This is a genomic window from Staphylococcus piscifermentans (genome assembly GCF_900186985.1).
Taxonomy (GTDB): Bacteria; Bacillota; Bacilli; order Staphylococcales; family Staphylococcaceae; genus Staphylococcus; species Staphylococcus piscifermentans.
The window spans coordinates 2,479,873-2,537,543 of sequence record NZ_LT906447.1 but is presented as its reverse complement, the minus strand read 5'-3'; the positions used below and the strand labels follow the sequence as shown (position 1 = coordinate 2,537,543).

48 protein-coding genes, 1 tRNA gene, 3 rRNA genes, 1 other RNA gene and 1 pseudogene (2 of these 54 only partly in view) are annotated in these 57,671 nt (G+C 40.4%); 44 read left to right on the top strand and 10 right to left on the bottom strand.

Annotated elements, in window-relative coordinates; all coding sequences use genetic code 11:
• A protein-coding gene (locus CKV71_RS11940; protein ID WP_167376375.1) for a type 1 glutamine amidotransferase domain-containing protein crosses the window boundary here: on the bottom strand, nt 1-694 show its 5' portion. The gene continues 5 nt to the left of window position 1, outside the view; 694 of the gene's 699 nt are visible here — the first part of the coding sequence; the start codon lies at nt 692-694; the stop codon falls past the left edge of the window.
• A gap of 701 nt (nt 695-1,395) precedes the next feature.
• Here CKV71_RS11940 and CKV71_RS11935 point away from each other — a divergent pair.
• The 8 genes and pseudogenes from CKV71_RS11935 to CKV71_RS11900 all read left to right on the top strand — a co-directional run.
• Nucleotides 1,396-1,554, top strand: a pseudogene (locus tag CKV71_RS11935) (isoprenylcysteine carboxylmethyltransferase family protein); the annotation flags it as partial.
• A 130-nt stretch (nt 1,555-1,684) separates the two neighbouring features.
• Complete coding sequence (locus CKV71_RS11930; RefSeq protein ID WP_095107033.1) at nt 1,685-2,419, top strand: alpha/beta hydrolase; 735 nt, start codon at nt 1,685-1,687, stop codon at nt 2,417-2,419.
• 270 nt (nt 2,420-2,689) lie between these two features.
• On the top strand, nt 2,690-3,280 hold the full coding sequence (locus CKV71_RS11925) for a TetR/AcrR family transcriptional regulator (protein WP_095107031.1): 591 nt from the start codon (nt 2,690-2,692) through the stop codon (nt 3,278-3,280).
• 307 nt (nt 3,281-3,587) lie between these two features.
• Nucleotides 3,588-4,919, top strand: coding sequence for a sodium-dependent transporter (locus CKV71_RS11920; protein WP_095107029.1), 1,332 nt, complete (start codon nt 3,588-3,590; stop codon nt 4,917-4,919).
• A 201-nt stretch (nt 4,920-5,120) separates the two neighbouring features.
• Nucleotides 5,121-6,017 (top strand): PLP-dependent cysteine synthase family protein, encoded by an 897-nt coding sequence (locus tag CKV71_RS11915; protein WP_095107027.1) that lies wholly within the window; start codon nt 5,121-5,123, stop codon nt 6,015-6,017.
• A 42-nt stretch (nt 6,018-6,059) separates the two neighbouring features.
• Nucleotides 6,060-7,205 (top strand): trans-sulfuration enzyme family protein, encoded by a 1,146-nt coding sequence (locus CKV71_RS11910; RefSeq protein WP_095107025.1) that lies wholly within the window; start codon nt 6,060-6,062, stop codon nt 7,203-7,205.
• A 117-nt stretch (nt 7,206-7,322) separates the two neighbouring features.
• Nucleotides 7,323-7,943, top strand: a complete 621-nt coding sequence (locus CKV71_RS11905) for a LysE/ArgO family amino acid transporter (protein WP_095107023.1) — start codon at nt 7,323-7,325, stop codon at nt 7,941-7,943.
• A 25-nt stretch (nt 7,944-7,968) separates the two neighbouring features.
• Complete coding sequence (locus tag CKV71_RS11900) at nt 7,969-8,757, top strand: arylamine N-acetyltransferase family protein (RefSeq protein WP_095107021.1); 789 nt, start codon at nt 7,969-7,971, stop codon at nt 8,755-8,757.
• Nucleotides 8,758-8,797: 40 nt separating this feature from the next.
• On the opposite strand, the gene CKV71_RS11895 is transcribed toward CKV71_RS11900, so the two are convergent.
• A complete protein-coding gene (locus CKV71_RS11895; protein WP_095107019.1) occupies nt 8,798-11,233 on the bottom strand; it encodes a 5'-nucleotidase C-terminal domain-containing protein in 2,436 nt (811 codons plus the stop codon).
• Between the two features lie 476 nt (nt 11,234-11,709).
• Between CKV71_RS11895 and CKV71_RS11890 the strand changes: the two genes are divergently transcribed.
• On the top strand, nt 11,710-12,729 hold the full coding sequence (locus CKV71_RS11890; RefSeq protein WP_095107017.1) for a LysM peptidoglycan-binding domain-containing protein: 1,020 nt from the start codon (nt 11,710-11,712) through the stop codon (nt 12,727-12,729).
• Nucleotides 12,730-12,851: 122 nt separating this feature from the next.
• Here the strand turns inward: CKV71_RS11890 and CKV71_RS11885 are convergent, their stop codons facing one another.
• Nucleotides 12,852-13,148, bottom strand: a complete 297-nt coding sequence (locus tag CKV71_RS11885; protein ID WP_095107015.1) for a HesB/YadR/YfhF family protein — start codon at nt 13,146-13,148, stop codon at nt 12,852-12,854.
• Between the two features lie 165 nt (nt 13,149-13,313).
• Here CKV71_RS11885 and CKV71_RS11880 point away from each other — a divergent pair, with 165 nt between their 5' ends.
• Nucleotides 13,314-13,703 carry an NUDIX domain-containing protein gene (locus tag CKV71_RS11880; protein WP_095107013.1) on the top strand — a complete coding sequence of 130 codons (390 nt, stop codon included), beginning with the start codon at nt 13,314-13,316 and terminating at the stop codon, nt 13,701-13,703.
• Between the two features lie 29 nt (nt 13,704-13,732).
• Here CKV71_RS11880 and CKV71_RS11875 read toward each other — a convergent pair whose 3' ends face one another.
• The 5 genes from CKV71_RS11875 to gltC all read right to left on the bottom strand — a co-directional run bounded on the left by CKV71_RS11875 (nt 13,733) and on the right by gltC (nt 17,585).
• Complete coding sequence (locus CKV71_RS11875; RefSeq protein WP_095107011.1) at nt 13,733-14,023, bottom strand: HesB/YadR/YfhF family protein; 291 nt, start codon at nt 14,021-14,023, stop codon at nt 13,733-13,735.
• A 195-nt stretch (nt 14,024-14,218) separates the two neighbouring features.
• Entirely contained in the window at nt 14,219-14,491 is a 273-nt protein-coding gene (locus CKV71_RS11870; protein ID WP_095107010.1) for a hypothetical protein, read from the bottom strand.
• Between the two features lie 117 nt (nt 14,492-14,608).
• Nucleotides 14,609-15,400, bottom strand: coding sequence for a YibE/F family protein (locus tag CKV71_RS11865; RefSeq protein ID WP_095107009.1), 792 nt, complete (start codon nt 15,398-15,400; stop codon nt 14,609-14,611).
• Nucleotides 15,397-16,509 carry a YibE/F family protein gene (locus tag CKV71_RS11860; protein WP_095107007.1) on the bottom strand — a complete coding sequence of 371 codons (1,113 nt, stop codon included), beginning with the start codon at nt 16,507-16,509 and terminating at the stop codon, nt 15,397-15,399. The genes CKV71_RS11865 and CKV71_RS11860 overlap by 4 nt, the downstream gene beginning before the upstream one ends.
• A gap of 191 nt (nt 16,510-16,700) precedes the next feature.
• Entirely contained in the window at nt 16,701-17,585 is an 885-nt protein-coding gene (gltC, locus tag CKV71_RS11855; RefSeq protein ID WP_095107006.1) for a glutamate biosynthesis transcriptional regulator GltC, read from the bottom strand.
• Between the two features lie 143 nt (nt 17,586-17,728).
• Between gltC and gltB the strand changes: the two genes are divergently transcribed.
• From gltB to ffs, 8 genes are all read left to right on the top strand, one after another.
• Nucleotides 17,729-22,225, top strand: coding sequence for a glutamate synthase large subunit (gltB, locus tag CKV71_RS11850; RefSeq protein WP_095107004.1), 4,497 nt, complete (start codon nt 17,729-17,731; stop codon nt 22,223-22,225).
• Between the two features lie 23 nt (nt 22,226-22,248).
• Nucleotides 22,249-23,721, top strand: coding sequence for a glutamate synthase subunit beta (locus CKV71_RS11845; protein WP_095107003.1), 1,473 nt, complete (start codon nt 22,249-22,251; stop codon nt 23,719-23,721).
• Between the two features lie 138 nt (nt 23,722-23,859).
• Nucleotides 23,860-23,952 (top strand) — tRNA-Ser (locus CKV71_RS11840).
• A gap of 184 nt (nt 23,953-24,136) precedes the next feature.
• Entirely contained in the window at nt 24,137-24,544 is a 408-nt protein-coding gene (locus CKV71_RS11835) for a VOC family protein (RefSeq protein WP_095106999.1), read from the top strand.
• Nucleotides 24,545-24,697: 153 nt separating this feature from the next.
• Nucleotides 24,698-26,125: a PTS system trehalose-specific EIIBC component gene (treP, locus tag CKV71_RS11830; protein ID WP_095106996.1), complete on the top strand. Its 1,428-nt coding sequence runs from the start codon at nt 24,698-24,700 to the stop codon at nt 26,123-26,125.
• 119 nt (nt 26,126-26,244) lie between these two features.
• On the top strand, nt 26,245-27,882 hold the full coding sequence (treC, locus tag CKV71_RS11825; protein WP_095106994.1) for an alpha,alpha-phosphotrehalase: 1,638 nt from the start codon (nt 26,245-26,247) through the stop codon (nt 27,880-27,882).
• A gap of 27 nt (nt 27,883-27,909) precedes the next feature.
• Nucleotides 27,910-28,632 carry a trehalose operon repressor gene (treR, locus tag CKV71_RS11820; RefSeq protein WP_095106992.1) on the top strand — a complete coding sequence of 241 codons (723 nt, stop codon included), beginning with the start codon at nt 27,910-27,912 and terminating at the stop codon, nt 28,630-28,632.
• Between the two features lie 204 nt (nt 28,633-28,836).
• An RNA gene (gene ffs, locus CKV71_RS11815) (signal recognition particle sRNA large type) lies at nt 28,837-29,104 on the top strand.
• Between the two features lie 227 nt (nt 29,105-29,331).
• Here ffs and CKV71_RS11810 read toward each other — a convergent pair.
• Nucleotides 29,332-30,234 carry a LysR family transcriptional regulator gene (locus CKV71_RS11810; RefSeq protein WP_095106990.1) on the bottom strand — a complete coding sequence of 301 codons (903 nt, stop codon included), beginning with the start codon at nt 30,232-30,234 and terminating at the stop codon, nt 29,332-29,334.
• A 130-nt stretch (nt 30,235-30,364) separates the two neighbouring features.
• Between CKV71_RS11810 and CKV71_RS11805 the strand changes: the two genes are divergently transcribed.
• A complete protein-coding gene (locus tag CKV71_RS11805) occupies nt 30,365-31,546 on the top strand; it encodes an MFS transporter (protein ID WP_095106989.1) in 1,182 nt (393 codons plus the stop codon).
• 38 nt (nt 31,547-31,584) lie between these two features.
• Here CKV71_RS11805 and CKV71_RS11800 read toward each other — a convergent pair whose 3' ends face one another.
• Nucleotides 31,585-31,800: a hypothetical protein gene (locus tag CKV71_RS11800; RefSeq protein WP_095106987.1), complete on the bottom strand. Its 216-nt coding sequence runs from the start codon at nt 31,798-31,800 to the stop codon at nt 31,585-31,587.
• Between the two features lie 212 nt (nt 31,801-32,012).
• Between CKV71_RS11800 and CKV71_RS11795 the strand changes: the two genes are divergently transcribed.
• From CKV71_RS11795 to purR, 25 genes are all read left to right on the top strand, one after another.
• Nucleotides 32,013-32,537 carry a GNAT family N-acetyltransferase gene (locus CKV71_RS11795; RefSeq protein WP_095106985.1) on the top strand — a complete coding sequence of 175 codons (525 nt, stop codon included), beginning with the start codon at nt 32,013-32,015 and terminating at the stop codon, nt 32,535-32,537.
• Nucleotides 32,538-32,642: 105 nt separating this feature from the next.
• Nucleotides 32,643-34,370, top strand: a complete 1,728-nt coding sequence (dnaX, locus tag CKV71_RS11790; protein ID WP_373865625.1) for a DNA polymerase III subunit gamma/tau — start codon at nt 32,643-32,645, stop codon at nt 34,368-34,370.
• Nucleotides 34,371-34,570: 200 nt separating this feature from the next.
• On the top strand, nt 34,571-34,888 hold the full coding sequence (locus CKV71_RS11785) for a YbaB/EbfC family nucleoid-associated protein (RefSeq protein WP_012664148.1): 318 nt from the start codon (nt 34,571-34,573) through the stop codon (nt 34,886-34,888).
• Nucleotides 34,889-34,894: 6 nt separating this feature from the next.
• Nucleotides 34,895-35,491 (top strand): recombination mediator RecR, encoded by a 597-nt coding sequence (gene recR / locus CKV71_RS11780; RefSeq protein WP_095106981.1) that lies wholly within the window; start codon nt 34,895-34,897, stop codon nt 35,489-35,491.
• Nucleotides 35,492-36,001: 510 nt separating this feature from the next.
• Nucleotides 36,002-37,553 (top strand): 16S ribosomal RNA (locus CKV71_RS11775).
• A 243-nt stretch (nt 37,554-37,796) separates the two neighbouring features.
• Nucleotides 37,797-40,721, top strand: a 23S ribosomal RNA gene (locus CKV71_RS11770).
• A gap of 68 nt (nt 40,722-40,789) precedes the next feature.
• Nucleotides 40,790-40,904: ribosomal RNA gene (gene rrf / locus CKV71_RS11765) — 5S ribosomal RNA — on the top strand.
• Together the 16S, 23S and 5S rRNA genes form the textbook arrangement of a ribosomal RNA operon.
• Nucleotides 40,905-41,009: 105 nt before the next feature.
• Nucleotides 41,010-42,359, top strand: coding sequence for an aminotransferase class V-fold PLP-dependent enzyme (locus CKV71_RS11760; protein ID WP_095106979.1), 1,350 nt, complete (start codon nt 41,010-41,012; stop codon nt 42,357-42,359).
• Between the two features lies 1 nt (nt 42,360).
• Nucleotides 42,361-42,978 carry a dTMP kinase gene (gene tmk / locus CKV71_RS11755; protein ID WP_095106977.1) on the top strand — a complete coding sequence of 206 codons (618 nt, stop codon included), beginning with the start codon at nt 42,361-42,363 and terminating at the stop codon, nt 42,976-42,978.
• 198 nt (nt 42,979-43,176) lie between these two features.
• Nucleotides 43,177-43,506 carry a cyclic di-AMP receptor DarA gene (locus CKV71_RS11750; RefSeq protein ID WP_012664152.1) on the top strand — a complete coding sequence of 110 codons (330 nt, stop codon included), beginning with the start codon at nt 43,177-43,179 and terminating at the stop codon, nt 43,504-43,506.
• A 173-nt stretch (nt 43,507-43,679) separates the two neighbouring features.
• Entirely contained in the window at nt 43,680-44,606 is a 927-nt protein-coding gene (locus tag CKV71_RS11745) for a DNA polymerase III subunit (protein WP_095106975.1), read from the top strand.
• On the top strand, nt 44,607-45,413 hold the full coding sequence (locus CKV71_RS11740; RefSeq protein ID WP_095106973.1) for a PSP1 domain-containing protein: 807 nt from the start codon (nt 44,607-44,609) through the stop codon (nt 45,411-45,413).
• A 14-nt stretch (nt 45,414-45,427) separates the two neighbouring features.
• Nucleotides 45,428-45,817, top strand: coding sequence for a DNA replication initiation control protein YabA (gene yabA / locus CKV71_RS11735; protein WP_095106971.1), 390 nt, complete (start codon nt 45,428-45,430; stop codon nt 45,815-45,817).
• Nucleotides 45,818-45,961: 144 nt separating this feature from the next.
• Nucleotides 45,962-46,690 carry a tRNA1(Val) (adenine(37)-N6)-methyltransferase gene (locus tag CKV71_RS11730; RefSeq protein ID WP_095106969.1) on the top strand — a complete coding sequence of 243 codons (729 nt, stop codon included), beginning with the start codon at nt 45,962-45,964 and terminating at the stop codon, nt 46,688-46,690.
• The gene (locus CKV71_RS11725; protein WP_095106967.1) at nt 46,680-46,940 is read left to right on the top strand and encodes a GIY-YIG nuclease family protein; all 261 of its coding nucleotides are present in this window, start codon (nt 46,680-46,682) and stop codon (nt 46,938-46,940) included. The genes CKV71_RS11730 and CKV71_RS11725 overlap by 11 nt, the downstream gene beginning before the upstream one ends.
• On the top strand, nt 46,937-47,776 hold the full coding sequence (gene rsmI / locus CKV71_RS11720) for a 16S rRNA (cytidine(1402)-2'-O)-methyltransferase (protein ID WP_095106965.1): 840 nt from the start codon (nt 46,937-46,939) through the stop codon (nt 47,774-47,776). The genes CKV71_RS11725 and rsmI overlap by 4 nt, the downstream gene beginning before the upstream one ends.
• A gap of 174 nt (nt 47,777-47,950) precedes the next feature.
• Nucleotides 47,951-50,122 (top strand): YSIRK-targeted triacylglycerol lipase, encoded by a 2,172-nt coding sequence (lip, locus tag CKV71_RS11715; protein WP_095106963.1) that lies wholly within the window; start codon nt 47,951-47,953, stop codon nt 50,120-50,122.
• A gap of 438 nt (nt 50,123-50,560) precedes the next feature.
• On the top strand, nt 50,561-52,564 hold the full coding sequence (gene metG / locus CKV71_RS11710) for a methionine--tRNA ligase (protein ID WP_095106961.1): 2,004 nt from the start codon (nt 50,561-50,563) through the stop codon (nt 52,562-52,564).
• 173 nt (nt 52,565-52,737) lie between these two features.
• Complete coding sequence (locus tag CKV71_RS11705; RefSeq protein WP_095106959.1) at nt 52,738-53,511, top strand: TatD family hydrolase; 774 nt, start codon at nt 52,738-52,740, stop codon at nt 53,509-53,511.
• Between the two features lie 197 nt (nt 53,512-53,708).
• Nucleotides 53,709-53,786, top strand: a complete 78-nt coding sequence (locus CKV71_RS12455) for a hypothetical protein (RefSeq protein WP_126557842.1) — start codon at nt 53,709-53,711, stop codon at nt 53,784-53,786.
• Between the two features lie 304 nt (nt 53,787-54,090).
• Nucleotides 54,091-54,642 carry a ribonuclease M5 gene (gene rnmV / locus CKV71_RS11700; protein WP_095106957.1) on the top strand — a complete coding sequence of 184 codons (552 nt, stop codon included), beginning with the start codon at nt 54,091-54,093 and terminating at the stop codon, nt 54,640-54,642.
• Complete coding sequence (gene rsmA, locus CKV71_RS11695) at nt 54,643-55,533, top strand: 16S rRNA (adenine(1518)-N(6)/adenine(1519)-N(6))-dimethyltransferase RsmA (RefSeq protein WP_095106956.1); 891 nt, start codon at nt 54,643-54,645, stop codon at nt 55,531-55,533.
• Between the two features lie 99 nt (nt 55,534-55,632).
• Complete coding sequence (gene veg, locus CKV71_RS11690) at nt 55,633-55,896, top strand: biofilm formation stimulator Veg (protein ID WP_047132184.1); 264 nt, start codon at nt 55,633-55,635, stop codon at nt 55,894-55,896.
• A 621-nt stretch (nt 55,897-56,517) separates the two neighbouring features.
• Nucleotides 56,518-57,372, top strand: coding sequence for a 4-(cytidine 5'-diphospho)-2-C-methyl-D-erythritol kinase (gene ispE / locus CKV71_RS11685; protein WP_095106954.1), 855 nt, complete (start codon nt 56,518-56,520; stop codon nt 57,370-57,372).
• Nucleotides 57,373-57,388: 16 nt separating this feature from the next.
• Nucleotides 57,389-57,671, top strand: the start of a protein-coding gene (gene purR, locus CKV71_RS11680; protein ID WP_095106953.1) for a pur operon repressor. Its footprint extends 542 nt past the window's final position; only the first 283 of its 825 coding nucleotides appear in the window; its start codon is at nt 57,389-57,391; its stop codon lies beyond the right edge, outside the window.

The window sequence follows — 57,671 nt, the reverse complement described above, 5'->3', positions numbered from 1 at the left end:
TCACATTCAATAATTCTAATACTTTTTCAGCTACCGCTTTAGGCGATTGTGGATTTTGACCTGTAACGAGGTGGCCGTCTTGCACGACGTAAGGACGAAACGGCAAGAAACCTCTGCTGTAATCTGCACCCTCATTTTTTAATTTGGTTTCTAACATAAAGGGTACTAATTTTTTGCGGTTCGCTAATTTTTCTTCTAAATTAGAGAAGCCTGTTAAACGTTTGCCATCGACATAGTAACGTCCATCACGTCCTTTAAAGTCGAGAAAAGCACAAATACCATGACACACAGCTGAAACAACGCCGCCATTTTCTCTGACAGCTGCAATAACACGCTGAATATCTGGATTTCCTGGGAAATCATACATTACACCGTGACCGCCAGTGAAATAAACAGCGTTGTAGTCGGTAGGTGTCACTTCTTTAATAGAAGGTGAATTTTTCAATAATGTCATAAATGTATAATCATTTAAATATTTCTTGGTAAGTTTATCTAACATTAAACGTGACGTACTCACGGGATCAATCGGCGTTAAACCGCCTTTTATGTTCACGATATCAATTTGTACGTGGTTTTGGTGCAGTAAATCATAGAAGTGGACAAGTTCTCCTAACCATAATCCTGTTGGAACACTTGAATCTGCAAAGTAATCTGTACTTGTATTAACAATTAAAACTCTCTTAACCACGATCATCCCTCCATACTTTCAATAAGTATCTTCATTATATAGTATTCATACCCTTAAACCTATATGATATGCACTTTTGTATTTTTAAAAGGATATTAATCCACTCGGATTAGTTAACTTTAAATTTAAATTATTAACTATATTTAATTTTTTATTTAACTTTAATTAATGGGCATCGACGAGAGTTGCTAGTAAAATAAATGGTGTTGATAAACAAAGTTGAACATCCGTATACACAGAAATCATCATGACTTGCATCATAGACTTACAACAGAATAGTTATTACATCTATTGAATCAGCTGCTCATCTAGAAACCACCATAGTATTTTCATCTGTATCAGAGATTAAGCGTATTATCGACAGCGTAAGTTTTTCACAAGTAGATATTATTTCTTCACTTCCTAAAGAATATCGAGCATCGCTTGATAACAGTCACAATATTCTCCTAATAGAATAATATCTCTCTCAGTTGAATAAAATTGAGAATGACTCGTACAACTCCAAAGACGACACTTCAAAATTTCTCAATTCTTTACCGTATGCTCTTATGATGATTTTATCCCTATCTTCATAAATACATACGGTTTTTTATTTGATGGATCTTCTATAATTACCGTGATTTATTTTCTACTTTAATTCATCATCTGAAGTTCGATGGCATTTCTCTTTTTGATTTAATTCTATTAACTCTAGGTCCTATCTGGATTTTAAATATATTAAGCATCCCAATTACTTTTTAAACATTATTCCTGAATTAATCGGTGTGATTTTGTTGACGCACGCATACATTGTGACGCTGTTGTTAATTCCATATAGCAATCTGCGTATTCGCCAGGAAGAACAGGCAAAGTCGCATCTATATTAAAGTTAAGGGTATCTTTTAAGCGGTCAGGCGCTTTCTAGGTACTCTTTTTTTCATAAAAAAGGTTGTAAGATGGTGGAACTTCTGGAAAGGTTGTACAATAACAGATAAGAATACTCGGGAGTGAATTGTTATGTTGAATGTCAAAGCACCAAAAGATCTTTATTTGAAGGGCGGCGAACGTGCAGTGTTGCTGCTGCATTCGTTTACGGGTACGGTCCAGGATGTCAAAGCGATTGCTGAAACTTTGAATGAGGAGGGTTTTACGTGTTATGCGCCATGTTATTCGGGGCATGGCTTACCCGTGTCTGAATTTGTCCACCATGATATTTTGGATTGGTGGATGGATGTTGAAGCAGCGTATCAATTTTTGCGCAATGAAGGTTATGAGCAGATTGATGCAATCGGTGTGTCGTTAGGCGGTATCTTTTCTCTGAAATTGGCTGAGCGGTTTGAAATCGGTCGGGTGGTAGGTATGTCTATACCTTATGAGAAGAAAGAAGCGGGTGTATTGGAACGTTTGACTGCTTATGGCGAGCGCTTGCAGCATTATATTTTATGCACAGCAGAAGAACAGGAAGAAGAAATGGCGCATGTACCGGAGTATCGTTCGGGAGCGATACGTTTTGAAGGCTTTACGGATCAAACGATGCAGCAATTGGATAAAATTCAGGTTCCGACATTATTGTTATATGGCGGGAAAGATGAACCGTCTTATCGTGAAAGTGCCTTTAAAATAGAAGCGCAATTGTTAAATGTGCAAGATAAAACGGTCGAGTGTTTCGAAAATGCGGGTCACCTCATGCCGCACAGCCCAGATAAAACAGCCATTATCGAAAGAATTGTGGATTTTATGTGTAAAGGGTAATAATTTCGTAAAAATAATTTACAAAGATAGTCTAATAGCGTAATATGTATAAAAATAGTGATAAACAATCTATTTTTTAAATGCATTTAATTCATCTCATTATTCAATGTGAAGGCATAGCTATAAAATGATTGAGTTAAGTTAATGGATAAATAAAGAATTTCATATTTTAATGGAATTTTTATAATAATGGTAATATTTTTGTGTAAACATGATAGACTTGAAACAAGCATCATTTTCAAATCGAGAGAAGAGTGGGGGAATTCCGTATTGAGAAGTGAAATTATAGATAATGCAATTGAACTGTTTGCACAGAAAAGTTATTTCGGCTGTACATTAGATGAATTAGCTAAAAGTGTAGATATAAAGAAAGCAAGCTTATATTATTATTTCCCAAGCAAAGCCGCAATTTATCGTGAGTGTACTCAACGTTGTATTGATTATTTCGACCGTGTGATTAAAGTACAGAAAAATAAAAGCGCTTCCACATTGACTTTAGGCAATTTAAAACAATTTATCTTGGATACTGTATTTAAAACAGATATTAATTATTTACGTTTGTATTTGCAATTTACACAAGCGCCAGATGAATTTAAAGAAGAGTTATATGAAGGGGTTTCAGGTTTGCATGAAGAATTAGATGACGTTTTTAAACGTTATTATGAAGCGAATGATATTGAAGTTTCCTTTAAAGAATATCGTGAATTAGTATTGGGTGTCATGGAAAGTGGATTTATCCGCACGACGTTTATTAATTATTTTGATGAACTCAGCTATCGCCGTAAAACTTTAAAATTAGATGTTGCGAATATGTTAGATTCCTTATTCGAATTAAATGAAACTGTAAAAGAAAATCAATAAATCATAGCATTAATTTCATATAGATTAACCATATGGAGGTTGGCCAATTACTATGGCGCAATCTCTTTTATTTTGTCTGAGCCTTGTGATGACAGGAGGGAAGAGGATTCAGAAGCAAAAAGCACAGTTGCTGAAGTGCTGAAATTGTGATATAGTTTACTTAATTACTTAAACGCTTTAACGCTTTAAAGTAAATGTCGGGAAATCAACTTTTTAAATTAAGCAGTTCACAATCAGAACGGTTTAATTCTATTATTAATTCAACCCTAATGCGGATATCACATACAGAGAGAAAAGGATGAACGAAGTGTCTAAACAATCACAATGGAAAACGTCAACTGGTTTTATTTTAGCGAGCGCGGGCTCCGCAATCGGACTCGGTGCCATGTGGAAATTCCCATATATGGCAGGAGTATACGGTGGAGGCGCGTTCTTACTTATGTTTTTAATCTTTACAATATTTATCGGACTGCCTTTACTGATTATGGAATTCACCATCGGAAAACTCGGCCGTACTTATACCACTGCTATTTTTGGAAAGCTTTCCGGTAAGAAGTGGACCAATATTATCGGCTGGAGCGGGAATCTCGCAGTGTTCGTGCTCTTCGGCTTCTATAGTGTAGTCGGCGGCTGGATTATTATCTATATTGCACAAGTAGCCATGCAGCTGGTCGGATTGGGAAGCGGATTACTTGCAGATATTCATTTTGACCAAGTTATCAGCAATCCAGTGTATACTATCACGGGTCAAGGTATCTTTATTTTAATTACTATGGTCATTGTGATGTTGGGTGTCGAACATGGTTTAGAGAAAGCATCCAAAGTAATGATGCCCTTGCTCTTCATTTTCTTGATCTTGATTGTAATTAAATCATTATCACTAGATGGCGCAGCAGATGGCGTACGCTTCATCTTAGAACCGCGCATGGAAGATTTATCGATGCAAGGTGTACTCTTTGCTCTAGGACAATCTTTCTTCGCCTTGTCACTCGGTACAACCGGCATGATTACCTATGCCAGTTATGCACCTAAGGAAATGACTATTAAAACATCCGCGCTGTCCATCGTCATTATGAATATTATCGTATCCTTGCTTGCAGGCCTGGCAATTTTCCCGGCCATCAACGCATTCGGTTACAAACCAGAAGAAGGACCCGGATTACTCTTTAAAGTCTTGCCGCGCGTCTTCGAACAAATGAGTTTCGGAACAGGTTTCTACCTGATATTCCTAATCTTATTCTTATTCGCAGCCTTGACTTCATCCATTTCATTGCTCGAATTGAACGTTTCCAACTTTACCAAGAACGATAACCGCAAACGTACCAAAGTTGCAGTCATCGGCAGCGTGCTCGTCTTCTTGCTCAGCATACCCGCGACCCTGTCATTCAGCAGCTTAAGCGGTATTCATTTCGGCGCCGGCAGCATCTTCGACAACATGGACTTCCTCGTATCCAACATCTTGATGCCTTTAGGCGCATTGGCAACCACCCTCTTTGTAGGCCAGTTGTTGAAAAAGAAAGACTTGGAGAGTGTCTTTGGCCGAGATAAGTTGAAACTCTTTGTGCCATGGTATTACTTAGTAAAATATATTTTGCCCGCAGTCATATTGTTAGTCTTTGTTATGCAATTATTTAAATAGAAGCTTCAGAACAGAAGGGAAAACTCAACAACATTTCCTCTTCTGTTCTTTTTTTATAAGAGAAAATAAATAGAAATAGCTTAATTGCAATATGTGCCCTAATGGGTTATAATCCATATCAGTATAGTAGGAATAAAGGGAGAGTTTCAAAATGAGAATGGAATCGGGCCATTCTGCTTGGAATTCTCGGGGAGGACACTCATGATTGCATTTGATTTAATCGGCAATACCCCTCTAGTCAAATTGGAATCGTTCAGCGATGACAACGTTGAGATTTATGCGAAATTAGAACAGTACAATCCTGGCGGCAGTGTGAAAGACCGCTTAGGCAAATATCTGATCGAACAAGCAATGGAACGCGGACAAATTCAACGTGGCGATACGATTGTAGAAGCTTCAGCTGGTAATACCGGAATTGGATTAGCTATTGCAGCCAATCATTACGGTTTGCATTGTGTGATTTATGCTCCGGAAGGTTTTGCAGCTGAAAAGATAGCGATTATGGAAGCGTTAGGTGCAGAAGTTATCCGCACACCGCAAAATGATGGGATGATTGGTGCACAGAACGCTGCTAAAGCTTATGCGGCAGAACATGGCGCGTATTACACTAACCAATTCGAAACAGAGGACAATCCAGGTGCTTACCGCAACACGTTGGCACAAGAAATTTTGAAGGAATTACCGGAATTCGATTATTTCGTAGCCGGCGTCGGTTCTGGCGGTACTTTTACAGGAACAGCTGAAGGCTTATCAGAACGTCACGCTCAGAACATTCTGATCGAGCCTGAAGGGTCCATCTTGAACGGCGGGCCAAGACATCTGCATGATACGGAAGGCATCGGTTCTGAAAAATGGCCGGGCTTCTTGGAAAAAGATTTAGTCTCAGAAATTTTAACGATCAGTGACGCAGATGCATTCAAAAATGTTAAACAACTCGCATTGCAAGAAGGTATTTTAGCCGGCAGTTCATCGGGGGCTGCATTGCAAGGTGCTTTAGAAATAAAGCAACGTATCGACAAGGGGATTATTGTCACTATCTTCCCAGACGGCAGTGACCGTTATATGTCGAAAGCAATTTTTAATTATCAAAGCAAATAAAGTATTTTTCAAACCTATTGAATAAAGGAGTCGAAAGAGATAATGAAAAAGAAAACACAAATGGTTCATGGCGGACATACCACTGACGATTATACAGGTGCGGTAACAACACCGATTTATCAAACAAGCACTTATTTACAAGATGATATTGGTGATTTACGTGAAGGATACGAATATTCACGCAGCGGCAACCCTACACGTGCAGCTTTAGAAAGCACAATTGCTGACTTAGAAGGCGGACGTTTCGGTTACGCATTTGGTTCAGGTGTGGCAGCTATTTCTGCAGTTGTGATGTTATTAGACAAAGGTGATCACATCGTTGTAAACTCTGACGTCTATGGCGGTACTTTCCGCGTGTTGACGAAAGTCTTCAGCCGTTTAGGTATTGATGCTGATTTCGTAGATACAACGCACACTGAAAATATTGAAAAAGCAATTAAACCAGAAACTAAAATGTTATTTATCGAAACACCATCTAATCCATTATTACGTGTGACAGATATCCAAGCTTCAGCTGATATCGCACGCAAACACAACTTGATTTCAGTAGTGGATAACACATTCATGTCACCTTATTTCCAAAATCCATTAGCTTTAGGTGCTGACATTGTCTTGCATTCAGCTTCTAAATATATCGGCGGACACAGTGATGTTATCGCTGGATTAGTTGTGACTGATAACGAAGCATTAGCTGAACGTATCGGCTTCATTCAAAACTCAACAGGCGGTATCTTAGGACCTCAAGACAGCTACTTGTTGATTCGCGGTATTAAAACATTGGCATTACGTATGGATCAAGTGAGCCGCAACGCTGTGGCAGTCACTGAAATGTTATCAGAACATCCAAATGCGGAAGCAGTCTTCCACCCAAGCTTGAAAGATCATTTGAATCATGATGTGCAAGAACGCCAAGCTTCTGGACACACAGGCGTTGTTTCCTTTGTCGTGAAAGATGTCGACGCTGCTAAAGCAGTGATTCGTGAGACTGAATATTTCACATTAGCAGAAAGCTTAGGTGCAGTTGAAAGCTTAATCTCTGTACCAGCACTTATGACACACGCTTCAATTCCTAAAGATGTACGTGAAAAAGAAGGCATTGCAGACGGACTCATCCGTTTATCAGTAGGTATTGAAGATACAGACGATATTGTAGCTGATTTAAAACAAGCATTAGATAAATTGAACTAATATAGATAGGTAGAAATGCGCTTACCCGATGAGGTAGGCGCTTTTTTGATGCGAAATTTATTTTGAGAATGATTAGAAATTTGTGTAGAATAGAAAACAATTCTATCAAATAGGGAGATGTTTAGATTGCAGCCGATTATCCACGGATTTCTACTTGCTCTAGGTTTGATTTTGCCATTAGGCGCACAAAATGTCTTTGTTTTTAACCAAGGGGCCAATCAGAAGAAATGGATCCATGCCCTGCCGGTAATTATAACAGCTGGATTATGCGACACTTTGCTAATTGTACTTGCCATTTTAGGCATGTCGTTGGTTTTAATGTCGCTACCGGTATTGCAGCTGATTGTATACATCGTCGGACTTATCTTTCTGCTCTATATGGCTTGGTCATTATGGAGAGAGAAGCCTGACAAATTGCAGAACTTCGAGCCGATGAGCGCGCGAAAACAAGTCGGATTCGCGCTATCTGTTTCATTACTGAATCCACATGCCATTATGGATACTATCGGCGTAATTGGAACGAGCGCTTCAGTTTATAATGGACTCGATAAAGTCTTGTTCACAATAGCAACCGTCTCTGTCTCCTGGCTGTGGTTCATCTTCTTAGCGATTGCAGGCCGAATGTTAGGTTCTGTCGATAAAACAGGCAGATACATTGTGATATTGAATAAAGTATCGAGCGTTATTATTTTAATCGTTAGTTTTGTGATAGTGAAACATATTATTCAACTTTTGTAAGAGTAGAGAAAAGGGAGGCTTTGCGATGACAGATTTTCAACAGTTGGACCGTTATTTAAAGGTGGATACGAAACAGAAAGCTGCAGATTTAGCGACGTTAAACATGTTGATCCGCCACTATATGCTGCAGGTGCCGTTTGAGAATATCAATGTACAGAATGGCTGGCCGCTTGCGTTGACGGATAAGGCGATGATGCACAAGGTGGTGGATGAGCATCGAGGCGGTTTCTGCTATGAAATGAATTATTTCTTCAAACATTATTTAGAGTATCATGGATACAAGGTGGGTGCGATGTCTGCGACGGTCATGAGTCCGCATGGTTGGGCACGCGAGAATTCACATATGTCGCTAGTTGTGGCAGTAGATGATACGGAATATGTCGTCGATATCGGCTTTGGCGACATGCCGAAATTTGCCATGCCGCTACATACTTGTCCGGCAGAAGGAATGCGTGATGTGACTGGTCTTTACCGGGTACACTTTGCGGATGCACAGCATTATGATGTGCAGAAATGGTCAGAAGCGGAAGAGGAGTGGCACATACAATATCGAGCGTTGTATCAGGAGAAGTCGCTTGAAGATTTCGCAGACGGCATCGACTTCAACCAGTACCATCCCGATTCTCCGTTTGTGAAAGGCCTGCTCATCACGAAAGCCACTGAGACTGGTCGTCATACCATGACTGAGCGAAAGCTTACTATCTTGTCTAAGGGGGAAAAGAAAGCCTTGGATGTGAAACCTGCCAATTATGAGGGGCTCTTGTCGAAGTATTTCGGTATTCCAGAGATGCAGATAGCAACATTTGATGCGTGATAAAAGAATAGAAGCGGGACAATGTGATGTCCCGCTTCCATTATGCCGCTTCATCTTGTTTACGTTTTGAATATAAAACACCGATACCTAACAAGATAAGTGTTGTCGGTAACACAGGTGAATTGTACGTTTCAGATTGTCCTGAAGCTGGCAATTCACTATCTTTATAATGTGAAGCTGGCAAGGCAACAACATTATTAGTAGCGGTATGTTTGTGATTTAGGACAGCATGTGTCGTCTCGTCGTTTGATTTATGGCTCGCTACATGCGTTCTATCACTCACAGTAGCTATATTGCCGTCTGGAGAATGAGTTGTACCTGAGTTGCCGTTACCTGTCGAGCCAAGACTCACGCCAGACGCATTATTGTTACGCTTTAAGCTGTCTTTTAAAGTGACAACAGAGTTATTGCTAGAACTATTAGAGTTGCCAACAATACCTGTATTATCTGCAGTAGTTGGAGCTGATCCATCATCTTTCTTATTATTCTCGATGTTAGCATTATTAACATGCTCATTGTTATGAGCTGCTGAAGGATTATCCTCTGCGACTGGAGGATTTCCATTAATAATTCGTGTGGTATCGTTTGCAGCATATTGATCTAAATCTGCATGCTTCAAGTAATCCGCAAAGACTTTATCCAGAGAAACACCTTCTTCACGTGGACCGCCAAGCATATCATAGCCGTCACCGCCTGAAGCAGTAAAGTCATTAGTTGTCATATAATAAGTTCGCTCAGGGTCTAATGCTTCAAATTGATGCGTCTTTTTATTCAGAACTTCAATTTTCAATACGCGAGAACCTGGGTTTTTATGAATGTCATAATAGACGCGGATTGATTTAGAAACATGCAAGAAACCACCATTTGCTCCTAATTTGCCGTCTTGTACAGGGGCACTTAAACTATGCTCAAACATCTTTTGAACATTTGCGCCTTTCACTTGAATTTGAGAAATTGTATTGCCGAAAGGAAGTACCGTAATGACGTCTCCCAAGGTTACATTCTTACCTTTATCAATCGAAGCTCGAATACCGCCTCCATTGGTTACTGCAAAGTCAGGCGAGTGAGAGAACCCATCTTCACCATAAGCTTCCATAGCATCTGTAATCGCATTTCCTAAATTGGTTTCACGAGTACGTACATCATCACGTTCACCTGCAAACTGCACAGGATTATTCGGAATGACCACTTCTGAAACTTGATTATCAAATTTCGCTTTTGCCTCATCCATCAATTCTTGTAATTCAGCATCAGGCTTTACTTCGGCAGTATCTTTCACATTAATCAACGAATCACGTACATTTGAAACCACACCGTTTAAATAGTCGAACTCTACCTTGCCAATATTTTCCAAAGCTGTTCCTGTTTGAGCTAATACTGTATTTTGGTTGATGCGGCCATTTTGGATTACCGTATGCGAATGGCCATCCAATACTATAATTTCCTTACCTTTGAATCGTGCATCTTGAGCTAACGTATTGGCTAACGTGTCTCCGCGCCATGCTGTTTTCGTAGAATTATCCACTCCTAAGTGCGCCAACACGATAAAGACATCAGATTGATTATTGATTTGTGACAATGTATTTTGAACTGCTGGAATCGGCTCAGTAAATGTTACACCCTTAATATTATTAGGATGCGTTTTGACTGCCGTTTCAGGCGTCGTCACACCCACAATGCCGTAGCGGATACCATTTTTCTTCACGATTGTATAAGGGTCAAAGAGTAATTTTCTGTCCTTATATGTATTCGCTGAAAGAATCGGAAACTTTAATTGTGTTTTATATTTCACCGCTTGATCCAAACCAAAGTCGAATTCATGATTGCCGACTGCCATTGCATCATAGCCGACACTATTCATTGCTTTCGCCATATCTGCGCCTTTCGTATTATTCGAAATTGGCAGACCTTGGAAAGCATCACCAGAATCCAACATTAAATCCGGTTGTTCTTCCTTCTTAATAGACTTCAATTTAGACATACCTACTACACGGCCCTCCTCACCTAAAATCCGGCCATGCATATCATTAGTGTGCAGAATTTTCGCATGCTGAGCTGACTGTTGTGTCTGGACAGGCGGCTCAGAAGCTGAGGCTGATAATTGCTCAGTATGCGGCTGCTCTGTAGCGGGAGCAGATGTTGTATTCACACTCGGCTGCACTGCGGCTTCAGAAAAAGAAACCTCTGAAGAGAGCTTGGCTTCTGCAAGATTCTCCTGTTGAGAGGGCACAGTATTTACAGTGCTGCTTGTTTTTTGAGTGGTTGTCGCAGTGTTATTATCTGTCGTGTTCGCTTCAGCAGTTGTATCTTTAGTAGTAACTGTTGTCTTTTCCGAAGATGTGGAAGGTTGTACAGGTGCTGTCAAAGTTGACTGCTCTGCAGGCTGGACCGCATTCTCGGCTGCAAAAGCAGAAACATGGAACAATACAAATAAAACTGCAACTAAAAACAAAGTTTTTAGAAGTGCTTTTTGCATGAATATCCTCCTCGTATATTAAATTAATATACAATTCATCTGTATCGTATCATCATCGATTTTTCAGAAAAATTGTATAACTTCATTTTAACAATTTAACTGTAAATAAAAGGTATGCTTTTTGTAAAAATTATTAAAAAATAAAAGAGAAAGACTTTAGAAATTAAAAATAATACCTGATAATAAAGTTTCTCGACCGTTTATGAAACTTTCGAAGCGGCGCTTGGCAGGTACACCGTATAGTTGATTTAACACGTTTGAAAGCGCTTACTCTATGCGTTTTTTAAAGTAGAAAAATGAATTGTAATCTAAATGTCATCTAATAAACATATTAAGTAACACGACAATGTGTATAATAATTAAGTGTATAGGTGGAAAAGAGAGATGATTATCAGCAGGTTCATCATGCAAGGGCAAAGCGAGAGATGAACGTGAAACTGATAGGTAGAATATAAAATTGTCAGGAGGCATTTCCATTGCAAAAGAAAATTATAGCTGCCGTTGTTGGGACAGGAGCCGTTTCTGCAATAGCAACTGCAGGAGCAGCCGATGCAGCAACAACACATCGCGTTCAAAGCGGAGACTCTTTATGGTCCATTGCGCAGCGTTACAACACATCTATTGCGAATATAAAGTCGCTTAATAACTTAAGTTCTAACTTAATTTTCCCGAATCAAGTTATCAAGGTATCAGGGACAAGCACGTCAACGAACCGCAGCACATCTGGCAGTTCATCTGCATCAGGCGGTTCAACTTATACGGTAAGAGCAGGTGATTCTTTATCACTGATCGCTTCTAAATACGGGACGTCTTATCAAAACATTATGAAACTTAATGGATTGAACAGTTTCTTGATTCATCCAGGCCAAGTCTTGAAAGTATCTGGTACAGCATCTGCACCAGCAGCTTCAAACAATACAACAAGAACGCAAACAAATACAGCAACGGGTTCAACTTATACCGTTCAACCTGGAGATTCTTTATCTTTGATTGCTTCTAAATATAATACAACTTATCAAAATATCATGAATTTAAATGGTTTAAATAGTTTCTTGATTTTCCCTGGTCAAAAGTTAAAAGTTACAGGCTCTACAGCCGCAGTGACTAAATCTCCATCACCTGCAGCATCTACAGGTGCCGGTGGTTATTATTCTCCTGTCTTCAATCATTCAAATTTATATGATTGGGGTCAGTGTACATGGCACGCATTCAACCGCCGCGCTCAAACCGGTAAAGGCATTAGTACTTACTGGTGGAATGCGAATAACTGGGATAATGGTGCACGTGCAGATGGATACACTGTTGATCATAATCCGACAGTAGGTTCTATCTTACAATCAGATGCCGGATACTACGGACATGTTGCCTTCGTAGAACGTGTGAATGGCGACGGCAGTATAACTGTCTCTGAAATGAACTATTCAGCAGGTCCAGGCTTTGCAACTTATCGTACAATTCCAGCAAGCCAACGAGGCTACTTTAATTATATTCATTAATTCATAGACTTTGAAAAATAAGCCCAGAGGCGTTCTGCCTCTGGGTTTTTGAGTTTGGAAAAAAGAATGATGGATTTCGCTCTCAATAGGAAGAGTCGGGACAATTCTTATCTTTCAAACATTTATAATTGTGTATTTTTATATACGATTTCATCAATATCAGCGTTATAATCCACTAATAAATCAAGTCCTTTAAAGAACCATTCGTCAGATTCATTAATGTAAAAAGTAATTCTGTCAACAGTAATAGAAGCGGATGCATTTTTATCATGCGGCTCAACTTTGAAAGCAGTTGTAAAATGTTCATGCAACCCTGTGTGTACATAAGTTTGAACATAGAAATTAATTTTAGCACCCGGTTCTAAGTCCAATTCATCTCTAAACCATTTCAAAGCTTTGTCTGTAACTTCAATTTTCATAATGTTTCCCTCCTGGATGTCTTTTCATAGTATGCTTGAATATCCGATTATGAGTTTGTGAACTAATTCACTATCTAACGTGATTATATCAGATTTAAGCGGAAGTAGATATAAAAAGTTTGATATACTAGCTAAAAATAAGACCTAGAAAGGAGCATATTATAGATGATACGTTGTGTCTGCCTCGTAGCAGAAACTAAAGAACGAATTCTCTTAGTCCAAGCACATAATCGTGCAAAATATTATTTCCCCGGGGGTAAGATAGATCCAGGCGAAACGCAGATTGAAGCACTCATACGTGAAATATTAGAAGAACTCAACCTTGAACTTTCCCCGTCAGAAGTAGAATATATCGGGACAGTTATTGGGCCTGCGTACCCGCAAAAGAATGCACAGACAGAGCTGAACTGTTATAGAGTACTTCATGAAATTGATTGGGACGAACTCCGCCCGGCTGGAGAAATTACTGATTTGTGTTGGATATCAAAGCGCGATACTCAACATATTGCACCAGCTGTTTTAAAATGGATAGAGAATAATAAAACGGATATTTGACCTTTCTCAGTCAAATATCCGTTTTATGTTTATTTAAAATCGTAATCGATTTCGTCTTTTTCTTGATCATATTTAATATATAAATCGTAACCTTTGAAGAACCATTCGTCAGATTCATTAACATAAAAACTAATATCTTCAACAGTTATTTCAGCTGCAGCTTCTTTATCATTCGGATCAAATTTAAATCCTAGCATAAAGTTATCATGTAATTTGCTGTTTCCATATGTTTGCACAAAGAAATTAATTTTATCTCCAGCTTCTAAATCAACTTCTTCTTTAAACCAATTTAAAGCTTCATCTGTAATGTGGATTTCCATGATGTACCTCCTCGTTTTCTCTTTCAGTTTGCTTAATCATCATTATAAGTGGTTTATTTTGAATAAGAAATAGGCTGCTAGACTGATTATAAAGGAGTGTACTATAATATTGTTCAAATAGCTGCTGCTAGTTCAAAAAGAGGGACTCGGACAATATTATATCCGAGTCCCTCTTTCTTTCTCAATTCCTATCGCTTAGTTATTGCGCAATTCTTTGAAGCGATTATAAGATGTTGCGAATACTGCTATTAAGTTGCTGAATGAGAAGACTTTAGTTAAGAAGCGGCCTGATTTCAATGCTGTGTAGAAATCAAGAATGCCTCCGACCACATTAATTGCTAAGCCGACTTGTGATAATTTACGACTCTTAGAACGTGCAATATAAGTGTTATAAATTTCAATACCGAATCCTACTGTATTCAAAACGTTAGAAAGACGGCGTAATTTTGATTTTGGTTGTTTTGCCATGTAGAGTAAACCTCCTTGTGTAATTTTTTCAGTGTTATCTATTATAACATTACTTATTCTTTCGCACGATGATTACACTTGCGCACGCGCCGTTCGGTAGCGGCGGGCGATTGTGTATTATGTCTGTTTGTCGGATACCGGTTGTGTGACCTTTTTGCCAGAATGGCGGTGAATGAGCCAAGCGGTAATCCAAGCGGTAATTGGAATACTGAGTGCGACTGCGATGCCTCCGAAGAGGATGGACACGAATTCTTGGGTGAATATTTTGGCGTTGATGATGTGTCCGAATGAGTAATTGAGTTTGAAGAACCAAAAGAATAGTGTCAGTTGTCCTCCGAAATAGGCGAGGTAGATGGTGTTAGCTGAGGTTGCCAGGATTTCTCGTCCTACGCGCATTCCGGATTGGAAGAGTTCTGTGCGACTGAGATTCGGATTGGTTTCGCTCAATTCGTACATGGGTAAGCTGATGGTGATGGCTAAATCGACGACGGCTGCTATGACGGCGAGTACGGTGGTGAAGACCATGAATTGAATCATGTTGATGCCGATGTTCATGGAATACACATAAGTTTCGTCTTGTTGTTCTGTCGCGAAGCCTTGCAAGTGGCCGGTTGCGACTGCGAAGTAGATGACGCCTAATAGGATAGCTGTGGTTAGGCAAGTACCGATAAAGGCGGCTTGAGTCTTGACGTTATAACCGTTTAACCCAAATAAATTGAGGCTGGCAACTGCGAGACAGAAGAGTATTGCCACGATCGGAATCGGTAATTTCAAGACGATGGCTACGAGAGCGATGAGTACCATCAGGAAGTTCAAGAAGAGCATGCCGTATGAAATGGCACCTTTCTTGCCTCCGAAAGCAACCATCAGAATCAAAAGGATTAAAGCTAAAATTAATACTGCGCTCATGTGTGTTCACCTCGCAATTTAGCCCATACTTGCATGAGCAGTATAGTAATCGGAATGGTTAGAACGATGCCGATGCCGCCAATTAAAGCACGCGCAATTTCTAATGACCAGTTCATAGAAATGGTATAAGTAATCGTGTTGGCGTTTCTGAGATAAATCAACATCATCGGCAGACTGCCGGCTAAGTATGAAAAGAGCAGAATATTCGTCATCGTTCCCATGATATCTTGGCCGATGTTACGTCCTGCTAAAGCCCAGCGTGTCATGTTGATATTCGGTGTACGCTGCCAAATTTCATACATTCCGCTTGCAATCGTGATGGCAACATCCATGACAGCGCCAAGTGTACCGACGATGACTGATGCCATAAAGACTTCTTTAGGCGGTAAGGTCAGGAAACTCATGGTTTCGTATTTAATGCCGGCACCGCCAGTTGAACGTATGACGATTTCGGCGATACCAACACATAGGAAAGTGCCTATGAGCGTACTGACAATCGTGATAGCGGTTCGCCAATGCCACCCTGTAACCAGCAACAAGGTGACGGCGGTTGCTAGAATAACTGCAATGCTCATCAATAAGAATAAACTGGTTGCTGGAAAGGCATTATGAATCGCAATTGCGCCGATAACCGCTGCGGTGTTGAAGATGAGCGAGAGTATCGACTGGATACCTACTTTACGTCCGACCCATAATACAATGAAAATAAAAATACCTGTCATGAAAACGACTAAGGTATCACGTTTCTTCTCAATTATATTGGCATCGCTCGGATGTTTATTGATATGCAGCAGCACTTTGTCATGCGTGTTGAATTTTTCAGAGTCTGCTTGTGATGCGTAATACGTATTGCTGATGTGACCGCTTTGTCCTTTGAATTTACCATTCAATACACGGATAGTCAGCTTATCAGAATGCTTTGTATCTTGGTTGTGATGTTCATCGGTAACTTGTTCGGTCTTCAAATGTTGCACCTGTGTAATTTCACCAATAGGCATGCGATAAAAACGTGCATTATTCATGGTGAAAAGTAAAGCGACGAGAAAGAGCACTATAAAGGTAAGCAATACCCACGTAAAGGGCTGCTTGAATTTATTTTGATATGACATGATGTGAAAACACCTCATAAATTTGTATAGTTTCAATAGACAACGCGATTATACGCTTAATGAAATGAGAATTCCAATGATTGTGTGGAGAAGGAGGATAAGCAAAAGAGAAGAGGAACGAAAATAACTGGTAGAACTGGTAGAAGCGGTTATTTTCGTTCGGAAAGTGATTTGTAAACTAAGTCAACGGCTTAATGATAGACCGATGTATGTGATAATAAAGCGGTAATTTCGCTTTGTAATGCCTGTAATTCAGGCTTATGGTTATCTTTATGCACCACTACACAAATCGTTCGTTTGATTTCAGTATGAGTTAAAGATAAACGTTCCCAATCTTCGCTTTCTTTTAATAATGCATATTGCGGCGCAAAGACGTATCCTCTATTTTTCTTTAACAGATAAGCAGCTAAACGTGTTGATGAAATACGATGAATGGAATTTCGGGTCGTTTGCTCAATTTGTTGGATTAAGGCACCCGGCATTTCAGATAACGAAAATAGTGTGCATTGATTTAATTGGTTAAGCGGAGGTTGTGTCGCAGAAGCGAGCGGATCTTGTTTCGGCACATATAATGCATAAGCGTCTTCAAATAACGGCGTAATTTCTAAGTCATTACGGTGCTTTAAGTCGGCAGACAAATCCATAAAGGCTACATCAATTTCTCTTGTTAAGAGCATATGCAGCAGTGTTTCATTGTCTTTCATTAATGGTAACAATGTTGTTGGATGTTCATTTTCAAATTTTTGAACCAATAATGGCAGCAATTGCGCCACATAACTTTCTACATAGCCCATTTTAATACGCTTAGATTCAGCTTCTTGCTCTTGACGGAACATCTTCAAAGTTTGTTCGCTTTGCTCTACTATCTTTGCTGCTTCAGTCAAAAATCGCTGGCCTGCTTTAGTTAAATAAATATTTCTGCCTTCTCTTCTGAAAAGAGAAACATTGAGTTCGTCTTCTAATTGAGAAATTTGTCTGCTGATTGCGGATTGGGCGATGTTCAATTCTAAAGCTGCTTCGGATAAATGTTCACGTTTTGCAACCTCAATAAAATATTTGAGTTGTTTGAATTCCATTTTCTGCACCCCGCTTATTGTTCTAATAATTAGAATAATATCATCTAATTTCCATATTGAACAGAAGAATCGCCTTCTATATTATATTAGTTATCAAGAAAAATCTGAAAATTCATACAATGTATATAAAAGGAGGAGCAAGCATGAGCGCGAAAACACAGAATCAAGGTTTATATGATCCGCGATATGAGCATGATGCTTGCGGTATTGGTTTTTATGCCAACATGGATAATTTAAGATCGCATGATATTGTTATTCAATCACTTGAAATGTTACGTCGCTTAGACCATCGTGGGGGGATTGGTGCAGACGGCATGACAGGTGACGGTGCAGGAATAATGACGGAAATTCCATTTGATTATTTTAAGAAACATACTGATTTTGATTTGCCTGCTGAAGGTGAGTATGCAGTAGGATTGTTTTTCACCAATACACCTGTAGAAGGGTCGACACACGAAACAGTATTTCGAGCTTATTTTGAAAGTGAAGGGCTGAAAGTCATCGGCTATCGAAATGTTCCGGTTGAAGTATCGGCAGTTCCGCCGCATGTAGCTGAAACCATGCCTTATATCCAACAAATCTTTATAGATTTAAATCACAGTGCAGATGCTGAAAAACGCTTGTATCTTGCGCGTAAACAAATTGAATTCTATGGTGATGAGCAAGGATTAGAGCTTTATTTTACTAGCTTATCAACGAAAACAATTGTCTATAAAGGGTGGTTGCGTTCAGATCAAATTAAAAGCTTGTTTATAGATTTAAATCATCCAGATTATATTTCTAAACTTGGTTTAGTGCATTCTCGTTTTAGTACGAATACCTTCCCGAGTTGGAAACGTGCACATCCTAACCGTTTGCTGATGCATAACGGCGAAATTAATACGATTCGCGGAAATATTAATTGGATGCGTGCACGTCAAAAGCGGTTGATAGAAACATTATTTGATGAAAATGACCGTGCGAAAGTTCACGACATTTTAGATGTAGATGGCAGTGATTCTTCAATTGTAGATAATGCATTAGAATTTTTATCATTGGCTATGGAACCGGAAAAGGCTGCAATGCTGTTAGTGCCTGAGCCTTGGCAATACAGTAAAGCAAATCAAAGTTCAGTACGAGCATTTTATGAGTATTACAGTTATTTAATGGAACCGTGGGATGGACCGACGATGATTTCGTTCTGTAATGGAGATAAAATCGGAGCGCTGACTGACCGTAACGGATTGAGACCTGGACGCTATACTATCACCAAAGATAATCATATTATCTTTTCTTCTGAAGTAGGTGTGATTGATGTCGATGAAGCAGACGTAGCATTTAAAGGACGTTTGAATCCTGGACGTTTGCTGCTCGTAGATTTTGATAAACATGAAGTGGTACATAATCACATTTTGAAGAAAGAAATTGCAGGCGAATTACCTTATGAAGCATGGTTAGAAAAACATAAAGTAAATATCAATCTAGATCTTCCTTTTAAAGACAAAGCATGGAATGAAGATACATTGCAACGTTTGCAAAAGCAATTCGGTTATACGCGTGAAGAAATTCATAAGTATATGAAAGAACTGGTGGAAGGTAAGAAAGATCCAATTGGTGCGATGGGATACGATGCGCCGTTAGCTGTGCTGAACGAACGCCCAGAGTCGTTATTTAATTACTTCAAACAATTATTTGCACAAGTTACCAATCCTCCGATTGACGCCTATCGCGAAAAGATTGTAACGAGTGAGTTGACGTATTTAGGGAAAGAAGGCAATTTGTTGCTTCCTAATACTGAAGCCTTGAATCGTTTGCAATTGAAACACCCTGTTCTTACAGAAGTACAATTGCAAGCAGCAGAAGCTGGACCTTTCAATGCACAATATTTATCGACGCTTTATACCGGAAGTTTAGAGGATACCTTAGAAGATTTGAGAAATAAAGCAGTACAAGCAGTGAAACAGGGGCATGATATTTTAATTTTAGATGACAGCGGCTTACAAAATGAAGAAGGCTATGCAATTCCGATTTTACTGGCGGTAAGTTATTTGCATCAGGCGTTGATTAATGAAGATTTGCGTCAAGAGACAAGTCTTGTCGCAAAAGGCGGAGAAATCCGCGAAGTACATCATGTCGCATGTTTATTAGGATATGGCGCTAATGCAGTATTACCGTATTTAGCGCAAGAAACCGTTGCAGCATTAGTCAGACAAGGGGAATTATCTGGCGATGTTGCATCACAGGTTAAAGTTTATACTGACGTATTAGCTGAAGGTGTTATTAAAGTTATGGCGAAAATGGGTATTTCAACCGTTCAAAGTTATCAAGGGGCTCAAATCTTTGAAGCGGTCGGTCTATCTCAAGCAGTCATTGATAAATATTTCACAGGTACGCAGTCTAAACTCTCAGGTTTAACCATTGATTTGATTGATAAGGAGAATAAAGCACGTCAAAGTCGAGAAGAGAAACATCTAGACTCAGGCAGTACATTCCAGTGGCGTCAACAAGGGCAATATCATACTTTCAATCCGACGACTATCCGATTGTTGCAACATGCTTGCCGGGAAAATGATTATGCGATGTTCAAAGAATATTCTCGAAGTGTCAATGAACAGCGGACAGATCATATTCGCCAGTTGATGAAATTTAAATCTCGTAATCCTATCAATATTGATGAGGTTGAACCTATTGAGGCGATTGTACATCGTTTTAACACTGGAGCAATGAGTTACGGATCTATTTCGAGAGAAGCGCACTCTACTCTAGCTGAAGCGATGAATCAAATCGGAGGTAAAAGTAACAGCGGTGAAGGCGGCGAGGAACCAGAACGTTATCTTTTAGGCCCCGACGGAGAGAATTTTTCAAGTTCAATTAAACAAGTGGCATCTGGACGCTTTGGAGTAACAAGTGATTATTTGCAACATGCAACTGAAATCCAAATCAAGGTTGCACAAGGCGCTAAACCAGGGGAAGGCGGACAGTTGCCAGGTTCTAAAGTTTATCCTTGGATTGCTGAAGTTCGAGGATCGACACCAGGAATCGGTTTGATTTCTCCACCACCGCATCACGATATTTATTCAATTGAGGATTTAGCCCAACTGATTCATGATTTGAAAAATGCAAATCCGAAAGCGAATATCGCAGTGAAATTAGTTTCTAAAAGTGGTGTCGGAACAATAGCAGCAGGTGTGGCAAAAGCGTTCGCTGATAAAATTGTTATCAGTGGTTTTGACGGCGGAACGGGCGCTTCACCTAAAACGAGTATTCAACATGCTGGACTGCCTTGGGAAATCGGTCTAGCAGAAACGCATCAAACTCTCATGATGAATAATTTACGTTCACGTGTAAGATTAGAAACAGATGGCAAGCTCTTAACAGGACATGACGTTGCTTATGCTTGTGCATTAGGGGCTGAAGAATTCGGTTTTGCAACTGCGCCTTTAGTTGTGCTCGGTTGTATTATGATGCGTGTGTGCCACAAAGATACTTGTCCAGTCGGCGTGGCGACACAAAATGAAGATTTGCGCAAACTGTTTACAGGGCGCGCAGATTACGTGGTCAATTTCATGCATTTCATTGCACATGAATTACGTGAAATATTAGCTGAACTTGGTTTACGTACAGTAGATGAGTTAATTGGCCGATCAGATTTATTGGAACCTTCAGCAGAGGTTCATAATGAAAAAGCGCGTTCTCTGAATGTGATACCGCTTTTACATCAAGAAACAGGACCGCGTTTTAAAGAAATTGAACAACAGCATCACCTAGCAGAAGGTTTTGATGCAACAGAATTGATTCCAGACGCAGAAGCGGCCATTTCGGCTGGAACGAAATTCAGAGGACATTATCATTTGTGCAACGAGCAGCGTGATGTAGGTGTAACTGCCGGCAGTCTGATTACTCAAGCACATGGAGCGGAAGGTTTACCCGAAGATACGATTTATGTTGAAACTACTGGCCATGCTGGCCAAAGTATCGGTGCGTTTACACCATCTGGATTAACCCTTCACCATACCGGTGATGCTAATGACTATGTTGGTAAAGGTTTATCAGGCGGTAAGATTATTATTAATGCACCGAACACAGAACGAGAAGAAAATATTATTGCCGGAAATGTATGTTTCTATGGAGCAACAAGCGGTAAAGCCTTTATCAACGGTTATGCCGGAGAGCGTTTCTGTATTAGAAACAGCGGTGTACATGCAGTTGTAGAAGGAATTGGTAATCACGGATTGGAATACATGACAGGAGGTCGTGTAGTTGTCTTAGGAAATGTCGGAGATAACTTCGGTCAAGGAATGAGCGGCGGTGTAGCCTATATCTTCCCTGATGATGTAGAACAATTTAAAACTTACCATGCGTTAGACACATTGGATTTTGATACTTTATCTCATCCAGAAGAATTTGAAACACTGCGTAATATGTTGGAAGAACATGTAACGTATACAGGAAGTAAGAAAGCAGCAGCAGTTTTAGCTGATTTTAATAATATTGCTGACCATGTAGTAAAAGTAATTCCTAAAGATTATAAGCTTATGATGCATAAGTTGGAAATGCATCAACGTTTAGCTGAAGACAATGACAAAGCAGTTTTAAATGCATTTTACGATTCCAGCACTGAAGTGACAACATCAGAGGAACCATTTTCAGTTGTTTATTAACGGAAAGGAAGGAGTGTTTTCAAATGGGAGAATTTAAAGGATTTATGAAGTATGACAGACAAGCACTACCGGAACTTTCGTTAGCAGAACGTTTAACGAGTCATGCAGCATTTCAACAATGTTTTTCAAAAGAAGATGCGAGCATGCAGGGTGCGAGATGTATGGATTGTGGAACTCCTTTTTGCCAAGCAGGTCAACAGGTTGAACGTGATACAGTAGGCTGTCCGATTGGGAATTATATACCAGAATGGAATGATCTTGTCTTTCATCAAGACTATAAAGCGGCCTACGAACGTTTAGCAGAAACTAATAACTTTCCGGATTTTACCGGACGTGTTTGTCCGGCTCCGTGTGAACAAGCTTGTGTGATGAATATTAATCGTGATCCGGTCGCGATTAAAGGAATTGAGCGTACTATCGTTGACGAAGCATTTAAAAATGGCTGGGTTCAACCGAGAGTGCCGGCACAGCGTTTAGGGCAACGCGTAGCTATTATAGGAAGCGGTCCTGCAGGATTGACTGCAGCTGATGAATTGAATGCAAAGGGATATGAAGTGACCGTTTATGAACGTGCGCACGAAGCAGGCGGTTTGTTGATGTACGGCATTCCGAATATGAAATTAGATAAAGATGTGGTCCGTCGTCGTATTCGATTGATGGAGGAAGCAGGTATCCATTTTGTCACGGATACAGAAGTTGGAAAAGACATCTCTAAAGAGACGCTTGAATCTGAAAATGATGCCATCATAGTGTGTACAGGTTCTCAACAAGCAAGAGACCTTCCATTAGAGGGACGCATGGGATATGGCATACACTTTGCTATGGATTATTTAACAGAGCAAACGCAAATTGCAAATGGAGAATTAAAACCAGAAAATGCAGAAATCAGCGCCGAAGGGAAAAATGTAATTGTAATTGGTTCGGGTGATACCGGTGCCGATTGCGTTGCGACTGCTTTGCGTGAGAATTGTAAAACAGTAGTACAGTTCAATTATCGTACAAAGCTGCCTGAGCGTTATGAAATTCAAGGTAATCCTTATTGGCCATTGTCTATGCCTGTATTTAAAATGGATTATGCACATAAAGAAGCGGAAGAACGTTTCGGTTACGAACCTCGTGCTTATGGCGCGCAAACCATGCGTTATGATGTAGATCGTATCGGCAATGTTCGAGGTGTTTATACGCAAACTTTGAGAAAAATGCCGGATGGCAGTACACGAATTGACGATACCGAAAAACATTGGCCTGCAGATTTAATTCTACTAGCGATTGGATTTACAGGCACTGAAAATACCGTGCCGAATACGTTCGACTTACGCACAGAGCGAAACAAAATTGTAGCGGATGAGCACGATTATGCGACTAACCAACCGCATATATTTGCAGCAGGCGATGCGAGACGTGGTCAAAGTTTAGTCGTTTGGGCGATTAAAGAAGGTCGCGGTGTTGCCAAATCTGTTCACAGATATTTACAAAAGCAGCTTGTTTTAAATTAATAAAAATCAATGATAGAGGGGCATCTGTCCCTCTATTTTGCTGTAATATGAATTTGTCAACAAGGATTGTGTAAAATTTACTTAAAAAATTGATTGACTTTTATAATGGGGTATAATAAGATATTTATTGTGCTTATTGGAGGAATACCCAAGTCCGGCTGAAGGGATCGGTCTTGAAAACCGACAGGAGCTTAACGGCTCGCGGGGGTTCGAATCCCTCTTCCTCCGCCATTATAAATGAAATCCAAGACTAATAGATATAAAAAGGCAATCATTCAATTTCCTATTGAGTGCTTGCCTTTTTAATTTGTATTTTTTGAGATTCCAGTAATCTCTCTTAATTTCTCGTATTTCTAGTTTACTTTTTTAAAAAATAAGGAATGAAAGAACTAACTTACAACGGAGGTTATGCCCCATGGAAATTAAAGTCGCAAGTATATTTGTAGATGATCAGGACCAAGCATTAAAATTTTACACGGAAATATTAGGATTTCAAAAGAAAGCAGATGTACCAGCTGGAGATTATCGATGGATAGCTGTAGTTTCTCCAGAAAATCCAGAGGGCACACAGTTGTTGCTTGAACCTAACAACCATCGTGTCGCTCAAGCGTATCAAGAAGGGCTGAAAGAAGAAGGAATCCCTTGTACGATGTTTGATGTGGATGATGTACAAGCAGAATATCAACGACTTAAAGAGCAAGGTGTCGGATTTACGATGGCGCCGATGGATTATGAAAATGGTGTTAAATTCGCTATTTTCGATGATACATGCGGTAATTTAATACAAATTATTGAGCGTAAGGCAATTGAAAATGTACGATAGAGAGAGTGACGGAATTCAGCAGTTCCGTCACTTTTTTAGGTTAAATGAGAAAGAGTTTAAGTAAAGAAGTTATTAATTTTTCATGAAAGCCTTTACATAACTTGTCTAGACAAGTACAATAGACTCAAATATCAAACAAAGGGAGTGAGTCGGATGGCTGTGAAAGATAAAGACGTCAAACAGATTGTCGAGGCAATCGGAGGCGCTGAAAACGTAGAAACCGCAACGCACTGTGTGACACGATTACGCTTAGTATTGAAGGACGACGATAAAGTAGATAAGGATAAATTAAGTGATAATCCGCTTGTTAAAGGACAATTTAAAGCGGATAATCAATATCAAATTGTAATCGGACCTGGGACAGTCGATGAAGTTTACAAGAAGTTCATGGATAATATCGGCAAAGAAGGGGCTTCGAAAGATGAAGTCAAAGCAGCGGCAGCTAAGAAAGGGAATCCACTGCAACGTCTCGTTAAATTATTGGGGGATATTTTCATTCCAATCTTACCAGCCATCGTAACGGCCGGTCTGTTAATGGGGATATACAACCTCTTAACTATGAAAGATTTATTCGGACCGAAACCTCTAACAGAACAATTTCCGCAGATTCATGATTTCGCGGATATTGTGAACGTCATCGCAACTACTGCGTTCATTTTCTTGCCCGCATTAATTGGTTGGAGCAGTATGCGTGTATTCGGCGGAAATCCAGTATTAGGTTTAGTACTAGGACTTGTCTTGATGCATCCGCAACTCGTTTCGCAATATGATTTGAATCAAGGTTCAAAAATTCCAGTCTGGCATATCTTCGGTTTAGACGTGAAACAACTGAACTACCAAGGACAAGTATTGCCGGTATTATTAGCGTCATATGTGCTGGCTCAGATTGAAAAGGCCTTGAATAAAGTGGTTCATGATTCCATTAAGATGTTAGTAGTCGGACCTGTCGCTCTACTCGTAACAGGATTCTTAGCCTTCTTAGTGATCGGACCGATTGCATTGTGGATTGGAACAGGTATTACAGATGCTGTAACATTCTTATTCAACCGTGCAGGATGGTTAGGCGGCGCAATCTACGGACTGTTCTATGCTCCGCTTGTAATTACAGGTTTACATCATATGTTCTTAGCGGTCGATTTCCAATTAATGGGAAGCAAATTAGGCGGTACTTACTTATGGCCGATCTTGGCAATCTCAAATATCTGCCAAGGTTCAGCAGCATTCGGCGCTTGGTTTGTATACAAACGTCGTAAAATGGCCAAAGAAGAAGGACTTGCTTTAACTTCAGGTATTTCTGGTTTGCTCGGCGTGACTGAACCCGCTATGTTCGGGGTAAACATTCCAATGAAATATCCATTCGTCGCAGCGATTGTGACTTCATGTGTATTAGGAAGCATTATCGGCGCAAGTAAAGTATTAGGAAATGTTGGTGTCGGTGGTGTACCAGCTATCATTTCCATTCAGAAAGAATATTGGATTGTATATGGAATTTGTACCATCATTGCAGTAATTGTACCAGCTATCTTAACAGTCGTCTTTTCTAACTTCGCGAAAAATAAAGCGAAAGAGATGGTCGACTAAGCAGTAATATCAGTTAAAATAGAGATAAATGCGCGAATGATTTGATTGAATACAAAACAGAACATCACTTTCCAGATGTTCTGTTTTTCTATAAAGAGAGAGGAAAAGGTGGTCATATTATGCAACAGAATGATTGGAAAAAATCTGTAGTTTATCAAATTTACCCAAAATCCTTTAATGATACAACTGGCAACGGTGTAGGTGATTTAAATGGAATTATTGAAAAAATGGATTACCTTGAATATTTAGGTGTAGATTATCTTTGGTTAACACCGGTCTATCAATCACCGATGAATGATAATGGTTATGATATCAGCGACTATTTAAGTATCAATGAAGATTTTGGCACGAAAGAAGATTTGCGCCACTTGCTGGATGAAGCCCACAAGCATCATTTGAAAGTGATGCTGGATATTGTAATTAATCACACATCTACTGAGCATGAGTGGTTTAGAGAAGCCATTTCTGCTCCGGACAATCCATATCGTGATTATTATTTCTTCCGTAAATCTGCGAAAGATGGTGCACCACCAACGAATTGGGAATCTAAGTTCGGCGGCAACGCTTGGAAATATGACGAAGCCACTGATGAATACTATTTGCATCTCTTCGATGTGACGCAAGCAGATTTGAACTGGGAGAACCCTAAAGTACGTGAAGCGCTCTATGACATGATTAATTATTGGATAGATTTCGGTGTGGACGGTTTCCGCTTCGACGTCATCAACTTGATTTCAAAAGGTGAATTCCGTGATTCAGATAAAATCGGTAAAGAATTTTACACAGACGGCCCGCGTGTTCATGAATTTATCCATGAAATGAACCGCAATACTTTCGGTGGCAAAGATTTAATGACAGTCGGAGAAATGTCTTCGACTACCATTGATAACTGTATCAAATACACGAATCCAGAACGCGAAGAGTTGAATAGTGTTTTCAATTTCCATCATTTGAAAGTAGATTACCAAGATGGGGAAAAGTGGACAAAAGCAGACTTTGACTTTATTGAATTGAAACGTATTTTGATGGAATGGCAAATCGGTATTCATGACGGCAATGGTTGGAATGCCATTTTCTGGTGCAACCATGATCAACCTCGTGTCGTATCTCGTTTTGGTGATGATTCAACAGAAGAAATGCGCCAGAAGAGTGCGAAGATGTTAGCCGTAGCGCTGCATATGCTGCAAGGCACACCTTATATTTATCAAGGTGAAGAAATCGGCATGACCAATCCGCATTTTACCAACATTCATCAATACCGAGACGTAGAATCATTGAATGCTTATGACTATTTGAAAGCTCAAGGTGTTCCAGAGAAAGAAATATTGCAAATTCTAGCTCAGAAATCACGCGATAATTCACGTACCCCTATGCAGTGGACTGCCGGTGAACATGCCGGATTTACAAGCGGCACACCGTGGATAGACATTCCGAATAATTATCAACACATCAACGTAGAAGATGAAATCGAGAATGACCATTCTGTTTTGCAAACCTATCGCGAACTCATCCGTCTGCGCCATGAACATGATATTGTGACATACGGCGATATCCTTCCTTTATACATGGATGATCCGAATTTGATGATTTATCAACGCAGCTACGAGGGAAGAACATGGCTTGTAATAGCAAACTTCAACAAAGAAGCAGTAATGGTGCCAGAAGACCTAGATACCAACGGCGAAGTTATTCTAGAACGCGGCACTATCAATAATGGAGAAATCGCAGGCTACGGTGCCATCGTGATTGAACAGTAATTTACAGTAAAGAATCGAGTGAGCGCAATGTTAACGAAACCTAAGAAATTCACTAAAATCTACGACGATTTAAAAGCAAGCATTTTAAATGAAGAAATCAAATATGGAGAACAACTTCCCTCCGAAAACGACCTAGTCACCACCTACAAAGCTTCACGTGAAACAGTACGCCGAGCTCTAAATTTACTCGTCAGCGAAGGCATGATTCAGAAAATCAGAGGCAAAGGCTCAATCGTCATCTATCAAGGCGTGACAGAATTTCCCTTTTCAAAACTGACCAGCTTCAAAGAAGTACAAGAAAGACTAGGCATCGAGCTCGAAACCGAAGTGAAAGTTTTGGAAAAAGAAACCGCTGGAGAGGTGCCTAACGTGAGAGAAGCCTTGAACCTGAGTAACGAAGATAAACTTTGGCACCTCATACGTTATCGTAAAGCCAACGGGCGCGTGAAAATCATTGATGAAGATTATTTGGTGGAAGCAATTGTTCCAAATTTAACTGAGGATATTGTGTCTGACTCTTTATATAATTATATCGAACAAGACTTAGGATTAGATATCAGCTACTCACGCAAAGCCATTACTTTCGAGCCTTTCTCAGAACAAGAATATGAAGCATTCGGCGATATCAACCCGCCTTACACAGCAACCGTCCGCGGAGTCGTACATTTGAAAGATATGACAAAATTCCAATATAATGTCGCAAAGCATATTGCGACAGATTTCAGATTCGTAGATTTTTCAAGAAGATGAAACAAAGACCAATTCGTGAAACTTATCATGAGTTGGTCTTTTGCATATTCTAAATATACTTATCAAAAAATCGAGCAAACGAAATCTTAAATGGAGGTCAGCTCTTCAAAGCTTTCTTTTTAATAGAGGGAACTTAAAATTCACGAAATTTACAAATCGTTAAAGCTTGCATTACGACCTTTAAATATAGTATGATATATCTTGCCGTGCTAGGTGGGGAGGTAGCGGTTCCCTGTTCTCGAAATCCGCTTATGCGAGACTGAATACTTTGCCTAGGGTGTGTACTTGTGAAGTCTGCCCAAAGCACGAGGTGTTTGAAGATTTCGGTCCTATGCAATATGAACCCATGAATCATGTCAGGTCCTGACGGAAGCAGCATTAAGTGGATTCTCATATGTGCCGTAGGGTAGCCGAGATTTAGCTGTCGACTTTGGTAACGTTCATGATACACATTCGAAGCAAAGTTGCGCGGTATTTTTATATTCATTTTTATACATAGAAGCGAAGTGGGAAATTGAGGGAGCGCAACCCTTGATTTCCTTTTTTAATGCGAAGATTTATGGGCGGGTTGGTGAATAGTTAGGGAATCTAGACACAAGTTTTTGAGAAGTGTCCAGAAAGCACCCGAATCTAGACACAAGTTTTTGAGAAGTGTCTAGAAAACGCCAAACTTAGCACTCTGCCTCCCAGCTTTTACATCTACCTATCCGCAGCTTCCGCTAAATAATTCTTGAATTCTGCAATCAGTTTATCTTTATCAGAGTGTTGCAGGTGCAGTACGCCAAACTCAATCATTTGATTAAAAGGGGCGCCAATCGGTACAGTAGTAATCATATTGCGCTGATAAAAGGGCGTGTTTTGCACCATCAAGTCAGACAAGATACTGATTCCGAGTCCTTCAGCTACAGAGTTGAATAACACGCCGACATTATCGGTAGAAAATAACAAATTGATAGGACCATTGGCCGCTTCAAACTTCTGAATATTTTTCTTATAAAAAGTACGATCATACAAGATAAAAGGGAAAGATTTGATATCCTCTAAGGATAATTTTTTCAAATAAGCCAGTTTTGAATCTTTCGGAACAATTGCAGTGAAGGCACTTGAAAATAACGGCGTATATTGTGTGTCTGCTACCTCTAAGTCATCCTCGCTCAGTATTGAATACAAGCCGATATCCGCTTCTCCCGCGGCCACTAACTGTTTAATCTCATCGTTTTCAGCTTCTACGATATGCACCTCTATATTAGGGTTATCTTTTTTAAAAGCTGACAGCACGCCAGGGACAATCGTCATGAACAAACTAGGAATCGTCGCAATTGATAGCGAGCCTTCCATTTCAGCATTCAAGGATTGAATCTTATCATATAACAGCGTTTCTTGATCGATTAAATCCATCATAATAGGAAATATTTGGCGACCTTGCTCTGTCAAAGTCGTCCCGCTTTTTTGACGTTTGAATAGTTGAATATCTAATTCTGTTTCTAAATTTGAAATCGATTGGCTAAGAGCAGATTGCGTAATATGCAGAAGATGAGCAGCTTTCGTGATAGAACCGGTCTCATGTATCGTTTTGACATGATGTAGTTGAATAAAGTTCAATTGTTTTATCCTTTCATTACATAAGTATCTCTAATGTATTCATTAATAATCTCCATTATACATTAGTATTGTTTATCAATATACTAGAGATATTAAATTAATAGAAATCATTAAAGGGAGCGCGAAATGTATGTATCGCAATTTATGGACGAAAGATTTTATTTTCATTACCATCATCAACTTCCTCATGTATATTATTCATTACGCTTTAATCGTTACAGTTACCGCATTTACGATTAATACTTTTCATGCGAATGAAACGATGGGCGGTCTAGCAGCAGGTATATTTATCATTGGTATGCTGTTTGGACGTTTATTTACTGGGAAATATATTGATCGTTTAAATCTGAAGAAAACACTCTTCTTCGGTTTGATTTTCTCATTTGTAGCAATCGGCTTGTATTTCTTAATACACAGCTTGCTAGTCTTAATGATTGTGCGTTTGATACACGGAATCGCATTCGGCATGTCCTCCACCACTACCGGGACATATTCTTCTACCATTGTTCCCGATGACCGCAAAGGCGAGGGCATAGGTTACTACGCACTCAGTACGACGGTCGCATCCGCAATAGGTCCCTTTTTAGGCATCTTAATCAATCAGAAGTTAAACTTCCAAAGCAACTTTATTGTCTGCTTGATCTGCATCGTGTTAGCGGCAATTCTCGCGCTGTTTATCTCAAATATCAGACAACCTTCTGTGCAAAAGGAAGAACAGAAAGGAGCACAGCCTAAAGGATTGGCACAATTTTTCCAAAAACAAGCAGTACCGATTTCTATTGTAATCGTATTTGTGGGAATCGCTTACTCTAGCGTGCTGGCATTCTTGGATTCCTACGCAGCACATATCGGACTTGCGGCGGCAGCCAGCTTCTTCTTTGTCGTTTATGCCTTAAGTACCTTTATTGTACGTCCGATAACAGGCAAAGTATTCGATAACTATGGCGCCAATAAAGTCGTTTATCCTACACTGGTAATCTTCGTAATTGGATTGGCATTATTAGCAGTCGCACATACAAGTTGGGTGCTCTTAATCTCAGCCATTTTCATCGGCATTGGTTACGGCACTTTGATTCCATCCTTCCAAACCATTGCGCTGCAAGCCTCTCCTCCAGAAAAAATAGGGCTGGCAACTTCAACATTCTATATCTTTGCTGACTTAGGTGCGGGAGCAGGACCGACAATACTCGGAATTGTCATTGGCAGTTTCGGTTATCGCAACCTTTATTTTGCTATGGCCGTATTGTTAATTCTGGTCATCGGACTCTACTATCTCTTGCATGGACGTAAACAACGCAAAATGGAATATTAAATATGAAAGAAGCTAGGACAAAATAACGTCCTAGCTTCTTAAATTCGATATTCACTTTGTAATTCACGCTTGCGCAATTTGTCTTTTTGTATTTCTTTTTTATCTTTGAAGTGCAGACCGAATGCTAAGAAAAGGACACCACAGACAAATCCTGGAATAATCATCCAAACATTATGCATTGTGGCGAAACTCGCTAGGCACAACACCATAAACACTATCCCTAAAGTAGTATAAGTTTTATTTTTGATTATCATTTCGGTCGCCTCCTTAGCTGACTTGATTGTTTTTAATGGATTTAAATACTTTACCCTATTTTTTAACAATAAATTTACAAAATTTACATTTGTTGATAAAAGTCTAAAGGGTTTAAGGAAAGAATGCAAGAACAGAACCTTAATCATAAGCGAAAACTACAAATTGCGTTATAATGAACCTAATACTTTGCCCAATTCAATGGAGGGATTTTATGCAAATCTTACTAGGAACTGTGACAGAGAACGACTACGCGATTATCGCGCACTTGAAAGACAAGAAAGACAGCGAAGGTTTATTCGAAGGAGAATATTACGAAGACAGTCTGCGCAGATTGAGACGCATTCCAACCTACAACCCAGACTTCGAAATGATAGCACGCACAGATGAAGACGAAATCGTAGGTCATATACTTTTAATGGAAGAAATGATCGTGAACGGAGAAGACTTGCAACATCCGCTGATGATTAAATCCCTTTCGGTAAAAGAAGACTTTAGAGAGTACGGCATCGGTAAAGCGCTGGTTGAAGCCGCAGAGAGCCGGGCTAAAGAAGCGGGCTACAATGAAATTATAGTAGAAGGGGAGCCTGAATATTTTCAGTCTTTAGGATTTAAACCCCTTTCAGAGTGTGCAGTAGAAGTACCAGACAATGAAGATATCAATCAATTCAGTATCATATTATTATGGGAGAGTTTGGATACCTGCCCACAAGGCAAGTTGATTTTAGAGAATATCTAATAGATATAAATTGTATCATCGCGTTCAGTTAACTTGGCATGCTATAATAATGATGATTTGTATTCGGAGGTGCGAAAGTAAGTGAACTATCAAGCTTTATATAGAATGTACCGACCTCAAAGTTTCGATGATGTGGTCGGTCAAGAGCATGTAACCAAGACGCTCCGTAATGCTATTGCTAAAGGCAAACAATCGCATGCATACATCTTCAGCGGTCCAAGAGGGACAGGGAAGACTAGTATTGCGAAGGTTTTTGCGAAAGCCATTAATTGCCCTAATAGTGTAGACGGAGAACCCTGTAATGAATGTGATATCTGTAGGAGTATTACACAAGGTTCCAATTCAGATGTCATTGAAATCGATGCGGCGAGCAATAATGGGGTCGACGAAATTAGAAATATCCGTGATAAAGTGAAATACGCACCATCGCAATCAAAATATAAAGTCTACATTATAGATGAGGTTCATATGCTGACAACAGGTGCATTCAATGCCTTGTTGAAAACCCTAGAAGAACCACCAGCACACGCCATCTTTATTCTGGCGACTACAGAGCCTCATAAGATTCCTCCTACTATTATTTCAAGAGCGCAACGTTTTGATTTTAAAGCCATTGGTTTAGAGCAAATTATCGAGCGTTTACGTTATGTAGCAGAATCGCAGCATATTGAGTACGACGAAGAAGCAATTGCTTTCATTGCAAAAGCTTCTGAAGGCGGCATGCGTGATGCATTAAGTATCATGGACCAAGCTATTGCATTCGGCGATGAACATTTAACCTTGCAAGATGCCTTGAATGTGACTGGTAGCGTAGATGAAGCTTCATTAAATGCCTTGTTGAATGATGTAGCCCATGGCCAAGTCAAAGATGCCTTTGCGCGCTACCATCAATTTATCGCTGAAGGTAAAGAAGTGAATCGTTTAATTAATGATTTGATTTATTTTGTACGCGATACCATTATGAATAAAACAGCACAGCGAGAAACAGAATATGGCGCTTTGATGGCGTTTGATTTAGATACGCTATATAAAATGATTGATTTAATCAATGATACATTAGTATCTGTGCGTTTCAGCGTAAATCAGAATGTACACTTTGAAGTGCTGTTGGTCAAAATGGCCGAGTTGATTAAAGAAGATAATGCGCCTGTAGCGAACCCAGATATGCATTCTGCTAATGCACATCAAGCATCGGCTGAACCCCAACCTGTTCAGCAAAATAACGATGTGAACAGTGCGTTACTTCAACGCTTGGAACACTTAGAACAAGAGTTGAATGCATTGAAACAACATGGTGTGACGACGACTAATACTCCGCCTAAACAAAAAAGTAATTCACGCGGACGTCGCAGAAGTAAGAACTCTTATTCTATGACGCAAATTGCAAAAGTGCTAGATAATGCGAATAAAGAAGATATCAAGCTTTTGAAGAATCACTGGCAAGAAGTCATTGATCACGCTAAAAATCACAATCAAAAAGCATTGGTCAGCTTATTACAGAATTCTATTCCAGTAGCTGCAAGCGAAAAAAGCGTGTTAGTGCAATTTGAAGCGGAAATTCATTGTGAAATTGTGAATGACGATGATGAAAAACGCGGCAGCTTAGAAGAAGTTGTACGTAACATCATCAATAAAAATGTTTCGGTAGTAGGTGTGCCAGCAGACCAATGGTTGCAAGTACGTTCTGAATACATCAAGAACCGTAAAAGAGGCGGAAACAATCAAGCAGGAGAAGACGCTAACGAACCAGAGCAGCCCAAAGAAGTGGATATTGTGCAAAAAGCTAAAGACATGTTTGGCGAAGAGACCGTTCACCTTACAGATGAAGATTAATATTGTCGAAAGAGACTATGTCGATATGTTATAATTCACTATATCAATACTGATGTGAAATAAAGTGAGACGAGTTTCTACTATATAATAGTAAACTAATATTATTATGAAAGAAGAACAACTCTAAAGAATAAATATTTTCATATCAGCAGACTTAAGAACAATAAATTACAAACAAAGAATCAAGGAGGAAATATATTATGCGCGGTGGCGGAAATATGCAACAAATGATGAAACAAATGCAAAAAATGCAAAAGAAAATGGCTGAAGAGCAAGAAAAATTAAAAGATGAAAAAGTAGAAGGTTCAGCAGGCGGCGGTATGGTTAAAGTTGTTGTAACTGGCCATAAAGAAGTAGTAGACGTAGTGATTGACGAAGAAGCAGTTGATCCAGACGATGTTGAAATGCTTCAAGACTTAGTGTTAGCAGCTACAAACGAAGCGATGAACAAAGCAGATGAATTAACATCAGAACGTTTAGGCAAACACACTAAAGGCTTGAACATTCCTGGAATGTGATAACTGATGCATTATCCTGAACCGATTTCGAAACTCATAGATAGTTTCATGAAATTGCCAGGCATTGGGCCAAAGACGGCACAACGTCTGGCTTTTCATGTATTAGATATGCAAGAAGATGACGTCGTACAATTTGCGAAAGCTTTAGTAGATGTGAAACGTGAATTGACGTATTGCAGTGTATGCGGACATATTACAGAAGAAGATCCATGTTATATCTGCCAAGATAAACAGCGTGACCGCTCCGTAATCTGTGTAGTTGAAGATGATAAAGATGTAATAGCTATGGAAAAGATGCGCGAATATAAAGGCTTATATCATGTCTTACATGGTGCAATTTCGCCAATGGATGGGATTGGACCAGAAGATATCAATATTCCTTCATTAATAGAACGCTTAAAAGATGATGAAGTAAAAGAGTTGATTCTCGCAATGAATCCAAATCTAGAAGGTGAATCGACAGCAATGTATATTTCTAGACTTGTTAAACCGATAGGGATTAAAGTTACACGCTTAGCACAAGGTTTATCGGTTGGCGGCGATCTAGAATATGCAGACGAAGTTACATTATCGCGTGCTATAGAGGGCAGAACTGAGATGTAAAAGCAAGTAACAGTAAGGTATATAAACTGTAAAACACACAGTTTGATACTTTGCTGTTATTTTTTTAAATTTCTTCAAAAAAATTAAAGTTTGGTTTTTGAAGGGTTAAAAGAGGGTATATTAAATGAATGCGCTCACATTAACGTGATAAAGCGAACTTTATTACAAGTGTATTGTTAAAAGTCCGTTAAATCAAGTGTATCAAGGCTTCTAAAGCTATATAGTGTAATTTTTATGGGTTGCAAAAAACTTTGAAACCCTGTATAGTTAGTAACTGTTGAAAGGACGAAACAAACTCTTCAATAAATCTTCACAAAATTAATCTTAAAAAACTTTTAAAAAGTCCTTGACTTTAAGTTTTGAAAAGAGTATAATTAATTCTTGTGAGTCAGAAAAAATGAACATTGAAAACTGAATGACAATATGTCAACGTTAATTCCAATTAACAAACGTCTTGGACGTTTTAAAACAAATTAGTTTTTTATGAGCTAGTCAAACAAATCATAAACTTTTATGGAGAGTTTGATCCTGGCTCAGGATGAACGCTGGCGGCGTGCCTAATACATGCAAGTCGAGCGAACAGACGAGGAGCTTGCTCCTCTGACGTTAGCGGCGGACGGGTGAGTAACACGTGGGTAACCTACCTATAAGACTGGAATAACTCCGGGAAACCGGGGCTAATGCCGGATAATATGCGGAACCGCATGGTTCCGCAATGAAAGATGGTTTTGCTGTCACTTATAGATGGACCCGCGCCGTATTAGCTAGTTGGTAAGGTAACGGCTTACCAAGGCAACGATACGTAGCCGACCTGAGAGGGTGATCGGCCACACTGGAACTGAGACACGGTCCAGACTCCTACGGGAGGCAGCAGTAGGGAATCTTCCGCAATGGGCGAAAGCCTGACGGAGCAACGCCGCGTGAGTGATGAAGGTCTTCGGATCGTAAAACTCTGTTATTAGGGAAGAATAAGTGCGTAGGTAACTATGCGCACCTTGACGGTACCTAATCAGAAAGCCACGGCTAACTACGTGCCAGCAGCCGCGGTAATACGTAGGTGGCAAGCGTTATCCGGAATTATTGGGCGTAAAGCGCGCGTAGGCGGTTTTTTAAGTCTGATGTGAAAGCCCACGGCTCAACCGTGGAGGGTCATTGGAAACTGGAAAACTTGAGTGCAGAAGAGGAAAGTGGAATTCCATGTGTAGCGGTGAAATGCGCAGAGATATGGAGGAACACCAGTGGCGAAGGCGACTTTCTGGTCTGCAACTGACGCTGATGTGCGAAAGCGTGGGGATCAAACAGGATTAGATACCCTGGTAGTCCACGCCGTAAACGATGAGTGCTAAGTGTTAGGGGGTTTCCGCCCCTTAGTGCTGCAGCTAACGCATTAAGCACTCCGCCTGGGGAGTACGGCCGCAAGGCTGAAACTCAAAGGAATTGACGGGGACCCGCACAAGCGGTGGAGCATGTGGTTTAATTCGAAGCAACGCGAAGAACCTTACCAAATCTTGACATCCTTTGACCGCTCTAGAGATAGAGTCTTCCCCTTCGGGGGACAAAGTGACAGGTGGTGCATGGTTGTCGTCAGCTCGTGTCGTGAGATGTTGGGTTAAGTCCCGCAACGAGCGCAACCCTTAAGCTTAGTTGCCAGCATTAAGTTGGGCACTCTAAGTTGACTGCCGGTGACAAACCGGAGGAAGGTGGGGATGACGTCAAATCATCATGCCCCTTATGATTTGGGCTACACACGTGCTACAATGGACAGTACAAAGGGCAGCGAAACCGCGAGGTCAAGCAAATCCCATAAAGCTGTTCTCAGTTCGGATTGTAGTCTGCAACTCGACTACATGAAGCTGGAATCGCTAGTAATCGTAGATCAGCATGCTACGGTGAATACGTTCCCGGGTCTTGTACACACCGCCCGTCACACCACGAGAGTTCGTAACACCCGAAGCCGGTGGAGTAACCTTTTAGGAGCTAGCCGTCGAAGGTGGGACGAATGATTGGGGTGAAGTCGTAACAAGGTAGCCGTATCGGAAGGTGCGGCTGGATCACCTCCTTTCTAAGGATATATACGGAACAGTTTCAACAGAAACTGACGGAATAACGTGACATATTGTATTCAGTTTTGAATGCTCATCCGAGTATTCATGATTGTACATTGAAAACTAGATAAGTAAGTAAAAATAGATTTTACCAAGCAAAACCGAGTGAATTAGAGTTTTAAAAGCTTTATTCATTTAAATGAATCGCTAGTAATCGATTTGCCTACGGCAAAGAAGATTACTCACATAATTAATAACGTGATTAAGTTATTAAGGGCGCACGGTGGATGCCTTGGCACTAGAAGCTGATGAAGGACGTTACTAACGACGATATGCTTTGGGTAGCTGTAAGTAAGCGTTGATCCAGAGATTTCCGAATGGGGGAACCCAGCACAAGTTATGTTGTGTTATCGACATGTGAATACATAGCATGTCCGAAGGCAGACGCGGAGAACTGAAACATCTTAGTACCCGCAGGAAGAGAAAGAAAACTCGATTCCCTGAGTAGCGGCGAGCGAAACGGGAAGAGCCCAAACCAATGAGCTTGCTCATTGGGGTTGTAGGACACTCTACACGGAGTTACAAAAGAATTGATTAGACGAATCGTACTGGAAAGTCGAACCAGAGAAGGTAAGAGTCCTGTAGTCGAAAGTCAATTCTCTCCTGAGTGGATCCTGAGTACGACGGAGCACGTGAAATTCCGTCGGAATCCGGGAGGACCATCTCCCAAGGCTAAATACTCTCTAGTGACCGATAGTGAACCAGTACCGTGAGGGAAAGGTGAAAAGTACCCCGGAAGGGGAGTGAAAGAGAACTTGAAACCGTGTGCTTACAAGTAGTCAGAGCCCGTTAATGGGTGATGGCGTGCCTTTTGTAGAATGAACCGGCGAGTTACGATCTGATGCAAGGTTAAGCAGCGAATGCGGAGCCGCAGCGAAAGCGAGTCTGAACAGGGCGTTGAGTATTTGGTCGTAGACCCGAAACCAGGTGATCTACCCTTGGTCAGGTTGAAGTTCAGGTAACACTGAATGGAGGACCGAACCGACTTACGTTGAAAAGTGAGCGGATGAACTGAGGGTAGCGGAGAAATTCCAATCGAACCTGGAGATAGCTGGTTCTCTCCGAAATAGCTTTAGGGCTAGCCTCAAGTGATGATTGTTGGAGGTAGAGCACTGTTTGGACGAGGGGCCCCTCTCGGGTTACCGAATTCAGACAAACTCCGAATGCCAATCAATTTAACTTGGGAGTCAGAACGTGGGTGATAAGGTCCATGTTCGAAAGGGAAACAGCCCAGACCACCAGCTAAGGTCCCAAAATATATGTTAAGTGGCAAAGGATGTGGTATTGCCCAGACAACTAGGATGTTGGCTTAGAAGCAGCCATCATTTAAAGAGTGCGTAATAGCTCACTAGTCGAGTGACACTGCGCCGAAAATGTACCGGGGCTAAACATATTACCGAAGCTGTGGACTGTCCTTCGGACAGTGGTAGGAGAGCGTTCTAAGGGCGTCGAAGCATGATCGCAAGGACATGTGGAGCGCTTAGAAGTGAGAATGCCGGTGTGAGTAGCGAAAGATGGGTGAGAATCCCATCCACCGATTGACTAAGGTTTCCAGAGGAAGGCTCGTCCGCTCTGGGTTAGTCGGGTCCTAAGCCGAGGCCGACAGGCGTAGGCGATGGATAACAGGTTGATATTCCTGTACCGCCAATAATCGTTTTAAGCGATGGGGGGACACAGTAGGATAGGCGAAGCGTGCTGTTGGAGTGCACGTCCAAGCAGTAAGACTGAATGGTAGGCAAATCCGCCATTCATAAGGTCAAGCTGTGATGGGGAGAGGAAACATGTTTTCCTCGAGTCGTTGATTTCACACTGTCGAGAAAAGCCTCTAGCTAGAGATTTGGCGCCCGTACCGCAAACCGACACAGGTAGTCAAGATGAGAATTCTAAGGTGAGCGAGAGAACTCTCGTTAAGGAACTCGGCAAAATGACCCCGTAACTTCGGGAGAAGGGGTGCTCTTTAGGGTTCACGCTCTGAAGAGCCGCAGTGAATAGGCCCAAGCGACTGTTTATCAAAAACACAGGTCTCTGCTAAACCGTAAGGTGATGTATAGGGGCTGACGCCTGCCCGGTGCTGGAAGGTTAAGAGGAGTGGTTAGCTTCTGCGAAGCTACGAATCGAAGCCCCAGTAAACGGCGGCCGTAACTATAACGGTCCTAAGGTAGCGAAATTCCTTGTCGGGTAAGTTCCGACCCGCACGAAAGGCGTAACGATTTGGGCACTGTCTCAACGAGAGACTCGGTGAAATCATAGTACCTGTGAAGATGCAGGTTACCCGCGACAGGACGGAAAGACCCCGTGGAGCTTTACTGTAGCCTGATATTGAAATTCGGCACAGCTTGTACAGGATAGGTAGGAGCCTTGGAAACGTGAGCGCCAGCTTACGTGGAGGCGTTGGTGGGATACTACCCTAGCTGTGTTGGATTTCTAACCCGCGCCATTGATCATGGCGGGAGACAGTGTCAGGCGGGCAGTTTGACTGGGGCGGTCGCCTCCTAAAGTGTAACGGAGGCGCTCAAAGGTTCCCTCAGAATGGTTGGAAATCATTCATAGAGTGTAAAGGCATAAGGGAGCTTGACTGCGAGACCTACAAGTCGAGCAGGGTCGAAAGACGGACTTAGTGATCCGGTGGTTCCGCATGGAAGGGCCATCGCTCAACGGATAAAAGCTACCCCGGGGATAACAGGCTTATCTCCCCCAAGAGTTCACATCGACGGGGAGGTTTGGCACCTCGATGTCGGCTCATCGCATCCTGGGGCTGTAGTCGGTCCCAAGGGTTGGGCTGTTCGCCCATTAAAGCGGTACGCGAGCTGGGTTCAGAACGTCGTGAGACAGTTCGGTCCCTATCCGTCGTGGGCGCAGGAAATTTGAGAGGAGCTGTCCTTAGTACGAGAGGACCGGGATGGACATACCTCTGGTGTACCAGTTGTCGTGCCAACGGCATCGCTGGGTAGCTATGTATGGACGGGATAAGTGCTGAAAGCATCTAAGCATGAAGCCCCCCTCAAGATGAGATTTCCCAACTTCGGTTATAAGATCCCTCAAAGATGATGAGGTTAATAGGTTCGGGGTGGAAGCATAGCGATATGTGGAGCTGACGAATACTAATCGATCGAAGACTTAATCCAATTTCAAGTTTTGATTGGTAAATTGATTTTACTTACTATCTAGTTTTGAATGTATAAGCATTCTATTGTCTGGTGACAATGGCAAAGAGGTCACACCTGTTCCCATGCCGAACACAGAAGTTAAGCTCTTTAGCGCCGATGGTAGTCGGACTTACGTTCCGCAAGAGTAGGACGTTGCCAGGCAGTGCGAGACCCATTAGGGTCTCTTTTTTTTATACTTTTTTCTCTTAGCCCGTGTATTATTCTATGTTAGAATGAAAGTAATCTTTAGAAAAGGACGCAAGACTCATGAAGTTGCCATTAAACCATCAATTGAAAGCATTTTTAGATAAGACTCCTATTTCCTTTCATGTTCCAGGTCATAAGAATATGACTATCGGTGACTTGAAGCAAATAGGCTTAGATATGGATATAACGGAAATTACTGATTTTGATGATTTGCATCATCCGGAAGAAGTACTAAAAGAAAGCATGCAGCAATTAACTAAACATCCAGATTATGAGGCGTATTATTTAGTCAATGGCACTACTTCAGGTATTTTATCGGTTATTCAAGCTGCTGCACAAAGTTCCGATTCTATATTGATGAGTCGCAATGTACATAAATCTGTATTTCATGGTTTAGATTTAAGTACACAAGCTGCTCAAATTATGCCAATGGAAATGAGTAAGCAAACTAAGCACTATCGTGCTCCTGATATATCCGAAGCAGAAAATACGATGACAGACCATAGTCTTGCTATTGTGACCTATCCTAACTATTATGGAGAAACTTTTGATGTTCAACGTTTTATACAATCCAGTCATAAGCACCATATTCCAGTTCTCATCGATGAAGCGCATGGTGCCCATTTTGGATTAGAGGGTTTTCCAGTTTCTTCATTAGAATATCAAGCAGATTATGTAGTGCAGTCTTACCATAAAACATTGCCCGCATTTACTATGAGTTCTGTAATTTTTATACATAAAGATGCACCCTATCAAGCACAGGTCAAACAGTATTTGACTTATTTCCAATCATCCAGTCCTTCTTATCTGCTAATGGCGGGGCTTGAACGTGCACAGGCATTTTATCAAAATTACAACAGCACTCTTTTTTTCAAAAAAAGAAAGGTTTTAATGACCGATTTAAGAAGTAGAGGATTCTTGGTAGGAGAAATGGATGACCCGCTCAAGTTAACCTTAAAATATCCTGGACATTCAGGGTATGAAGTCCAAACCTGGTTAGAAGAACAAGATATTTATGTGGAATTAGCTGATGATTATCAAACCTTATTGGTATTGCCGTTATGGCATGAAGATGATACGTTTCCATTTGAATTATTGCAAGAACGCATCAAACAAATAGTGTTGCCTGAGATGCCATCATCAAATTACATAGACCAAGAGAATCTCTTGCCTACCGAGATGGGACACTATCAACCATTGCATTTGAAAAGTACGATTGAAGTAGAATTACAAAAAGCTGTCGGTAAACGACTCGGACAGCATTTGGTACCTTATCCGCCAGGCATCCCAGTTTATTTTAAAGGGGAAGAGGTAACTGATAATGTCGTCCAGAATGTAGAAAGCTGGATAGCTCAAGGAATTAGGGTAGAAGGATTAAAAGATAACAAAATTAGAATTGAGGATAATTAAAATGGCCGCATTTATTACATTTGAAGGACCAGAAGGATCAGGGAAAACCACTGTTTTACAACAAGTGTCAGAACGTTTAGCTAAAGAATTTGAAGTATTGAAAACGCGTGAGCCTGGAGGGGTTCCGGCAGCTGAACAAATTCGTGAAATTTTATTGGAAGGTGAAGCAGTAGATGACCGCACCGAAGCGTTGCTCTTTGCGGCATCCCGTCGTGAACATCTTGTTGAAAAAGTATTGCCTGCATTAAAAGCAGGCAAAATCGTACTGTGTGATCGCTATATTGACAGTTCACTAGCTTATCAAGGATTTGCACGTGGCATTGGTGTAGATGAAGTACGGGCTATCAATGAATTTGCGATTAACGGTCTATACCCTGATTTAACGATTTATTTAGATATTACGGCTGAGACTGGGCGTCAACGTATTGAAAGCAATGCTAGAAACATGAATCGTTTAGATCATGAGAGTATTGCCTTTCATCAACGGGTAATTAAAGGATACAAAGATTTAATCGCACAAGAACCGAATCGTTTTAAAGTGATTGATGCAAATCAAGAATTAGAAACAGTTGTAGAGGCTACATATAGCGCTATCAAAGAATTCCTGAATAAACAATAAACAGATGGATAAGGTATTGCACGCCATCGTATACTCGTAGTATAATTTGATAAATATTTGTTATATTCAACTCTGTTTTTATCCTTAAAGGCGTTCGGTCATTCAACCTGAAATTTTAAGACAACAGACGAATTCTCTTAAGATTCTAAACAAGCTGTGCCATCAGATATGCTATAATATTACAAAGAGGTGTTAGTTATGAAAATGGTAATTGCAATTGTTCAAGACCAAGATAGTCAAGAATTGTCTGACCAACTCGTAAAAAATAACTTCCGAGCGACGAAACTCGCTACAACAGGTGGATTTTTACGTGCAGGGAATACCACATTCCTTTGTGGTGTAGATGATGATAAAGTTGATGATTTACTAAGCGTTATTAATAAAACATGCGGTAATAGAGAACAGCTTGTATCACCTATTACACCAATGGGCGGCAGCGCAGACTCATACATCCCTTATCCAGTGGAAGTTGAAGTCGGCGGTGCAACAGTATTTGTAATGCCTGTTGATGCATTCCACCGATTTTAATAATTCAATATAATGAGTGAGAAAGTGAAGATAGGAGTTTATGACTCTGTAATCTCATCACTTTTTATGAATAGCGGGGGTCGGGACAAGTATGTAATCGGGTTTTGTAAGATACAAATCCTTGATTGACACGAGTTCCAGCCCCTTTTCATTACGTAAAAGGAGTTAAATGAATGGATGAATTATCAAGATTGACGAAAGCTTATCAATCTGGGAAACTTTCGCATGCCTACTTATTTGAAGGCGATGATGGCCAAACAATGCAACAAACTGCAATGGCATTTGCGAAATTAATTTTATGCAATGACAATGAAATATGCCAAGCGAAAGTTGATGAAATGAATCATCCGGACTTTAGATATGTTTCGACTGAAGAAACTAATATAAAGAAAGAAAAAATCGAAGCACTCGTGCATGCGATGAATCAGCTTCCAGTTGAGGGATCATTTAAAGTATATATTATTGATAGTTTTGAAAAGCTGACAGTGCAAGGTGAAAATAGTATCTTGAAATTTTTAGAAGAACCTCCAGAGAATACGATTGCAATTTTACTTTCTACTAAGCCAGAGCAAATCTTAAGTACTATTCATTCACGTTGCCAGCATGTCTACTTCAAACCCATGTCTCAAACGCTTTTAATCGAACGTCTGGAAGAACAAGCGATTTCTAAACCTATTGCAGAAATGCTCAGTACATATACAACACAAATAGAAGAAGCGCGTAACTTAAACGAAGAATATGATTTAGCGGCTTTAAGAAAGAATATTGTAAACTGGTGTCAACTATTACTTTCTAATAGAGCAATGGCACTGATTGCTTTAGTTGATTTAATGAAATCAGCTAAAAATAAAAAGCTGCAGCAACTGACACTGTCTGCTGTGAATGCTTTTTTCCAAGATATCATGCATGAAAAGGCTGAAACTTCGGGACACTTGGTTTTTTCGGAAATGGAAACAGATATTAAACATTATGCAGAGCACTTAAGTTATGCTCAATTAACGCATATGTATGATCATATAACGGAAGCACATAAGAAACTGACGCAGAATGTGAATCCGATGCTTGTATTTGAACAAATTGTAATTAAAGGGGTGGACTAAATGCCACAGGTTATAGGCGTACAATTTCAAAAGGCTGGGAAACTTGAATATTACGCACCCGTTCAAAATATTGCACTTTGTTGTGGTGACAGAGTAGTAGTAGAATCAAAACGAGGAGTGGAAATCGGAGCGGTTAAAGATGGCGCATTAGATGTAGAGGCAGAAGATGTTACCTTACCTCTGAAACCGATTATCCGTGTTGCCACTGAACAAGATTTAGAAAAGCATGCTTGCAATGAAGCAGAGGCAGAAGCAGCCATGCAATTTTGTAAAGAAGCAATTGAACAATTAGGACTGGACATGCGTTTAGTCAATTGTGAATATACATTAGACCAATCGAAAGTGATATTTAACTTTACTGCAGATGACCGTATAGATTTTAGAAAACTGGTTAAAATATTAGCCTCACGTTTAAGAACACGTATTGAATTACGCCAAATCGGCGTGCGCGATGAAGCCAAATTGTTAGGTGGAATCGGCCCATGCGGACGCTCTTTATGCTGTTCTACATTTTTAGGAGACTTTGAACCGGTTTCTATTAAAATGGCGAAAGACCAAAATTTATCTTTAAATCCAACTAAGATTTCTGGTGCTTGCGGTCGTTTAATGTGCTGTTTAAAATATGAAAATGATTATTATGAGGCAGCGCGTGAACAATTGCCGGATGTAGGAACTAAGATTGAAACGCCCGATGGAAAAGGAATTGTTGTGGGTCTTAATATGTTAGACATTTCAATGCAAGTTAAAGTGGATGGTCTGGAACAACCTTTAGAATATTCGGTTGAAGATTTAGAAGAGATATATTAAGGAGGCCCAATGCATTGGATCGCAGAGATTTAATGGAAAGACTCATGCGTCTTGAAAGCAACGTTCAAAATTTGTATCAAGAAATGGCTGAGTTAAAAACAATTGCTATGGAACTTGTCGAAGAGAACGTAGCATTAGAAGTAGAAAATAATCATCTGAAACGCTTGATCGGCCGCTCAGAAGAACATGAAGGCCGTTCAGAGACAGAAGACCGAAATGGCGCATCAGAATTCAAAGAAGAAACAGAAACGCATCCTCATAAAAAACATCGAGTGAGCAGTAAAGAAAATTTAGCGATTCTCTATCAAGAAGGTTTCCATATCTGCAAAGGAGACCTGTTCGGCAAGCATCGCCATGGGGAAGATTGCTTGTTTTGTTTACAAACTTTAGAGGAACAATCCTAATTTGTGGCGCGTTTCTTCTATAATATAACTAATTTAGAATAATATGTTGCAAGAGAATTATTCTTTCTAAGAGCGGGATATCGAAACTTACTTTAAGGTTTCAATCTCGCTCTCTATACATACTCAGGAAGGTAGAGATGAATCATGTTGCGAGATAATGAACGCTTGGACTGTCTCCTAAAAGAAAACTTAGAAATTATTCAGAATGATGAAGTTTTTTCTTTTTCTACAGATGCATTGCTGCTTGGACATTTTACCCACTTGCGTAAAAACGACAAGGTAATGGACTTGTGCTCTGGAAATGGCGTAATTCCTTTATTATTATCCTATAAAGGTCAGCAACCGATTGATGCCATTGAAATACAACCGCAACTTGTCGATATGGCAAAGCGCAGTATTTTGCATAATCACTTAACGGATCGCATTCATATGTATGAAATGGATTTAAAGGAGGTACGCCAGAACTTTACGCCTTCACAATATACGGTAGTTACGTGCAATCCGCCGTATTTCAAAACTACGCAGATGCATCAGCATCAAAAGGAAGCACATAAAATTGCCCGACACGAGGTATTATGTACTTTAGAAGATTGTGTGGAAGCGGCACGCCATTTATTGAAACAAGGCGGAAGATTAATGATGGTACATCGCGCAGAACGGTTAATGGATGTGTTATCTGCTTATCGAGCAGCACGGATAGAGCCTAAGCGTCTGACGCTGGTCTACAGTAAGCAAAACAAGGACGCCCATGCAATTATTGTAGAAGGACGCAAAGACGGCAAAGCAGGATTAGAGATTCAACCTCCCTTTTATATGTATCAAGGCCATGGTGAATATACACCGGAAATGAGAGCGATTTATTATGGAGACTAAACATTTTATTTATATTGTGAGATGTCGTGACGGCAGTCTGTATACAGGGTATACCAATGATATACCTGCACGGGTGGAAAAGCATAATTCTGGAAAAGGGGCGAAATATACGAAAACGCGCCGACCTGTAACACTCGTGTATCAAGAAACCTATGAAACGAAATCCGAAGCGATGAAACGTGAATATCAAATTAAAACATTGACTAGAATACAGAAACTACAACTCATTGAAAGGGGCATTCATTCATGACAGGCACACTTTATTTAGTCGGAACACCTATCGGAAACTTAGCGGATATTACGTACCGTGCAGTCGACACTTTAAAACAAGTCGATTTAATTGCTTGTGAAGATACGCGGGTAACGAAGAAGTTATGTAATCACTATGAGATTCATGTTCCCTTGAAATCGTATCATGAACACAATAAAGATCAGCAAACTGAACCTTTAGTGCACACTTTATTAGAAGGGCAAGATATTGCGTTAGTTTCAGATGCCGGCTTACCCTTAATCAGCGATCCTGGATATGAGTTAGTAGTGAGTGCGCGTGAAGCTGATATCACAGTGGTACCTATCCCTGGTCCGAATGCAGGTCTGACGGCATTAATGGCAAGTGGGCTCCCTTCTTTCGTTTATACTTTCTTAGGCTTTCTTCCCAGAAAAAATAAAGAAAAAGTCGCTGTGTTGGAAAAAAGAATGTTTGAAAGTTCAACTTTGATTGTGTATGAATCTCCTTACCGTGTCGCGGATACTTTAAAGGCGATTGAAATGGTGGATGCGGAACGCCCTGTGACTTTGGGACGTGAATTGACGAAAAAATTTGAGCAGATTCAGACGGCTTCGGTTTCGGATTTAGCAGCAGCGGTTGAGCAAGGAGAGGTGCCTTTGAAAGGTGAGTTTGTTATTTTGATTGAAGGTGCAGAAGCGACTGCTGAAACGCAATGGTTTGAGGAGTTGGATATTCCTGAACATGTCGACCATTATATACGCCAAGAGATGAGACCGAAAAAGGCGATTAAACAAGTGGCAGAAGACAGAGGTATGAAAACTGGTGAAGTGTATGATATATACCATCAAATCAGATAGTTTTAATAAGATTTAGATAAAAATATTTTTGTTTTTGTAAACTTTTATATAAAAGTAGATATATGAAATTAAACTGTGCTATTTTATAGATACACAGTTTTTTTCTTGAAATAAATGGGATAGCGTTAATTATTTTTCTTTAGTGAGAGACACCGAAGATAGGAGACATCTAAAATGAAGAGAAATAATAGTACAAGAAACAGATATGCAATTCGTAAATATACAGTGGGTGCTGCGTCTGCACTTGTAGCGACAGTGGCTTTCTTAACGGCAGGAAATAGCGCAAATGCGGCAGAGCAAACTGCAGAGATGGGAGAGAAAGTGACGTCTCAACCACATGCACAGACTGAAGTTGAGCTGCAGCCTACATCGTCGACACACAATAATCAATCTTCTGCAAACCAACAAGCGTCAACTCAGGTAAATGCGCAAGAGGAGGTTGCGACAAAGGTACCGGAACCTGCTTCTACTTCTACTGCGGAGGCGCCAGCACCTAAGATAAATCCTGCCCCGAAATCGTTTGAAGAAGATTACAGGCCATCTGAAACGATGCAAAAATCTACTGATGAACAACCGCAAACTGAATTACAGCCAGCGACACAACAGAACGATAAGAAGCAAGAAACGGATTCCACTGAAAGGGTAACGAACCAAACTACACAGCAAAGCCAAGTTTCGCCAGCAGCTGAAACTCCAGCACAAAATCAAATCTCTGAAAAAAGTACACCAGTTGAAAAGGCTGGAGCACAAGAAGAGTCGGTGGCTACAGAGAATAAAACCCAAAATGTTAAACCTGCTGCACTAAAAGAATCGAAAAACCAAGAAAATACAGTTGCTCCACCTATAGAAAAAATTAATGATGAATCAACGCAAGTGAATAAAGTGCCTGCACCAACACCACCTATTAAAGAAGTCTCACCTCAGACAACAACCGATTCATCCGACAATATCTCTTCAGTTTCAGTGACTGATAAAAAGAAGGAAGCGGTTGATAAGGAGCAGACCCCTGTGAAGGAAACACCTCAGACAAAGCCGCATGTAACTACAACTTCTGCCCCGGGGCTCCCTACAGAAACAAAACAACCTAATGAGAAGAAATCACCGAAGTTATCAACACCCCAGGCGGCAAATACAAATAACCGAACGCAACAACAATCCTCTGCAACTCCATCTGCTGTAAGTGGAACAAAAGCTGAACAAGCCCAAGCGGTTAATAAATATCCAGTTATATTTGTGCATGGCTTCATGGGATTTGTAGGTGACATCAAACCTGATTTATACCCTAATTACTGGGGTGGCGACAAATATCGTGTAGTTGATGGATTGAGAGAAAAAGGATATAAAGCTTATGAAGCTAGTGTCGGTGCTTTCAGCAGCAACTATGATCGTGCAGTAGAACTTTATTATTATATTAAAGGCGGCACTGTGGATTATGGAGCAGCACATGCTGAGAAATATGGACATGCACGTTATGGCCGTACTTATGAAGGTGTGTTTAAAGAGTGGCAGCCAGGTCAGAAAGTACATTTAGTCGGACATAGCATGGGCGGTCAGACGATCCGTTTAATGGAGCACTTCTTACGCTTCGGCAATCAAGATGAAATTGAATATCAACGTGCGCATGGAGGTACTATTTCACCGCTATTTGAAGGCGGCCAAGATAATATGATTTCTTCTATTACCACTCTAGGCACACCGCATAACGGTTCAGCTGCAGCAGATCGTGTCGGCAATCAACAGGCTTTCAAAGATATCGTATATGCACTTGGACGTATGGGCGGCGGTAAACTTGCAAATATTGATTTTGGTTTTGAAAAATGGGGCTTTAAACAAGAAGCGAATGAATTTTATATTGATTATATGAAGCGTGTCTCAGAGAGTGCATTATGGAAAACGGACGATAATGCCATGTATGATTTAACTTCCAAAGGTTCTGAAGAACTGAATAAAAATACGCCATTAAATCCGAATATTACTTATACCACTTATACTGGATTAGCAAGCCATGAAGGTCTTACAGGTAATTATGTATCAGATGTTGGGCAATTCTTCCTGTTCGATACCACGAGTCGAATTATCGGCAGCGAGCCGAATAAGGCAGTACGTCCTAATGATGGTATTGTGTCTGTAGTGTCATCGCTCTATCCGACAGGACAAGCATTTACAGACTTTACTGATGGTTTGAAAAAAGGGATTTGGCAAGTGACACCAGTTATGAAAGGTTGGGATCACTTAGATTTCGTAGGGTTAGATGCTTTGGATTTCAAACATACAGGCATAGAACTGCAGCAGTTTTATGCGGGACTGATTCATAATATGATGAAAGTGGAAGAAGCGGAAGTTTAAAGGAATAGACAATTAATGCAGAGAGACATCGTTGTCGAGAGATGACGGTGTTTTTTTATATAGAGGAGGAAAGAAACAGATTCTATTGTTTTTTGAAAGCTGTCTTTCGATTTAATCGGTTCATAAACAATAATTTTATAAGCTTTTTTATACTTGTTTATCTTTTCCGAGATTCAGAGGAATAGAATCTTTTCGAATTTCCGCAAGATTCTATTCCTTTTCATATGCACCGCTCTCTAGAATTGTTACAATTAAACTGTATGACTTAATAATGTGAGATACAAATACAACTTATTTTTTGCAAATTAACAAAGCACAGATTGCGCAAGACAAATGTTACTTAGATACTCGAAGTACTAAGGTTGAAGCGGTCTCTGCATTGAAATAAGGACGAAATTTAGATATATTAAATAAGTAAGATACAAGGAGGAGCAAGGAATGGCGAAAGATACATTTTATATCACAACACCTATTTATTACCCAAGTGGTAAATTACACATTGGACATGCCTATTCAACTGTAGCAGGCGACGTAATTGCGCGCTACAAACGCATGCAAGGCTATGATGTACGTTATTTGACTGGTACAGATGAACATGGCCAAAAAATTCAAGAAAAAGCGCATAAAGCAGGCGTAAGCGAATTAGAGTATCTGGATGAAATGATTTCAGGTATTAAATCTTTATGGGAAAAATTAGAGATTTCAAATGATGATTTCATCAGAACGACTGAAAAACGCCATGAAGAAGTGGTGGCTAAAGTATTCGAACGTTTGCTGGAACAAGGCGATATTTATCTTGGCGAATATGAAGGTTGGTACTCAGTACCAGACGAAACTTACTATACAGAATCTCAATTAGATGAACCGGTTTATGATGATAATGGTAAAATTATCGGCGGTAAAAGTCCAGATTCCGGTCATGAAGTAGAACTTGTTAAAGAAGAAAGTTACTTCTTCAATATTTCTAAATATGCAGATCGCTTATTAGCATTCTATGATGAGAATCCTGAGTTCATTCAACCTCCTTCTCGTAAAAATGAAATGATTAATAACTTTATCAAACCTGGTTTAACAGACTTGGCAGTATCTCGTACAACATTTGATTGGGGCGTACAAGTGCCTTCAAATCCTAAACACGTGGTTTATGTATGGATTGATGCCTTAGTAAACTATATTTCTGCCTTAGGTTATTTATCTGAGGACGACAGTTTATTTAAAAAATATTGGCCAGCAGATTTACACTTGATGGCGAAAGAAATCGTACGTTTCCACTCTATCGTATGGCCGATTTTGTTAATGGCATTAGACTTGCCGCTCCCAAAACGTGTCTTCGCACACGGTTGGATTTTAATGAAAGACGGTAAAATGAGTAAATCTAAAGGCAACGTTGTAGACCCTAACGTACTGATTGACCGTTATGGCTTAGATGCTACACGTTACTACTTGATGCGTGAATTGCCATTCGGTTCTGATGGTGTCTTCACACCAGAAGCTTTCGTAGACCGTACTAACTTTGACCTTGCCAATGACTTAGGCAACCTAGTGAACCGTACGATTGCGATGATTAATAAATACTTCGACGGTGAATTGCCGGCATACGAAGGCCCTAAACACGAATTAGATGCTGAAATGGAACAATTCGCTCTAGATACTGTTAAAGAATACCATGAAAATATGGAAAACTTGCAGTTCTCAGTAGCGCTCTCAACAGTCTGGAAATTCATCAGTCGTACTAATAAATATATTGATGAAACTACACCTTGGGTACTCGCTAAAGATGACAGTCAAAGAGCCATGCTTGGTAATGTGATGGCACACTTAGTGGAAAATATCCGCTTCGCAACAGTATTGTTACGTCCATTCATCACACACGCACCACGCCAAATCTTTGAGCAATTGAATATTAATAGCCCAGAACTCTTTGAATTCGACAGCTTGAACGAATATGGCGCGCTCACAGCACCGATTTCCGTGACTGAAAAGCCACAACCGATTTTCCCTCGTTTAGATACAGAGAAAGAAGTGGCATTCATTAAAGATTCTATGCAAGGCTCAGCTCCAAAAGCGGAAGCACCGGCAGAATCTGCTGAAGAAGAAAAAGAAACAACACCAGCTAAAGCACAAATTACGATTAAAGACTTTGATAAAGTTGAAATTAAAGCAGCTACGATTACAGATGCTGAAAATGTGAAGAAATCCGATAAACTCTTGAAAATTCAAGTTGATTTAGGCGAAGAACAACGTCAAATCGTTTCTGGTATTGCTAAATTCTACGAACCAGATGATATTATCGGTAAAAAAGTAGCTGTTGTTACTAACTTGAAACCTGCTAAGTTAATGGGGCGCAAGTCAGAAGGTATGATTCTGTCTGCTGAAAAAGATGGCGTCTTAACTTTAGTCAGCTTGCCGAATGCAATTCCGAACGGTGCAGTGATTAAATAAACAGAACACTTTAATTAAATCAGAGGCGGCGCTGCAGCAACAGCTGTAAACGTCGCCGTCTTGTTTTGTCATCTGTTTCTTGGAAAACGGGTAAGTAAGAAGTGTGGCACTCTTACAGAGACAAGCGACTTTCCCGGATTTTTTTCAAAGGAGAATTGAAAGGAGTTATTTCGATGTTAATTGATACACATGTACATTTAAACGACGAACAATATGATGAGGATTTGCAAGAAGTGATTGACCGTGCGCGTGAAGCAGGGGTCGACCGCATGTTTGTGGTGGGCTTTGATACGCCTACGATTGAGCGTGCAATGGAATTGGTGGATCAATATGATTTCTTGTATGCGATTATTGGTTGGCATCCTGTCGATGCGATTGATTATACTGAGGAACGTGAACAGTGGATTGAAGATTTGGCTAAGCATCCGAAAGTTATCGGTATTGGCGAAATGGGCTTGGATTATCACTGGGATAAATCACCTAAAGATGTTCAAAAAGAAGTCTTTCGTAAGCAGATTGCATTGGCGAAACGTGTCAACTTGCCGATTGTGATTCATAACCGTGAAGCGACGCAAGATTGTGTGGACATCTTGATGGAGGAACATGCTGAAGAAGTGGGCGGTATTATGCATAGTTTCAGTGGTTCGCCTGAAATTGCGGACGTTGTCATCAACAAGCTTGGCTTCTACATTTCACTAGGCGGCCCTGTTACTTTCAAGAATGCGAAACAACCGAAAGAAGTGGCGAAACACGTGCCGTTAGATCGCTTGTTAGTGGAAACAGATGCACCTTACTTGTCACCGCATCCTTATCGCGGCAAACGCAATGAGCCGATGCGTGTTACGCTGGTCGCAGAACAAATTGCAGAGTTGCGCGGTATCAGCTATGAAGAAGTTGCTAAGCAAACGACAGAAAACGCTGAACGCTTGTTTAATTTGGAAAAATAAAGAAAAGAAGGGTAAGAACCATTCTGAAAAGAGTGGTTCTTTTTAATGAGTAGTAAAACTTTATTTAAATTATTTAGCTCCGAACAAGAACGTACGTTCTGTTTGTGGTATAATCTTTTTAAGCAAGTTGGATAGATGGTGGCTAACCCATTTAAAGGGGTGATGCCTATGATGCACAACTCCAGAGAGGACACATAATGAGTGATTATGAAATGCTTATGGTCATATTAACGATTATAGGTTTAATCCTTATTAGCGAACACCGCAAGGATTAAGTATCATAAAAAATAACCATCCAACTTTGGTTGAATGGTTATAATAGTAACCGAAAGCCACCGTCTTTTTAACGGGCCTAGAGGGATGACATGTTGAGACCATGTTGTCCCTTGTTTAATTTAAATATAGCAGTATTCATTGCAAGAGTCAAAGCAAAATACCTTAATAACAACAATGCTTATTAGTAAATATCGCAAGGTTAAGTGTCATAAAAAAGTGTCCCCCAACTTTCCAAGGTTTTATTTTTCAAGAAAGAAGATATGGTATAGTATTAAAGTTAACACTGTGAAAGGTGACGAGAATATGAAAATCAATGAATTTATCGTGGTTGAAGGCCGAGATGATACGGAGCGTGTGCAACGTGCGGTGGAATGTGACACGATTGAGACGAATGGCAGTGCGATTAATCAGGAAACGTTAGAGATTATTCGTAATGCGCAGGCAACGCGGGGTGTGATTGTGTTGACCGATCCGGATTTCCCGGGTGATAAAATCCGAAATACGATTCGCGAACATGTGGCGGGTGTGAAACATGCGTATATTGACCGTGAGAAGGCTAAAAATAAGCGTGGCAAAATCGGGGTAGAGCATGCGGCGTTTGAAGATATCAGAGAAGCGCTCATGCATGTGTCTTCTCCTTTTGAAGAGGGTATGGAATCAATCAGCAAGGATGTGTTGATTGATTTAGGTTTGATTGTCGGGCCTGATGCGCGTCATAAACGCGAGGTATTGGGACGCAAGTTACATATCGGGCATTCTAACGGCAAACAATTGCTCAAGAAGTTGAATGCTTTCGGTTATACAGAGGCAGATGTGCGTGCTGCATTAAATGAAGATGAAGGAAGTGAAGGTTAAGTGAAGAAGAAAGATATAGCAACACCAACGCGTACGAGAGCTTTGCTGGACAAATATCAATTTGATTTCAAAAAAAGCCTGGGACAGAATTTCTTAATTGATGTGAATATTATTCAAAAGATTATTGACGCGAGCGACATTGATGAACATACAGGCGTTATTGAAGTCGGCCCTGGTATGGGTTCATTGACGGAACAGTTGGCGAAACATGCGAAGAAGGTAGTTGCATTTGAAATTGACCAACGTCTTATTCCAGTATTGGAAGATACGTTGTCGGATTATGACAATGTAACGGTTATTAATGAGGATATTTTGAAAGCTGATGTAGTAGAAGCTGTCCAAACGCATTTGTCTGACTGCGACAAAATTATGGTGGTGGCCAATCTTCCATATTATATTACGACACCGATTTTATTGAATCTTATGTCGAAGACGCTGCCGATTGACGGCTATGTGGTCATGATGCAAAAAGAAGTCGGAGAGCGGCTGAATGCTGAAATCGGCACTAAAGCTTATGGTTCTTTATCAATTGTAGCGCAGTATTATACAGAAACGTCGAAAGTGTTGACAGTGCCGAAGACGGTCTTTATGCCGCCGCCGAATGTGGATTCGATTGTAGTAAAATTGATGAAACGCTCGGAGCCGATAGTGGCAGTGGATGATGAAGACCGCTTCTTCAAGATGACGAAAGCTGCTTTCAGTCAACGTCGTAAAACCATTGCGAACAACTATCAGAGTTTATTTTTTGATGGGAAAAAGAAAAAAGACTTGATAAAAGACTGGTTAGAAGACGGCGGTATTGATCCGAGACGCCGTGGTGAAACGCTATCTATCAAAGAATTTGCGAATTTGTTCAATAACTTGAAAAAATTCCCGGAATTAGAATTTTAAAATATTGACATGACGCTTTTACATTGTTAAAATTTAAATTTTATTTGACTTAATCGCTGCAAACGTGTTATAATACAACTTGTAGCGAGGTGGAGCAATATGCCAAAATCAATTTGGGACATCAAAAATGCACTTGATGGTCATTTAGGAAACCGTATTGTACTTAAAGCAAATGGTGGTCGTAAGAAAACAATCGAACGTTGCGGAGTTTTAGCTGAAACTTATCCCGCAGTTTTCATTGTCGAATTAGACCAAGACAAACACAACTTTGAACGTGTATCCTATACATACACAGATGTGTTAACTGAGAACGTACAAGTTTCTTTTGTAGACGATAATCACCATGAAGCAGTTGCACACTAGTCAGATTAGATTGAAATGAATATTGGAAGCAGTTATTGCTTCGTTGAAAAAAGGAATCCTGTGGGCAGGATTCCTTTTTTGTTGCGATTTTTGAAGTGGCGAGAAGGCTTAGTGTTGATTCGGGCGTTGGTTATGCAAGTCGGGTGATTAAGTGTCTAGGTTCTGGCCGTCCGCCTATACAGTTAGAGGCGAAAGTGTCTAGGCAGAGTCGCCGCGCCTATACAGTTAGAGGCGAAAGTGTCTAGGCGGGAGTTGCCGCGCCTATACAGTTAGGGTCGAAAGTGTCTAGGCGGGAGTTGCCGCGCCTAGACACTTTCGAAATGAAACTCGCGGCCGCTCGCCAACTCTCGCGCTCGACCCACACTGTCCTCGTCTGCCGCCCTCTACATACACCGCCCATCCTCACACTCACACCACTTCCGCCATCCTGGCAAATCATTCAAATTTTCTTCAATAGTGCAACATTAACCATTATGAATACATTCAATGTTCGTGTTATAATAGCGATAATGCATATTTTGCACATCGTTTTCTGTGTAAAGAATTGATTGTCGAGAGAGACAACCGCTCTGCACAGTTATTCCAATCTCAAATGATTTTTACGTAAAGGAGGGCGGTAATATGATATACGAAAAGGCACCTGCTAAAATTAATCTCACATTAGATGTGCTTTACAAGCGAGATGATGCGTTTCATGAAGTTGAGATGGTAATGACAACAGTGGATTTGAATGATCGTGTTACCGTCGAGAAGCGGCAAGATCAACGTGTAGTGGTGCAAGTGGATTATAATTTCGTGCCAGAAAATGCTAAGAATCTGGCATCCCAGGCAGCATTATTGATGCAGCAGACTTATGATATCCAAGAAGGCGTGACGATTACTTTAGAAAAAGAAATCCCTGTGTCTGCGGGGCTCGGCGGCGGTTCAGCAGATGCTGCAGCGACGATGCGCGCAATGAATCGCTTATTTAATCTGCAGCTCAGTTTAGATGAATTAAGTAAATTAGGGGCACAAGTCGGCTCGGATGTTCCTTTTTGCATCTACAGCAAGACAGCGCTCTGCACAGGCCATGGAGAAAAGGTGCAGCTCTTAAAGAAGCCGCCTAAAGCGTGGGTAGTCATCGCTAAACCGAATGTCGGCATTTCTACAGCATGCGTTTTTCAGGAACTGCAAGTCGGAGAATTATGCAATCAGCAAGACAATACGCAAAGATGTATCGAGGCGATTGAAACAAGTGATTATGAAACGATTTGTGCTACGCTCTCAAATTGTTTAGAATCGATTTCGATGGATATGCATCCGAACATCCGCAAGTTGAAACAAAATATGCTGAACAACGGAGCAGATGCAGCCTTGATGAGCGGCAGCGGTCCGACCGTCTACAGCTTAGCCAAACACTATAAACAAGCGCAGAATATATATAATGCAGTGCACGGGTGCTGCAATGAGGTTTATTTAGTCAGATTACTAGGATAAGAAAGGAAGGATTCTTGTGCGTTATAAACGAAGCGAGCGAATTGTGTATATGACTCATTACTTGATGAGTCACCCTAATAAGTTGATACCTTTAACACACTTCGTGAAAAAATTTAAGCAAGCAAAATCTTCAATCAGCGAAGATATTCATATTGTTCGCGAAACCTTGCAAAAAGAGAAACTTGGGACAGTTATTACTACTGCTGGAGCTAGCGGAGGCGTAACCTATCGTCCGACAATGAGTAAGGAAGAAGCGGAAGCCGTTATCAATGAGGTGATCGGACTGCTGCAAGAAAAAG

Bases quoted from the DNA above. Each gene is read 5' to 3' on its own strand.
- metG (WP_095106961.1), top strand. From the start codon at position 50,561: ATGGCGAAAGATACATTTTATATCACAACACCTATTTATTACCCAAGT.
- CKV71_RS11740 (WP_095106973.1), top strand. From the start codon at position 44,607: ATGCCACAGGTTATAGGCGTACAATTTCAAAAGGCTGGGAAACTTGAA.
- treC (WP_095106994.1), top strand. From the start codon at position 26,245: ATGCAACAGAATGATTGGAAAAAATCTGTAGTTTATCAAATTTACCCA.
- rsmI (WP_095106965.1), top strand. From the start codon at position 46,937: ATGACAGGCACACTTTATTTAGTCGGAACACCTATCGGAAACTTAGCG.
- gltC (WP_095107006.1), bottom strand. From the start codon at position 17,585: ATGGAATTCAAACAACTCAAATATTTTATTGAGGTTGCAAAACGTGAA.
- CKV71_RS11800 (WP_095106987.1), bottom strand. From the start codon at position 31,800: ATGATAATCAAAAATAAAACTTATACTACTTTAGGGATAGTGTTTATG.
- CKV71_RS11865 (WP_095107009.1), bottom strand. From the start codon at position 15,400: ATGAGCGCAGTATTAATTTTAGCTTTAATCCTTTTGATTCTGATGGTT.
- gltB (WP_095107004.1), top strand. From the start codon at position 17,729: ATGAGCGCGAAAACACAGAATCAAGGTTTATATGATCCGCGATATGAG.
- CKV71_RS11930 (WP_095107033.1), top strand. From the start codon at position 1,685: ATGTTGAATGTCAAAGCACCAAAAGATCTTTATTTGAAGGGCGGCGAA.
- CKV71_RS11910 (WP_095107025.1), top strand. From the start codon at position 6,060: ATGAAAAAGAAAACACAAATGGTTCATGGCGGACATACCACTGACGAT.
- CKV71_RS11895 (WP_095107019.1), bottom strand. From the start codon at position 11,233: ATGCAAAAAGCACTTCTAAAAACTTTGTTTTTAGTTGCAGTTTTATTT.
- CKV71_RS11785 (WP_012664148.1), top strand. From the start codon at position 34,571: ATGCGCGGTGGCGGAAATATGCAACAAATGATGAAACAAATGCAAAAA.
- tmk (WP_095106977.1), top strand. From the start codon at position 42,361: ATGGCCGCATTTATTACATTTGAAGGACCAGAAGGATCAGGGAAAACC.
- CKV71_RS11845 (WP_095107003.1), top strand. From the start codon at position 22,249: ATGGGAGAATTTAAAGGATTTATGAAGTATGACAGACAAGCACTACCG.
- dnaX (WP_373865625.1), top strand. From the start codon at position 32,643: ATGTACCGACCTCAAAGTTTCGATGATGTGGTCGGTCAAGAGCATGTA.
- CKV71_RS11875 (WP_095107011.1), bottom strand. From the start codon at position 14,023: ATGGAAATCCACATTACAGATGAAGCTTTAAATTGGTTTAAAGAAGAA.
- treR (WP_095106992.1), top strand. From the start codon at position 27,910: ATGTTAACGAAACCTAAGAAATTCACTAAAATCTACGACGATTTAAAA.
- CKV71_RS11725 (WP_095106967.1), top strand. From the start codon at position 46,680: ATGGAGACTAAACATTTTATTTATATTGTGAGATGTCGTGACGGCAGT.
- treP (WP_095106996.1), top strand. From the start codon at position 24,698: ATGGCTGTGAAAGATAAAGACGTCAAACAGATTGTCGAGGCAATCGGA.
- CKV71_RS11900 (WP_095107021.1), top strand. From the start codon at position 7,969: ATGACAGATTTTCAACAGTTGGACCGTTATTTAAAGGTGGATACGAAA.
- CKV71_RS11885 (WP_095107015.1), bottom strand. From the start codon at position 13,148: ATGAAAATTGAAGTTACAGACAAAGCTTTGAAATGGTTTAGAGATGAA.
- CKV71_RS11760 (WP_095106979.1), top strand. From the start codon at position 41,010: ATGAAGTTGCCATTAAACCATCAATTGAAAGCATTTTTAGATAAGACT.
- CKV71_RS11835 (WP_095106999.1), top strand. From the start codon at position 24,137: ATGGAAATTAAAGTCGCAAGTATATTTGTAGATGATCAGGACCAAGCA.
- CKV71_RS11730 (WP_095106969.1), top strand. From the start codon at position 45,962: ATGTTGCGAGATAATGAACGCTTGGACTGTCTCCTAAAAGAAAACTTA.
- CKV71_RS11860 (WP_095107007.1), bottom strand. From the start codon at position 16,509: ATGTCATATCAAAATAAATTCAAGCAGCCCTTTACGTGGGTATTGCTT.
- CKV71_RS11805 (WP_095106989.1), top strand. From the start codon at position 30,365: ATGTATCGCAATTTATGGACGAAAGATTTTATTTTCATTACCATCATC.
- ispE (WP_095106954.1), top strand. From the start codon at position 56,518: ATGATATACGAAAAGGCACCTGCTAAAATTAATCTCACATTAGATGTG.
- CKV71_RS11745 (WP_095106975.1), top strand. From the start codon at position 43,680: ATGGATGAATTATCAAGATTGACGAAAGCTTATCAATCTGGGAAACTT.
- CKV71_RS11905 (WP_095107023.1), top strand. From the start codon at position 7,323: ATGTTTAGATTGCAGCCGATTATCCACGGATTTCTACTTGCTCTAGGT.
- CKV71_RS11915 (WP_095107027.1), top strand. From the start codon at position 5,121: ATGATTGCATTTGATTTAATCGGCAATACCCCTCTAGTCAAATTGGAA.
- CKV71_RS11705 (WP_095106959.1), top strand. From the start codon at position 52,738: ATGTTAATTGATACACATGTACATTTAAACGACGAACAATATGATGAG.
- CKV71_RS11750 (WP_012664152.1), top strand. From the start codon at position 43,177: ATGAAAATGGTAATTGCAATTGTTCAAGACCAAGATAGTCAAGAATTG.
- recR (WP_095106981.1), top strand. From the start codon at position 34,895: ATGCATTATCCTGAACCGATTTCGAAACTCATAGATAGTTTCATGAAA.
- CKV71_RS12455 (WP_126557842.1), top strand. From the start codon at position 53,709: ATGAGTGATTATGAAATGCTTATGGTCATATTAACGATTATAGGTTTA.
- rnmV (WP_095106957.1), top strand. From the start codon at position 54,091: ATGAAAATCAATGAATTTATCGTGGTTGAAGGCCGAGATGATACGGAG.
- CKV71_RS11880 (WP_095107013.1), top strand. From the start codon at position 13,314: ATGATACGTTGTGTCTGCCTCGTAGCAGAAACTAAAGAACGAATTCTC.
- CKV71_RS11795 (WP_095106985.1), top strand. From the start codon at position 32,013: ATGCAAATCTTACTAGGAACTGTGACAGAGAACGACTACGCGATTATC.
- lip (WP_095106963.1), top strand. From the start codon at position 47,951: ATGAAGAGAAATAATAGTACAAGAAACAGATATGCAATTCGTAAATAT.
- veg (WP_047132184.1), top strand. From the start codon at position 55,633: ATGCCAAAATCAATTTGGGACATCAAAAATGCACTTGATGGTCATTTA.
- CKV71_RS11870 (WP_095107010.1), bottom strand. From the start codon at position 14,491: ATGGCAAAACAACCAAAATCAAAATTACGCCGTCTTTCTAACGTTTTG.